This window comes from Quyinboa ferrireducens, assembly GCF_042436675.1.
In the GTDB taxonomy this organism is placed as follows: domain Bacteria; phylum Bacteroidota; class Bacteroidia; order Bacteroidales; family UBA5342; genus JBHJHP01.
In genome coordinates this window covers 1-57,671 of the sequence record NZ_JBHMVA010000007.1, presented here as the reverse complement: position 1 = coordinate 57,671, position 57,671 = coordinate 1, and the positions used below count along the sequence as shown (strand labels likewise).

At 38.3% G+C, this 57,671-nt stretch carries 31 protein-coding genes and 1 tRNA gene (1 of these 32 running past the window's edge); 12 read left to right on the top strand and 20 right to left on the bottom strand.

The genetic code is table 11. The features are described 5' to 3' along the window. The 9 genes from ACE01N_RS11560 to ACE01N_RS11520 form a co-directional block, all read right to left on the bottom strand. Nucleotides 1–4, bottom strand: partial view of a M61 family metallopeptidase gene (locus ACE01N_RS11560; protein ID WP_380588784.1) — the 5' end (the start) only. Its footprint begins 1,598 nt before the window's first position; 4 of the gene's 1,602 nt are visible here — the first part of the coding sequence; it begins with the start codon at nucleotides 2–4; its stop codon lies beyond the left edge, outside the window. Nucleotides 5–27: 23 nt separating this feature from the next. After that, nucleotides 28–1,344 (bottom strand): TlpA family protein disulfide reductase, encoded by a 1,317-nt coding sequence (locus ACE01N_RS11555; protein ID WP_380588782.1) that lies wholly within the window; start codon nucleotides 1,342–1,344, stop codon nucleotides 28–30. Between the two features lie 667 nt (nucleotides 1,345–2,011). After that, complete coding sequence (gene modC, locus ACE01N_RS11550; RefSeq protein ID WP_380588779.1) at nucleotides 2,012–3,094, bottom strand: molybdenum ABC transporter ATP-binding protein; 1,083 nt, start codon at nucleotides 3,092–3,094, stop codon at nucleotides 2,012–2,014. After that, on the bottom strand, nucleotides 3,091–3,783 hold the full coding sequence (modB, locus tag ACE01N_RS11545; protein WP_380588776.1) for a molybdate ABC transporter permease subunit: 693 nt from the start codon (nucleotides 3,781–3,783) through the stop codon (nucleotides 3,091–3,093). The genes modC and modB overlap by 4 nt, the downstream gene beginning before the upstream one ends. A 21-nt stretch (nucleotides 3,784–3,804) precedes the next feature. After that, nucleotides 3,805–4,587, bottom strand: a complete 783-nt coding sequence (gene modA, locus ACE01N_RS11540; RefSeq protein WP_380588773.1) for a molybdate ABC transporter substrate-binding protein — start codon at nucleotides 4,585–4,587, stop codon at nucleotides 3,805–3,807. 22 nt (nucleotides 4,588–4,609) lie between these two features. After that, nucleotides 4,610–5,677 (bottom strand): porin, encoded by a 1,068-nt coding sequence (locus tag ACE01N_RS11535; RefSeq protein ID WP_380588770.1) that lies wholly within the window; start codon nucleotides 5,675–5,677, stop codon nucleotides 4,610–4,612. Nucleotides 5,678–5,819: 142 nt separating this feature from the next. Next, nucleotides 5,820–6,305: a tRNA (N6-threonylcarbamoyladenosine(37)-N6)-methyltransferase TrmO gene (tsaA, locus tag ACE01N_RS11530; RefSeq protein ID WP_380588768.1), complete on the bottom strand. Its 486-nt coding sequence runs from the start codon at nucleotides 6,303–6,305 to the stop codon at nucleotides 5,820–5,822. Nucleotides 6,306–6,356: 51 nt separating this feature from the next. Beyond that, the gene (locus tag ACE01N_RS11525; protein WP_380588765.1) at nucleotides 6,357–6,689 is read right to left on the bottom strand and encodes a winged helix-turn-helix domain-containing protein; all 333 of its coding nucleotides are present in this window, start codon (nucleotides 6,687–6,689) and stop codon (nucleotides 6,357–6,359) included. Between the two features lie 38 nt (nucleotides 6,690–6,727). Then, nucleotides 6,728–6,940: a TOBE domain-containing protein gene (locus tag ACE01N_RS11520; protein ID WP_380588762.1), complete on the bottom strand. Its 213-nt coding sequence runs from the start codon at nucleotides 6,938–6,940 to the stop codon at nucleotides 6,728–6,730. 276 nt (nucleotides 6,941–7,216) lie between these two features. Between ACE01N_RS11520 and ACE01N_RS11515 the strand changes: the two genes are divergently transcribed. Both ACE01N_RS11515 and ACE01N_RS11510 read left to right on the top strand, forming a co-directional pair. Further along, a complete protein-coding gene (locus ACE01N_RS11515; protein WP_380588759.1) occupies nucleotides 7,217–8,758 on the top strand; it encodes a GNAT family N-acetyltransferase in 1,542 nt (513 codons plus the stop codon). Between the two features lie 137 nt (nucleotides 8,759–8,895). Next, entirely contained in the window at nucleotides 8,896–9,972 is a 1,077-nt protein-coding gene (locus ACE01N_RS11510; RefSeq protein WP_380588756.1) for a cellulase family glycosylhydrolase, read from the top strand. A 352-nt stretch (nucleotides 9,973–10,324) separates the two neighbouring features. Here the strand turns inward: ACE01N_RS11510 and ACE01N_RS11505 are convergent, their stop codons facing one another. The 3 genes from ACE01N_RS11505 to ACE01N_RS11495 are packed head-to-tail and all read right to left on the bottom strand — an operon-like array spanning nucleotide 10,325 to nucleotide 17,797. Further along, on the bottom strand, nucleotides 10,325–12,517 hold the full coding sequence (locus tag ACE01N_RS11505; RefSeq protein ID WP_380588753.1) for a hypothetical protein: 2,193 nt from the start codon (nucleotides 12,515–12,517) through the stop codon (nucleotides 10,325–10,327). 18 nt (nucleotides 12,518–12,535) lie between these two features. Beyond that, nucleotides 12,536–14,515 (bottom strand): RagB/SusD family nutrient uptake outer membrane protein, encoded by a 1,980-nt coding sequence (locus ACE01N_RS11500; RefSeq protein ID WP_380588750.1) that lies wholly within the window; start codon nucleotides 14,513–14,515, stop codon nucleotides 12,536–12,538. 18 nt (nucleotides 14,516–14,533) lie between these two features. After that, nucleotides 14,534–17,797, bottom strand: coding sequence for a SusC/RagA family TonB-linked outer membrane protein (locus ACE01N_RS11495; protein ID WP_380588747.1), 3,264 nt, complete (start codon nucleotides 17,795–17,797; stop codon nucleotides 14,534–14,536). A 1,027-nt stretch (nucleotides 17,798–18,824) separates the two neighbouring features. Here ACE01N_RS11495 and ACE01N_RS11490 point away from each other — a divergent pair. The 7 genes from ACE01N_RS11490 (at nucleotide 18,825) to ACE01N_RS11460 (ending at nucleotide 40,892) form a co-directional block, all read left to right on the top strand. Then, a complete protein-coding gene (locus ACE01N_RS11490) occupies nucleotides 18,825–22,979 on the top strand; it encodes a hybrid sensor histidine kinase/response regulator transcription factor (RefSeq protein ID WP_380588744.1) in 4,155 nt (1,384 codons plus the stop codon). 351 nt (nucleotides 22,980–23,330) lie between these two features. After that, a complete protein-coding gene (locus ACE01N_RS11485) occupies nucleotides 23,331–26,426 on the top strand; it encodes a T9SS type A sorting domain-containing protein (protein WP_380588741.1) in 3,096 nt (1,031 codons plus the stop codon). 199 nt (nucleotides 26,427–26,625) lie between these two features. Next, nucleotides 26,626–31,476, top strand: coding sequence for a hypothetical protein (locus tag ACE01N_RS11480; protein ID WP_380588738.1), 4,851 nt, complete (start codon nucleotides 26,626–26,628; stop codon nucleotides 31,474–31,476). A gap of 141 nt (nucleotides 31,477–31,617) precedes the next feature. Next, nucleotides 31,618–34,863 (top strand): T9SS type A sorting domain-containing protein, encoded by a 3,246-nt coding sequence (locus tag ACE01N_RS11475; RefSeq protein ID WP_380588735.1) that lies wholly within the window; start codon nucleotides 31,618–31,620, stop codon nucleotides 34,861–34,863. Between the two features lie 71 nt (nucleotides 34,864–34,934). Then, nucleotides 34,935–38,270 (top strand): hypothetical protein, encoded by a 3,336-nt coding sequence (locus tag ACE01N_RS11470; RefSeq protein ID WP_380588732.1) that lies wholly within the window; start codon nucleotides 34,935–34,937, stop codon nucleotides 38,268–38,270. Nucleotides 38,271–38,308: 38 nt separating this feature from the next. After that, nucleotides 38,309–39,247 carry a hypothetical protein gene (locus ACE01N_RS11465; protein WP_380588729.1) on the top strand — a complete coding sequence of 313 codons (939 nt, stop codon included), beginning with the start codon at nucleotides 38,309–38,311 and terminating at the stop codon, nucleotides 39,245–39,247. Between the two features lie 46 nt (nucleotides 39,248–39,293). Then, nucleotides 39,294–40,892, top strand: a complete 1,599-nt coding sequence (locus tag ACE01N_RS11460; RefSeq protein WP_380588727.1) for an OmpA family protein — start codon at nucleotides 39,294–39,296, stop codon at nucleotides 40,890–40,892. Nucleotides 40,893–41,161: 269 nt separating this feature from the next. Here the strand turns inward: ACE01N_RS11460 and ACE01N_RS11455 are convergent, their stop codons facing one another. The 8 genes from ACE01N_RS11455 to ACE01N_RS11420 form a co-directional block, all read right to left on the bottom strand. After that, entirely contained in the window at nucleotides 41,162–45,163 is a 4,002-nt protein-coding gene (locus ACE01N_RS11455) for a cadherin-like beta sandwich domain-containing protein (RefSeq protein WP_380588724.1), read from the bottom strand. Between the two features lie 1,140 nt (nucleotides 45,164–46,303). Next, nucleotides 46,304–46,387, bottom strand: a tRNA-Leu gene (locus ACE01N_RS11450). A 104-nt stretch (nucleotides 46,388–46,491) separates the two neighbouring features. Further along, a complete protein-coding gene (locus tag ACE01N_RS11445; RefSeq protein ID WP_380588721.1) occupies nucleotides 46,492–47,007 on the bottom strand; it encodes an OmpH/Skp family outer membrane protein in 516 nt (171 codons plus the stop codon). A 37-nt stretch (nucleotides 47,008–47,044) separates the two neighbouring features. Beyond that, the gene (locus ACE01N_RS11440; protein WP_380588718.1) at nucleotides 47,045–47,560 is read right to left on the bottom strand and encodes an OmpH/Skp family outer membrane protein; all 516 of its coding nucleotides are present in this window, start codon (nucleotides 47,558–47,560) and stop codon (nucleotides 47,045–47,047) included. Between the two features lie 43 nt (nucleotides 47,561–47,603). Further along, nucleotides 47,604–50,300 carry a BamA/OMP85 family outer membrane protein gene (locus tag ACE01N_RS11435; protein WP_380588715.1) on the bottom strand — a complete coding sequence of 899 codons (2,697 nt, stop codon included), beginning with the start codon at nucleotides 50,298–50,300 and terminating at the stop codon, nucleotides 47,604–47,606. A 3-nt stretch (nucleotides 50,301–50,303) separates the two neighbouring features. Next, nucleotides 50,304–51,071 (bottom strand): isoprenyl transferase, encoded by a 768-nt coding sequence (locus tag ACE01N_RS11430; protein ID WP_380588712.1) that lies wholly within the window; start codon nucleotides 51,069–51,071, stop codon nucleotides 50,304–50,306. A gap of 2 nt (nucleotides 51,072–51,073) precedes the next feature. Next, nucleotides 51,074–51,763, bottom strand: coding sequence for a type IX secretion system protein PorG (gene porG, locus ACE01N_RS11425; protein WP_375729837.1), 690 nt, complete (start codon nucleotides 51,761–51,763; stop codon nucleotides 51,074–51,076). Nucleotides 51,764–51,963: 200 nt separating this feature from the next. After that, the gene (locus tag ACE01N_RS11420) at nucleotides 51,964–54,120 is read right to left on the bottom strand and encodes an elongation factor G (protein WP_380588709.1); all 2,157 of its coding nucleotides are present in this window, start codon (nucleotides 54,118–54,120) and stop codon (nucleotides 51,964–51,966) included. 229 nt (nucleotides 54,121–54,349) lie between these two features. On the opposite strand from ACE01N_RS11420, the gene ACE01N_RS11415 reads away from it, so the two are divergent. The 3 genes from ACE01N_RS11415 to ACE01N_RS11405 all read left to right on the top strand — a co-directional run bounded on the left by ACE01N_RS11415 (nucleotide 54,350) and on the right by ACE01N_RS11405 (nucleotide 57,522). Further along, entirely contained in the window at nucleotides 54,350–54,733 is a 384-nt protein-coding gene (locus tag ACE01N_RS11415; RefSeq protein ID WP_380588706.1) for an START-like domain-containing protein, read from the top strand. A gap of 103 nt (nucleotides 54,734–54,836) precedes the next feature. Further along, nucleotides 54,837–56,294 (top strand): LptF/LptG family permease, encoded by a 1,458-nt coding sequence (locus tag ACE01N_RS11410; protein WP_380588703.1) that lies wholly within the window; start codon nucleotides 54,837–54,839, stop codon nucleotides 56,292–56,294. Next, on the top strand, nucleotides 56,281–57,522 hold the full coding sequence (locus ACE01N_RS11405; protein ID WP_380588700.1) for a bifunctional 3,4-dihydroxy-2-butanone-4-phosphate synthase/GTP cyclohydrolase II: 1,242 nt from the start codon (nucleotides 56,281–56,283) through the stop codon (nucleotides 57,520–57,522). Before ACE01N_RS11410 ends, ACE01N_RS11405 begins: the two co-directional genes overlap by 14 nt. The last annotated feature ends 149 nt before the right edge of the window (nucleotides 57,523–57,671 follow it).

The following is a 57,671-nucleotide window of genomic DNA, read 5'->3' as shown; positions in this document are numbered from 1 at the left end:
TCATGTTGCTTATTATTTGTAAGATGATTACAAGTGAAGAGAAAGCTGCTTAACTTTGTCTTTCAACTGCTGACTCCTTAAATCCCTGGCAATAATCTTTCCCTCCGGATCAATTAAAAAAGTACTGGGATAACCACTGATTCCGTAGAGCTTTTCAATGTTATTTTCAGGATGTGATATGATAAGAGGCCAGTTGATATGATATTTTTCGCGTACTTTCATAATATCATCTTCCGGACTGCTGCACACAATGCCAACATATTCAATTTTGTTTGTGTCGATGCTGTCATGCAGTGCTTTTAAATGTGGCAGATCACGGATGCATGGTCCACAGTATACCGACCAGAAATCGAGGTATACATATTTACCTTTCAGGCTTTCAAGCGATAATGAATCTTTGGACAAAAGATTTCTGCCACGAAATGGGAAGGCGTTAAAACCGATTTGTGTGGAATACAATTCATCAGGTGGAGTCGCAATCTTTTTCAGCTTTAAAACATTCCTGTTTCGGTCTATCCCATGAAACTCGTATATCTTATCGTTAATATTTACATATTCATTTTGGTAAACCAGTTTATCAAAGTCCGCTTTTTTGCCTGCTTTCAGGCTATCATCCAATAGAACCATTACAGATTCCTTAAAAGAAGGATCATTGAGATTCTCTGTGCTGACTGCAATTTCCTTGTCCTGAAACTGCGCTGTTGCATACAATGGAAAACAAGACATCAGCATATTCATATTCTGAAAATCGACGACAGAAAGCGGAGCTTTTGATGTGACGATTTTATTATTCTGCAGCTGCTCAAAACTGACCATTACCACTTGTTTCATAATTAGACTATCCTCAATAGTTCTGATTTGCGGGTCCAGCCTTGTTGGTCTGAACGCCATATCATCACTGAAGTCCAGGTTATTGTTGGCGTCAACGATAATCATGGTTTCACCTGTTGAATCTTTTCCGGTTGCAAAGGCTATCTGACATTTCAGTGGTGTTTTGGAAAGATTTAAAGTATCCGGATCCCAGTTCCATGAATCCTGAAGATGCTGGTAAAAATCCGGTGTAATATTACCGGCAATATAGTTTTGATAAACCATCTGGTAAATGTTGGTCTGGATAGAACCTTTACGTGCATCAGTCCAGGTCTCCGGTATTCCTTTAATCTGTAGCCGGCAGTTTTTCCAGTTTCCGTTGTCATTCACAGGATCGGGTGAAATACCGCCAAGACCTATATGGAATGGTCCGGTTCCGTTGTGCTCTGTAATAGGGAGCTCAATAATCTCTTTTGGCGCACAACTGAGTAAAAGCAATGATAATGTGATTAACAGGCTTAATTTTTGAAACATAGCAAATTTTTTGAATGAAAGCATAAAAATAACTAAAATGAAAACGTAATGAACCCGGAAATGGGAAAAATAATTCGATAAAAGGTTTCATATATCAGCGTACATTGATGAAATTATTTCAAGCAGTGACTGATTCGTTAGATAACGAATAATGTATAAGTGTATTGTGATAACTGTTTAATAGTTTCAGGTTTTAATTTTAAGGGATTTGGTGTAATTGTCAAATTATTATAATGAGCACAACTTATTATTGCTACAAACTTTTATTTATTAAGTCACTCTGAGACTGTTCCGGAAGGACCATATATTGGTAGCAGGTAGATTTACGTTTGATACCTTGTCCTGTAGGGACAAAATATTCTATTTAATGAATAAACATAATTCCGAATATTACATCAGGAAGTTAGACGTTAATTCGTAATTCCAAACTCGTAATTCGTAATTTTTGTTGTCCGGTTAACGCTTAAGAGATTCCTCACTTCGTTCGGAATGACAGGCATTTGATGACTGTTTGGCTTGAGGATGGGTTGGTTTGCGAATCTGTAGCAAACCAACCCATCCTTCAGTCCCATATGAACATAAAAGACTGTCATTCTGGGCGTAGTAAAATGAAGCGAAGAATCTTTAAATATTATTGATTTTTTAGCCGGATAACAATGATTCCTAATTAAATAGCTACATCTATCGCCACCGATTTAAACAAACACCACACCTGGCAGCCGACTTCAATTTTCATACGTTTTAAAGATTCTGCCGTTATTTCAACAACCAGTGGGAAAGCTGCATCAACTATGCAGAGTGTGGAGCTGTCTCTTTCGATGATGTTTGTAATGGTACCCCTGATCTGGTTCTGAATGGTCACATCCTTCAGAAAATGTTTCGATAGCGCAATGTCTTCGGAATTGATAAAGATCTTCAGTTCCTGCTTTGGTGCATAATGTCCGTTACTGCGTTCGCACAGGATCCGGATATTTGCTTTGCGGTTTGGCGAGGAAAGGATCGTAAGTCCCTCATCGCGTTTCACCTGATTTACATTCATGGTGATGGCATTCATCACCGAACCTGAACTAAAAATATGGTGTGTTTCCTTTTGTTCCAGTAGTTTATGGTAATCATCATGACCAATGCATCTGCCATCGCGGATCAGGCACAGATCGTTTGTCAGTTTCAGCAGGTCGGGCAGATCGTGGCTTACAATCAGAACCGGAATTCTGATCTTTTGGTGAATCCGCAACAGAAAGGGAAGGATCTGGTTACGCAGTCTGGTATCTACTGCTGAAAACGGTTCGTCAAGTAATAAGATGTCAGGTGAGGAGAGGAGTGATCGGCCAAGTGCGGTGCGCTGACGTTCTCCTCCGGATATGTCGGACGGTTTGCTTTTTAATAAATGTTTCAGATTCAGCATATCAACTACATCGTCAAATCCGGGTGATGTTTTGGTGTGGCGTTTCAATCCGTACAGAAGATTCCTTTCTACGGTCATGTGCGGGAAAAGGCGGCCTTCCTGAAACACATATCCGATGTTACGTTTTTCTACCGGAACATTAATTTTTTTCGAACTGTTGAACACCGTATTTCCCCGAATGGAGATTTCTCCTTCTTCAGGAACAGCAAGGCCGGAAATGCATTGCAGTAAAGAAGTCTTACCAGATCCACTTGGTCCGTAAATGCCCGAAATGCCTTCACCAAACTGCTCGTTGATGACCACATCGAATTTATTCCGTTTAAGTTTTATGTTGACGTCAATCATATCCGTTTCATGCGTTTTACGTACCATTCCGATAATCCCATGGCAATGAATGAGATGATTACACTTACCATAACCAGTCTTAACGTGGCGTTTTCCTGACCCGGAACCTGCATATAGGCATAAATGGCCAGTGGTAACGTTTGGGTTTCACCTGCAATATTTCCTGCGAAGGTGATGGTGGCACCGAATTCACCGAGTGAACGGGCAAAGGCCAGTATGGTTCCCGATACAATACCCGGCATAGCCAGAGGGACGGTTACCTTAAAAAATGTTTTCAGTTTTCCGGCTCCCAGAATTCTTGATGCGTCTTCCAGCCCCGGATCAACCATTTCAATGGCAGTCCTGACTGACCGAACGATGAGTGGAAACGATACAAAGACTGAGGCGATGACGGCTGCCATGAAAGTGAAGGATATCCTGATACCAAATGCAGTAAAAAGCCATTTTCCTAAAAATCCTTTTACACCAAACAGAAGTAGCAGAAGATATCCTGTGGTGACAGGCGGCATGACCAGCGGTAAATGAATCAGGCTTTCAATAGCCGATTTGCCGTAGAAGTTGCGCCTGGCCATCACATTGCCAATTGTCAGTGCCATTGGAACAGAGATAAGGGAGCAATATACAGCAACCTTTACCGACAGCCATATTGCCTGAACCTCTGTACCGTTAAATTGTAAAAAACCACTCATATAAAATAAGAATTGACATGATTATTTTTTAAATCCGTATTTTGCCCATATTGCAGCTGTTTTTTCTGATGTGAGATAGCTGTAAAAGGCTTTGGATGCATCACTTTCATTGCAGATTCCTGCCACATAAACAATGGGTTTGTGCGACTCTTCGGGAAATGACCCGATTATTTTCACCTTGTCAGATTTTAAGGCATCTGTTTTATACACAATGCCCAGCGGTGCTTCGCCAAGTTCAACTACCATCAGCGCAGAACGGACATCTTTTGCAGGCAACACTTTATCGTCGATTTGTGAATCCCAGCCGTAATATCCGAGGGCCTGCCTGCCGTATTTTCCGGCAGGTACGTGTCCCGGATCACCCATTGACAAACGGCCTGAACCAATTAATTTGTTCAGATTGAGTGATTTGTTAATAGTTAAGTCTGTTAGGCTACTTTCTTTGGGCGCGATAAGTACCAGCTCATTGAAGGCAATATTTATTTTATAGGGTGCAATAATAAAGCCAAGGCTATCAACGTAATCCGCCCAGCGTTTACTGGCCGAGATGTAGATATCCGGTGTGCCGCCTTGTTCAATCTGTCTGGCCAGTGTACCGCTGGAAGCCATGTTGGTTTGTACCTTATATGTTGTACTGACCCCGAACGAGTCGATAAGTTCCGACAGTACATCGGTGAGACTTGCTGCGGCAAACACCATTATACGTTTTTCCGTTTTTTCAGCACCTTTATTTGATTTGCAGGCTGTGATTCCTGTACCAAGAACCAGTAATGCAAACAAGATGATTTTTATGTGTGTTTTCATGATTTTTGAGTTTTGAAGGTTATTAAAGTTTTACCTGGAATGCGAATCCGAAATAATCGCCTGTGTTGGATGCCACTGATCCGCTCTGTATCAGGTAATGCAGCGCCAGTTTCAGTTTATCTCTGTTAAGGTACCAGTTAACACCAATATCAAGGGTTTCATCGTTCCCGATGTATTTGAACAGGCGTTTATTGCCTTCGCCCTCATATTTATCGTAGGTAACCGTAGGCTCAATAAATGTTTGTTTGTATTTAACGGTATAGCCTGCGCGGATGTGCCATTCTGTGCCGGAGTAATCATCAAGACCTTCAGATGTCCGCTTCAGTTTGAAATATTCACCGTCTATACGTAATCCGGCAAAATTGATAAGCAGGTCTGCACCATAAGCCATAGATTGATTAAAATAAGTGGTGTCGGTGAGGCGTCCGTTGGTTTGGTTCGAAACACCTAAACCCAGGCTGATACCTTTTCGTTTTTGCCAGTGGTTTCCGGGAAGCCTGTATTTATAAGATGTTTGTTCCGGCTCACCCAACGAAAATATTATGTGGGCAGTGTTTAAGCGACTGGCATATCTGCTGCTGGCGTAAGCCGCCGGTTCAAAACTTCCGATCCGGTAACTGATTCCGAACTTTTCAAAGTTTTTTAGTCCACCAAGCCCTATTCCACTCTCGACGCCGTTGCCTTTGCCGGTCATAAAATTGCGCATAAACCAGTTGGCACGGGTTCTGTCAAATGATCCCTGAGCCCAGGCTGCGGTGTTGTATTCGCGGCTAATGGCAGCCCAGTAATATCCGGCATGTATATAAATAAGGTCGGACGTTTGAAGCAATTTGGCGGAAATATAGGCATCCCAGATATCTACTCCGGCATAAGAACCTTTGGTGGATGCGTAGCTGTCTTCGCCAAGCCTGTCAAAGTGCAGTTGAAAATGGTAATTCAGCCATGGGTAAGGATCCCCTGTTGCACCAAATCTAAGCCTGCGTATCTGGTTGTCGAACCTGTCTGCATTCGAAGTCTCATTCATACTGTATGTCACCCAGTTTTCAAGGACAAGGATAGGTCTAAACAATTTTTCCTTACTGTTTAGCATAAATGGATTGTTTTTTTGGGATTCGTTATTCTGAGCTACAGTTCTGTAGTGGGATGTCATCAGAATAATCATAGTACAGGTTAAGCAAACTCGGATTTTTGTTGCTGTCATTATTATTTGGTTTTAAAATGATATAGATTCCTTATCTGAACCGTTCGTCAGCTCTTAGCTTTTCCAGCGGCATATCTTTGTTTTTCTCCAGCCATCCAATGGTTACGTTTTCACGGTTATCGTATCGTGGATAAAATGGTTTTATATCGATAAGAGGTGTTCCGTCCAGCATATCCACCTGTTCGATATAAATCAGATTACCTTGTATTCCTGTTAATTTTACGGTTGACATGCCGATGGCATTTGGCCGTTTGGGAGCCTTGGTAGAAAAAATTCCACGTTCCTGTGTATCCATAAAGGGGATCACTTTTAGCTGATGATCTTCAATCTTATGAAAATGATAGAGAAGTGTGATATGTGAAAATCCATCCAGATCACGCAGACCTTCTAAATATTCCGGTTCAAGTTCAATATAACCCGTAATTCCTTCCGCAGCGATTGGCTGAATCGGCATATCCGGAATGTCGGTATACGGTGTATGAATAATTCCGATGGGTTTGATAATAATTTGTTCCATATGTTTTGTTTTAACGTTATCCCAAAAAAGATAACGCTGGTTAAAAAATTTTTAAAGATTAATTTCTGTATTCAGCTTATTGACAAAAATCCGAACCTGGTTTTCTATCAGTTCGTATTCTTTCAAAATAAACTGTCCATAATCAGTAATGGTAGCACCACCACCGCCTTTGCCACCCCTGCTTTTACAAACCAGAGGTTTACTTAGACCTTTATTCAGTTCTTCAAGCATAAGCCATGTTTTGTTGTAGGATATGTTTAAAACCTTCGATGCCGTAAGCAAACTTCCTGTTTCTGATAAAATTTTCAGCAGTTGTGCCCGGTCAGATGTCAACAGCAGGTTGTCGTCTTTCTTAACATTTACCAATAATTCTATCTCGGTCATTTGCTATTGTATTGATCATAGATGCTAAATCGCTTTTATTAATCAGGCACACCAATAATTACTTCTGTTGATTTTACAATGGCAAATGCCGGCTCGCCAACTTTTAGCTGCAAATCATTAATGGCATCTTTCGAGATAATGGAGACAATCTCATTTCCATTCCCGAGATCTATTACCACCTTGGAAGTGATCAAACCCTCGTCGATGGATTTTATGGTGCCTGCCAGATTATTTCTTGCACTTAATTTCATATTTAAGTATTTTGTATCGTAATATCTGATCTGTGTTATTGTTTTGGCTTCAATAAAAAATATGCCATAAAGTATAATGTACTTATAGATAATTCATTATGAAAATGATAGCATCAACAAATCCTACAATTATGTAGGAAATAAAGACACGTCTACATAATTGTAAGTGAAATGGATCGGAAATCGACTTGGCGTTTATATAAATAATTGTAATTTCATCAAACCTCTTTATGTCCTTTATGTTAAAGAGAAAGCAGGTAATCTAAAATTCATTTTATGGATACTATTGAAAATATTGAAATCGTTTTTTTAACTATTGATGACTATGATGAGCTGAATACGGCGATGGAGGAGGCCTATTCCGGTTTGCCCGGTGCATACTGGGAAGAGGAACACATTAAAACACTTATAAAAAAATTCCCTGAAGGCCAGGTAGCTATAAAAGTTGATGATGAACTTGCAGGCTGTGCACTCTCAATAATAGTGGATTCCCAAAGACTTGAGAACAAACATACCTATAACCAGATTATTGGCAATTATTCGTTTAGTACGCACAGAAATAAGGGTGACGTATTGTATGGAATCGAGATTTTTATACGACCCAAATTCAGAGGATTACGCCTTGGAAGGCGTTTGTACGACTACCGTAAGGAGCTGTGTGAACGATTGAATCTGAAAAGTATCGTGTTTGGAGGAAGGATCCCTAATTATTATATATATGCCGAAGAGATTACACCTAAAGAGTACATAGAAAAGGTTCATAAAAAGGAAATTCATGATCCTGTACTCGATTTTCAGCTTTCAAACGATTTTCACCCAAAAAAAATATTAAAAGGATACCTGGAAGGTGACGATGAATCAAATGAATATGCGGTTCTGCTGGAATGGAACAACATATATTATGAGGAATCATCGGATAAAGCGGTTAACACCAAAACAGTTGTACGGCTGGGCTTGGTACAGTGGCAGATGCGTCTTTATAAAGATCTTGACGAAGTGATGCAACAGGCAGAATATTTTGTGGATGCTGTATCGGGCTACCGGTCTGATTTTGCCCTGTTTCCGGAGTTTTTTAATGCCCCGCTTATGTCTGCCTACAACCACCTTTCTGAACCGGAAGCCATACGAAAACTAGCCGAATATACCTCTGATGTGGTAAAACGGTTTTCGGATCTGGCCATTTCGTACAACATCAATATCATTACCGGGAGCATGCCGGAAGTGGTGAGTGGTGAACTGTACAACGTGGGTTACGTGTGTAAAAGGGACGGAGGCATTGAGCGTTTCGAAAAGCTGCATGTCACACCTGACGAAGCCAAAGTATGGGGGCTTCAGGGTGGACAGAAACTGAAAACATTTGATACGGATTGTGGTAAAATAGGTGTATTAATCTGCTATGACATAGAATTCCCTGAGTTGAGCAGACTTCTTGCTAATGAAGGGATGGATATTTTATTTGTGCCGTTTTTAACAGATACTCAAAACGGATATTCCAGGGTACGAAACTGTGCTCAGGCCAGGGCCATTGAGAATGAGTGCTATGTGGCAATTGCCGGTAGCGTTGGAAACCTGCCCAAGGTTCATAATATGGACATTCAATATGCACAGTCTATCGTTTTTACACCCTGCGATTTTGCATTTCCAACAAATGGAATAAAGGCAGAAGCAACACCTAATACAGAGATGATATTAATTGCCGATGTGGATCTTGATATGCTACGCGAACTGAATCAGTTTGGCAGCGTCCGTAACCTCAAAGACCGTAGATCAGATTTGTATTCCATCATTAACCACAAACGAACGGATACGGATTTGTAGAAAAGTATATTTAAGGCATTGAGTATGGATTTCCAGGCAAATAACGACAGCGGTAAAACAAGGTACATTTCTTATGTCCCTGTATCCTGGCGTAACAATAAACCATACATTAAATAACAGACCATAATAATAACTACATGAAGAATGTATTAATCGTTGCAGTATTGGGATTGTTTATGGCAAGCTGCGCAAATGATAAAACAGTTGCATCGAATGTAAAAGGTGAGCGATGGAGTAAACAAAAGGCAAAGGAATGGTATGTAGAACAGGGTTGGCTGAGGGGCTGTAACTTTCAACCCAGTACGGCGATTAACCAACTTGAGATGTTTCAGGCCGAAACATTTGATCCTGAAACCATAGATCGTGAATTAGGCTGGGCTGCTTCCATTGGGATGAACCTGATGCGTGTTTACCTTCACCATGCTGCATGGGGAGCCGATCAGGAGGGTTTTAAAAATCGTTTGAATGAATACCTCAGCATTGCCGATAAGCATGGCATAAAAACCCTGTTTGTAATCTTCGACGATGTATGGAACCCGGAGTATTCAGTAGGTAAACAACCTGTACCTGTAATTGGAACACATAACTCAGGTTGGGTACAGGACCCCGGTGCAATTATTCATCGTGATCCATCCATTTTAATTGCGATGGAAGCCTACGTAAAAGATATTCTTGGTACATATAGGGATGATAAAAGGGTACTGGCCTGGGACTTGTATAACGAACCGGGTAACAGTGGTTGGGGCAACCGATCTATGGATCTTCTGGAGAAAGTTTTTGAATGGGGACGTGAAGTAGATCCATCGCAGCCCTTAACAGCCGGCGTATGGCTCTATAGTTTAAAGGATCTGAATAAGTTTCAGGTTGAGCACAGTGATATTATAACCTATCATAATTACGAATCCATGGACAGGCATCAGGCCGCGATTGATACGCTTAAAACTTATGACAGGCCGCTGATATGTACAGAATATATGGCACGTACCAATGGAAGCAGTTTTATTGATGTGATGCCTGAATTAAAAGAGCAGAATATTGGTGCTATTAACTGGGGATTAGTATCCGGAAAAACAAATACAATATATGCGTGGAACACGCCGGTTCCCGATGGTAGTGAACCTGAGGTATGGTTTCATGATATATTCCGGAAGGACGGTTCAGCGTACAGTCAGGAGGAGATTGATTTAATAAAAAGTTTAACAGAGGTGAAGTAAGGATGAAGGGAGTTAATCGGACTGAAAGAAATTTTTACTACTGAATTTATCAGGGGGTTAATTTCAAATAACAACAAAGAGAGCTCATTTATGGTGGCTCTTTATTTATGCACTTTAATTTTTTGAGGTACGGTTTGTCCGGCATTTGCATTAAAGAGAATTACGCATTTAAAGGAGTATTCAATAAAGGAGGAGACTTAACAAATATTGCATTTCGAATGATCAATAAAACGAGAGTAAAACAATGCTCAAAGATTATTTATCTTCTTTATATAAAAGGTCTGTCTAAAATGCTAGACAGACCTTTTGTTCATTTTTTAGTAAAAAGTATTTTAATTTATCCAGAAATTAATTATCTCCATCTTGGATCACCAATTCCAAGCGTGTATATTTCATGGTTATGAACCGTTGCAGTATTATTGAAATACAAACCATCAAGATTGTCAATCTCATGCATATTCGGATCGTCTGCCACATTAGGTGGATTAGGACTCTTCATTAACTCAGTAGGAGAAATAGGTGTTGGAGCATCAGGTGTACCGCCCACTTTCACTACAAGTTGTTCCTCTCCCTGAATAATACCCGGAGAGTTAAGCGTATAAGCACCTGCACTGTTTTTATTGGCACTAAATGCTGCAGAAGTAAATATTCCGTCGAAAACCTGTTGCGTTTCGTCGCTACTTGAAGAGTAGTTGTCCGCAATATCGAAAGTAATTTCTTGTGCTGCGCCATTGATAAAGCGGATATCCATTCCTTCGAAATACATATTACGGGTATCTTCAGTTTTTTTGGTTTGAATAAACAGGTTTTTCTTTACAGTAATAGAACTTCCACTTGGCAGGTAGCGTAAATCGAAGAGTTTACGCCCACTTGAACGCGTACTGAAGTTTACAAGTGTGTTATTTTCAAATGTAATTTTGTATTGTATGCTACTGGACCAGTCTAAATTTTTTCCCCCATCAGTAAAGAAGCAGGTACGGGGCGAATCATAGAATGTATTGTTGCGGAACACCATATCCATGAATATGTTCGATTTTGCATTGCTACCATCACCTGCAACCCAGGCATAACCACGTCCGTTGTTGTCATAGAAACCGCAATTGTAGACCATACAGTCTTCTACAATAACGTGTTCAAATGTTTTACGGTTTACGCCCTGTACACGTATAAATCCGCGAACCATACGTTGGAATGTGCAATTACGAACTTCGAACGATTGCAACGTTACTGCCATACCATCTGAATACATGTTGATAAAGTAGTTACCATTTGACGATCCGTCACCATAGTTCTTAGCTAACGGGCAGTCGAAGTCAATTCCTTCAAATATGAGTGACTTGATGTTTATTCCGCCCAATTCGCCGGCTTGAGGTCGACGACCAAACATAAAGTTCATTTGATTAGCAATACCACTAGCTGCCAGAGACATACCACTAAGCAAGACTTTTGCACGTTTACCTGCGGCCAGATCTTCTGGTTTTGTGGCAAGTGTCATACCTTTACACAAGCTTGTATTGTTATATAAGTAGTAAGTTTTACCACCTTCCAGATAGAAAACAGTTCCTTCGGCCAGCGATGCATCAGCAGTGTAGTTATCAATAATTGTATCAATACGGCAGGCATTATATTCTACCGCTCCTTCAATAGTATCATTAGGATCAACATAGTGAGGAATAAGAATAGGTTCACCTGGTTCACCATCCATACGAATTACGCACGTATTGTAAATTGCATCCCAGTGCACAGGAATATTTATATTCTCAACATTTATTACATAAACGCTGTTTTCCTGCAATCCATCAATATCAATGTAACCTGTTTCAAAATCTTCAGAGGTTATTATATATCTTTTCCATTCATCTGGGACGGTTGCATCAGGATTGGTTGCTGAGGCCTCAACTGTAAGTATCTGCATTACAAAATTTCCGTTTTCATCTATTTCAAAATGCGTAGTAAAAGTACCATCATCGCCTGATGCTTCAAGTGAACGGTCGATGTTAACACGTAACGAGGTTTTTGTGATATTATCTACCACTATAACTTCTGGAATGCTGTAGCGCTCCTGAGTTGCCAATCCCTGATATTCAGCCCACTGCCGGCCACTTCCGTAGCCATACCATTTTGAGTGATAGCCCTCCCCTTTAGTTGAGAGTGTACGTATTGCAAAACGATAATCGGTGCTATACTGAAGATCCTTTATAATTATGTCCAAGACATCGGGACCAACGATTGTATCTAAAAGAATAAAAGCCGGATTCTCCCAATCAGAGGCCAATCCTGAACTAACATTTGGTTGCAGGGCCATTTTTATTTCGTATCCCGCAGATCCAATTACACCATACCAGTAAAGGTGTACATCGTTTACATCAACTACCTGACAACGATAAGGGTCAGAATCGCCCTTACCTGTATTATTGTCGTTGCGAAACATTGTCATGAACTCTCTTTCCGGAGAGTATTCTGCATCTTCAATCTGATCCTCTTTGCACGAATACATAAATGCAAACAAGAGGATTAACAGTCCGTATATTAATTTATTTTTCATCTAATAAAATTTAACAGATTACTTTAAATAACCATAATAATTTTGATAAGCGCCTGCACTGCGTTGTATAGCAGCATTAGGATAAGGCAGGATGTAACGTACAACCGGAAGGTTGCTTGCATTCGATGGCATTGCAGTGAGTGCTCCGTTGTCAACAACGTATAAATTGCCACGATCATCACCACGTATAAATCCAAAGAAGGAATAGAGACACTGATCTGTAGGACAACCGACAGATTCATTCCACCATCCATAGAAATCAGCTGTAGACCATGGGTTTGCAGCATCAGTAGGTCTTTGAGTAGCGATATATGGATTATAAATTTCAAGTATATCCAATTGTGTATTAGGATATATGTTTACATCGCCAGGATTACTTATAATCCTGTAATAGATATTATAGGGAAGCGTTAATTCCAAATAACCGGGCATCCCGTCGTATGTTTCAACTCTTTCTATATAGTCTGAAGATCCTGCTGAATTCTCAGCAACGGAATAATAGCGTAGAAAACTGTAGTATAGCACTTCAGCATACATATTATTACGTACAAGGTCTTTCCATCGCATATTTTCGCCGGCAAACTCCCATTTACGCTCATCAAGTAAAGCCTTCAGAAAAGCCTCTTTACTTGTGGATACGGATTCAATATATTCACCAACTTTCGATTGATCTTCAAATGCTCTGGCACGAACCTGCTGCAGTGCTTCTTTGGCTTCTGCACCCGGACCATTCAGTTCGTTTAATGCTTCGGCATACATCAGAAGCACATCGGCATAACGCATGTAAGGATAGTTTATACCAGTGTTGCTGTCACTATTGGTTCCCATTGATTTTGAAGACCATAATTTCGACCATTTATTGTTGTGTACAGTATAATCACGGCGAATGATTGGTGTGCCGTCATAATCGTAGTACCATAAGCCATTAAGGAATTCGCGGCGCAAATCAAGAGCGTCAAACTGGAAGCGATAGAATGCACTCAGGCGTGCACTTCCGCCACTTTTACCCCAGATATTCAATCCTGAAGTTTCGCCTTCGTAATTGTTCCCTGTTGGCCCCTGGATGTAACCAATACTTCCCGTTGAGTTCATTGCAAAAGGAATTTCAAAAATTGGATCATCGTTGTTTACTACAACATAATTACATTCGTTGATAAATACCGTGTTGTAAGGAAGGGCCAGCGAATGTGTTCCTGATGAAATTACAGAATCGCAGTATTGAGCTGTTATTTTATAATAATCTGTATAGTTTTCAGGACGTTGCATAGTTCCGTATTTGCTTGTATTAGCTGTGTCGGGATGAAGCGAATAACCTCCACAAGTTAAAGCCATACGTGCAATCATCGACCAGCAGAACTCTTTTGACACGCGTTCAACACCATAATCGAGGTCGCTTGCAAATGACATATAAGGAGCAATTGCTTCCAGGTCGGCAATCAATTGTTTGTGAATTTCTTCCCGATCCACAACCGGCATGACAAAGTTATCGTTTGCAGACGTTGGTGTTAAAGAGAACGGTATGTCACCAAACATGACAATTAGATCGTGATAAAACATTGCACGCATAACTTTAGCCTCGCCCATCTGCTGCATAATATCAGCATCAGTCTCATCATAAAGCGGACTGTTTTCAAGATAATAAACAAAGTTGTTGGCATACTCGATACCTCTGTAAGCTGCTATCCATGCTTTGTTAATTGCACTACCCTCACTTGTACAGTCGAAACGACGATATTGATCGTTGGTAGATACATTGTTGGAATTTACATACATATCCACGTCACTATTCAGACAAAATGTTTCCAGATAAGCCTTCCCATAAGTGTCGTTGTTCAGTAATTGGGCATATACACCATTCAAAGCACGCGAAATTTCATCTTTATTACTATACACATAGTCGCTATCGAAAGACGAAACGGCTTCTACATCAAGATAGTCTTCGCAAGAATAGAGACATGCAACAGTTAAAACGGTTAATAATATATTTTTTAGTTTCATATTTGATATCCTTGAAAATTAAAAAGTAATGTTTGTTCCTAATACAATACTACGGCTACGTGGGTAGCGGTTGTAGTCCATTCCAGGAGTTAAACCTGTCTGAATGTCAACTTCAGGGTCATAACCCGAGTAGTTTGTAATGATAAATGGATTCGTAACACTTGCATAGAAACGAACTTTTGATATTCCCCGTTTCTTCGTGGAGTTATTTGGTAGTGTGTAACCAATGGTGAAATCCTGGCAGCGAAGGAACGAACCATCTTCAATAAAGTATGAATTGGTTATTTTGGTTGTTACATCAGATGGATTCCATAATGTTTTGCCTTCATTGAGAGAAGCATAGGTTGCTACAGAATTGTCGATATAGTAATTTCTGTACATGCACTCACCATTTGTATAGTCTATGTATGTCCAACGATCGTTGAATTCTGACAATACATTGTAGAAATTATTTCGATTCCCTTCAGAAGAGGAAAGCTGATATGCTGTAGCATTGTTTACATCGAAATCATACATATAGTTAAAGTTAATAGCAAAGTCAAGACCTTTATATTGTCCGCTGAACCCAAAACCACCCTGAATTTTAGGATTTGTATTACCTATAACAGTACGGTCATATTCATCGATTTGGCCGTCAGGTGCGCCATCGGGACCACTGATATCCTTGAATTTGATTTTACCTGGAAGTGTTGGATCGCCAGAATTACTGGTTCCCGATACGGTATTAATAATTGTACCCTCGTTGGGTATAGCCGTGAAGTTCTGGTTAGGATCGAAAGTAAATTCGTCCATACCGTAAATTCCGTCGTAAATAAAACCATAAATCAAGCCAACCTGATCGCCAACCTTTAAGCAATAATCGTTATAAGCTGAAGACCAACGTCCGTTATTGTACCATAATACATCATCAGTATTGTTCAGTTTGTCAACAACCATTTTGTTAAGACCAAATGTTAAGTTCCCGCTCAACACATAATGGGTACCCCGAGCAATATCAGTATTCAATGTCAATTCAAAACCGCGGCTGGTTACCTGTCCAATATTTTGTACCTGCGTAGTATAACCCGTTGCAGAAGGGAGATCGGATATATAAAGCATATCGCGTGTTGTATTCCAGTAAACTTCAGGAGAGAGAGAAATACGATTATTGAACATGCCAATATCAAGAGCAAGGTTACGTTTTATGGTTGTTTCCCATTTGATATCCTCATTGAAAAATTCTGATCCGGTTGCATTACCATACCATTGTTCACCATTTTCGGTTAATTCGCTAAAACCGGGACCTCCGGTAGTATTAACTACATACAAAAAACGCCATCTGTCGTTGCCAATACCATTGTTACCTGTTAACCCGTAGGCAGCACGTAATTTCAGGTTGTTAATAAAGCTGATTCTGTTAAAGAAATCCTCCTCAGAGATAACCCAGCCAGCTGAAATGGCAGGGAAGGTACCCCACCGTTTGCCAGGGGCAAACTTACTGGATCCATCAGCACGCATGGTAAGCGATAACAAGTATTTGCGGGCATAATTGTAGTTTGCCTGACCAAAGTAGGATGACGTTCGGACAGAAGTCGCATAGGACGATGTTGTCAGATACGGAGTGCCTAAGCCCATGATGGCTAGTGCTTTATCGGTTGTGATGTCCTTTGGAAAATAACGATTCATTACAAAAATCGATTTATAATCGTATTGCTGAATTTCCTGGCCCAATAAGAACGAGAATTTATGAATACTGTTCATTTCCAGGTCATAAGCAGCTGTATTTGTCCATGTGTATGCAAGACTACGGCCTATACTTAATGAAGCAACAGGGAGTTTACTGTTACTCTCCCCAGTACCTGTCATTGCACCATAAAAACGATCTGTAAATTTGAAACTAAAAGAGCCAATAACTTCAGAACGCAGCGTTAAACCACTGAGAGGCTGCCACTCCAAACGAAACTGATTCGTACTTGTATAACTGTCTTTTTTCTGAGTGTTCTGGTCAATATCGCTTTTAGGATTTGTATATTCAAAAATAGCTTCATCGTCAGGATCGACAGTTGCGGGATCCCAAAAAGCGAATTCATGCAAACCATTGGTTGGACGATAACGAAGTACATCGATAACACCACCTGAACCAATATTATCACCTCCGGCACCTATATCATGGCGATAAGTTAATTTAGGGTTCATTGTAAATATAAGATTCTTGGCCAGGTTAATGTCAATCTTAAGATTCATATTAGTACGGCTAACACCCGATCCCAGAATAATACCTTTATCTTCAGACTGAGTTAATGACAGGTTTAGACGCATTTTTTCATTACCTCCACCTATAGTAAGATTAGTAGAGTAATTCATTGGCGTTTCCCCCATTACTTCATCTTGCCAATCGTGAGTTGTTGCCCGTTTATAAATATCCAGGTCTGCAGGGTTTCCAAAGTTAGCACGGAAGTATTTTGCGTTCGAACTGCGGGTACCGCCGGAAGCGGCCCAATCGTACTGATAACGAACAAAATCTTCAGTGTTCATCAGATCAAGTTTTTTTGAAAGCTTACTAACTGATGTATAAGCATTGAGATTAACTTTAATCTTACCTTGTTTTGCCGACTTGGTTGTTACAATAACAACACCATTACCACCCTTGGCTCCATAAATAGAAGTCAACGAGGCATCTTTCAGCACGTCGATTGAAGCAATGTCAGTTGGAGGGATATCGTTAATATTATCCGTTTGAAAACCGTCAACGATAAAAAGAGGGTCGTTACTTGATGTTACGGAAGAACCACCACGGATGCGGATATTAATATCAGCTCCAGGCGCACCATCAACAGTAGTTACCTGCACACCTGCAATTTTACCCTGCATTGCCACAGCAGCTGAGGTTACGGGTATTGACTCCAGTTTTTTACCGGAGATAGATCCAACAGATCCGGTTAAGTCTTTACGGGCCCTGCTAATGCCAAAACCAATCGCAACAACCTCATTCAAGATACTTTCTTTTGGTGTTAATGAAGCATCAATCAGTTTCTGATCACCAACCTTAATTTTTAGAACATCGTAGCCTATAAACGAGAATACTAAAACCGATTCCTTTGATGGAACTTCAATAGAGTATTTTCCATCTAAATCAGATGTAACACCTATCTGGGTTCCATCAATATAAATGTTTACACCCGGTATCGGTTCTTTTGTGTTACCGTCTGTTACGGTTCCTTTAATAATAATTCCCTGAGCTGAAAGAGCCAGGTTCACAGATGCGAGAAAAACTAAAAGAAGTATATTCTTCCAGTGTAACATCCTCCTCGCTTTAAACATGTCATTTCTTTTACACGTCATAACAATTAGAAATAAGGTTTAATTTTTGAATTTTTAAGAAAAAAATGAAAAGTATAAAAAAAATGTAAAATGCACACTCTTAAAACTAAAAATATGTTAACAAACATAAGGGTGAGATTTAGCGTATTATACTTTAAGCTACTCTATATAACTTATACGCATTACTTTGAATCTGAATCATCTCTATTTGTGGACTAACTGTTTGTCATGCCCATTTGGAGTTGAAGATTGTTGTAATATTTCAGGATAGTAAATTTTATAGGATTTTCTTTAGCAAGAAAGAACAATATCTATTGATAAAGTTCTGTTAGCCCATGTTCTGATCTTTTTATCATATAAAATCTAAGACTCGTACTAATACAGTTTTATTTGCAGGAAATCTTATTGTTCAATCGTAAGTACTGTAAGGTCCATGTCAGTTTGGATCATATGGTTTACATTCAAAATATATATCCAGTTTATGTTCACTGAATTTATTTAGATATAGTCTTTTCAAGTAGTTAAGTCAATGTATTATGGTTAGCTATGCCTTAATAAAAATAATATAAAATCCATAAGAGAAATTAAGAGGAAAAATTCAAGTGGACGTAAAAGTGTTTGTTTAAAGAAGTCGCTGTAATTAAATAATATACATTTAGTTATGTTTGTAGGTACCCGGAACAGGACTTCCCGGTATCACTCGATTCATTGGGATTACGCTCTGCTTAACTTCTCGTCCTGTTCAGTATCTACATATAAAAAACACCCATTATAAAATGGAAGCTTCTAAGTGTGCAGATTGGGAGTATGACTTAATTTATATTTGTTTTATTTGGAGTCTACGGTTAAATAGTCAAAATCAGAATTTGTATTATACAAGCTTAATTCTGTTACAGAAATTACCAAAATCCTACCCCGAATTCAATAAATTACAAAGTTCATACTAATTTATGCTATTCTTTATTTGCAAATACAAGTAATATTGTGAACTGAAGAGAATCTCATTTATATGTTAAAGCACTTTACATTATTATTTATTATCATTTCTTTAGGTTTAACTTTAAAAGCTCAAAAAATTCTTGAGTTTGATGCGCTCACGGTTGAGGATGGTTTTACAAGTAATCGTGCTAATGTTATAATTCAGGATAAAAAGGGATTTATATGGATTGGTACCTGGAACGGTTTGAATCGTTATGATGGTTATGGTTGCAAAGTTTATAAACCTCGTTTAGATGACAGTCTTTCATTAAGTGATCGCGAGATTACCGCACTTCTCGAGGATCATTCAGGAAATATATGGATCGGTACTTCATTTGGCCTCAATAAATTGAACCCGGTAGATGGTTACTTGAAGAAATTCCCCTTTAATCACAGGATTATATCATTATGTGAAGATGAAAACGGTTCCATATGGATAGGAACCTGGCAGGATGGTCTTTATGAATTGGATGTATTGAAAGGAATTATAAAACATCATTTTGGATCATCTACCATTAGCGATATGCTGATTGACGCTTCTGGTAATTTTTGGCTGGCTACATATGAAGGTCTTGTAAATTTCGACAGAACGACCCTGACCCATCAAAGGTTTAAACCGACAGGAACAAATAACCAGTTAACCTTAGGAAATTCTGTTGTAACTTCTTTAGCAATGTCTGAAAATGGAACTGTATGGGTTGGCACATGGGGTGGTGGTCTTTATAAAATTATTGAGGTTAAAGATAAAAACCCGTTCAGATTTATAAAATTCACAAAGGAATCCAATGGAGACAAATCTCTCAGTTCAGACAACATATATAAACTATATGCTGATCATTATGGGAACTTATGGATCGGAACCTGGGATAATGGTTTATGTTTGCTGGATAGTTCACAGGCTGATTTAAATCCGGAAAGCACAGAATTAATTTCATATAAATCTGATTTATTAAATCCATTTACCTTATCCGGTGACAACATAACCGCCTTATTTGTTGATGATTCAGGTGTGTTGTGGGTTGGAAGCACTAAGTTAAATAAGGCTAACATTATGGGAAATGGCTTTGTACGATATAACACTTCCTATTTTAAAGATAAGAAATACATTCAGAATAATGTAAGATCATTCGCATCAGACAAAGAAGATTTATGGATTGGTATGCTCGATAATTTGAGTCATTACAGAAAAGTTGATGATCAATACCAATATGTTTCAAGTAATTTTAATTTAAGATATAAGTTTAACGGTAGTGAAAGAAATGCACAATCTATATTGTCTTTGTTGCGAACCGAAGATGGACTATGGATTGGGACAGATGATGCGGGTCTGTTATATGTTAGAAATTCGGGTTTGGAAGATTTGACGAATGCAAATTTTGACTTTTATAACACCAACACCATTCCTGCACTTTCAGGCAATAAAATAACGGTGTTAGAAAAATCAGCAAAATATCCAAATACATTTTGGTTGGGAACAATGGAGAATGGTTTTTCTAAATGTGTTTATAAGAATAATTCCTTAACGGTAAAAAGTTATCGAGCAAATAGCAATATAAATTCAATATCTAATAATAACATAAGAGATATTAAAGAGGATCAGGATGGCATCATCTGGATTGCAACACAATTTGGATTAAACAGATTTAATCCGACAACAGAAGAATTTATGAGGTGCCTGAATTATCCGGCAAAAGATAATACAATCAATGATAACATTATTAATTCCCTTTATGCAGATCAGGAAGGCAATATATGGGTAGGAACAAACAAGGGATTAAATAAAATTGATAGTAGTCAAACATTAGGAGACAGCCAATTTGTATTTAAGCATTTTCATGGATTTGGCTGGATGGATTATGATTTAATTACAAGTATTCTTCCAGGAGATTCTAAAGATTTATGGATTTGTTCTAGTAATGGGATGATAAGTTTTGATCCTGTGAGTGAGGTCATTAAACAGGAACTATATCCTCAGATTTATCAGCAAATAACGGTTGAAAGAAATACTTCAATTCGTGATAAATTCGGGAATTTAATATTCGGTGGCATAAGTGGTTTTATGGTAATGAATCCGGAAAATTTAAGTAAGAAAAGTATCGCTCCCCATGTATGTTTTACAGATTTGTATATACACAATGAGAAGGTTGAGATAGGCTCTTCATTAGAAGATAGCAATATTTTGAATCGTGACGTTCCATATGCCAATAGTTTAAAACTATCATACAAGGATAACATGTTTACTGTTATGTTTTCTGCTATGGATTATAAAAATCCGAGGGAAAATAAATATATGTATATGCTTGAAAATTATGATGATAAATGGAATGATGTTGGCAATAGAAATTCCGCAATTTATACAGGTGTTCCTCCAGGTAAATATGTACTGAAAGTTAAGGCATCAAATAGTGAAGGCATATGGAGTAACGAAGCCACGCTGCTGGACATAAGAATCATTCCTCCATTTTGGCTATCTGTTTATGCATTTGTTTTATATGCAATACTGATTATTATTGTACTTTACTTTTTTCAGAAATATTCTGTTATAAAAGTAAAAGAAAAAAGCAAATTGGAACTGGAACATTTGCAATTTGAAAAGGAGCATGAAATAAACGAAATGAAATCGTTATTTTTTACAAACATAACACATGAATTTAGAACCCCGCTAACTCTAATACTTGGACCAATAGATGAAATACTGAAAGGGAAAAGCTTGAATCCCGATCTTAAAGGCAAGATAGAATTAATGCGACGCAACGCATCCAGGTTATTACGTCTGGTAAACCAGGTTATTGAATTCCGAAAAGTTGAGAAATCTAAAGTTTCCCTGGAACTTCAACTCACCAATGTTAATACACTCGCATCCAATATTTTTGAATCTTTTCAAAATATGGCTTCAATGAAAAGGATTAAATATGATTTAAGAATCATTGATGATGTTAGTTTGGCCTGGTTAGATGCGGATAAAGTTGAAAAAGTAATTTATAATCTAATATCAAATGCATTTAAATTTACTGAAAACGATGGAGAAATTGTGGTTCGTGTAGGTTCAACTTTGATTGATAATGAGGATTGTATTTTATTAGAGGTTGAGGATAGTGGAATAGGAATTCCGGAAGATAAATCACACAGAATATTTGAGCGTTTTTATCAGGTTAATCCTAAGAAGGGGCAAAGTACTGGTGGAATTGGCTTATTTATGGCAAAAGAATTTGTAGATCTGCATCGTGGTAAAATAACTTTTACAAGCAAAAAGGATGAGGGTACTTGTTTTAAGATTATTATACCTAAAGATATCCGCAAATACTTGCCTGATGATGTCGTTATCTATGACAATAAGGAAAATGAGTTTCTGGAAGGAGCAGTTGCTTCTATTAATCGGGCTGATAGAGCAACGACACAGTCCTGCAAAAGATCAGAAAAACCGGTAGTTTTATTGGTGGAAGATGATAACGATATGAATATGTTCATCAAAAACAGCTTGATTCATGAATTTAAAGTAGTGAATTGTTACAATGGATTGGAAGCATTGGAACTACTTGATAAATATGATGTGGACTTGATCATTTCAGATATAATGATGCCGCAAATGGATGGGTTTGAACTTTTAGAAAAACTAAATTCAAATATCAATACTTCGCATATTCCGATTGTATTTTTAACTGCTAAGACAAATCAGGAAGATGAGTTGTCTGGTCTTAAAATGGGAGCTGTTGACTATATACACAAGCCTTTCAATATGGAATCTTTAAGATTAAAGATGGTGAACTTAATAGAAAGCAGAATAAAGGTACAGAAAAGAATTAAAAAAGATCTGATACTTAAGCCTGAACAAATTGAGTTAACTTCACTCGATGAGATTTTTTTAAAGCAGGCCGTAGAAGTATTAAATAGAAACCTTGATAATGAAAACTTCGACATTGAAACTTTTGCCCGGGAATTAAAAATGGGGACTAACATGCTATATCGAAAAATAAAAGCACTAACCGGTGAAACAGCGAAAGAATTTATACGGAACTATCGGTTAAAAGCATCAGCTAATTTACTGATACAGCAAAAAAGATCCATTTCGGAGATTAATTATATGGTAGGTTTTACTAGTCCTTCATATTTCACAAAATGTTTTAAGGAGTACTTTGGTTATACACCTTCGGAGTATATGAAAAAATATGGCTCAGGAGAAGGATAAAATTTAAGTTTTACTACTTTCAAAAAATACCTGTAAACGCGTCAGGATGTATTTGTGCCGTTGAAATTTCAAAAAAGTAGGAGGTTTTATAAAATCTGTTATAGTCTAAAGACAGAATAATGGATTAATTTGAATGATCGGAAATCTGCATTGAATTAGTTTTGTAGACTTTGTTCTCTTCTTGTAATAGAGTTTGCTTAATTATCATACTATATTATGAAACGACTCCTACTCATATTTGTGTTGGCAAAGTTGACATTATGCTCTTTTTCACAAGTGGACAATGAATTTTGGTTTGCGTGTCCTGATTTAAGTAGTGAGCATAATGATAAGGACATTAAACTATGTTTTATGTCATTTGATAAGCCTGCTGAGATTACAGTATCACAACCAGCCAATCCTGATTTTTCTCCCGTTGTAAAAACCATCGGAGCAAATTCTACATGGGAAATGGATTTCTCGCCTAATAATTCATCTCAGAATTATAAGGCACTTTATAAGTTTATTGAAACAGTCACTGGCGATGGTAATACCATTAGTAAAACCGGATTGCTAATCCGATCAACAACTCCCATTAGTGCTTATTATTCCAGTTATACGAATAATAGTGAAATTTATGCGTTAAAAGGGAAAAATGCTCTTGGCACTGATTTTATAATTCCTTCACAGTATAACTTTGCTACTACCTGGGGAGGATGGCCCTCTGTTGAAATAGTTGCATCACAGGATGATACCGAAGTTACAATATTACCGTCTAACGATTGTGTAGGACACACTGCAAATGAACCATTTACAATAACATTAAACAGGGGAGAGACTTATGCGCTACGTGCTTCAAGTCAGGATGCAGATCGGCACCTTTTTAATACAGTAATAAAGGCAACAAAATCAATAGCGGTAAATTATACAGATGATTCGTTGGAGGACGGTGTCGATCTGATAGGTGATCAGTTGGTTCCGGTTCAGTTGGCCGGTAATAAATATATTGCAGCTAAGAATGAAGGTAATTTTGAACAGATATATTTTTTCCCCACAGAAGATAGTACATCAGTTTTTATCGATGGTGTTAAGTATGGAAATGTTCTTAACAGAGGAGATAAAAATATGTATGAGCTGGAAAACCCAGTTACTATGATCACTTCAGATAAGCCAATTATTCTTTTTCAATTAACCAGCAAGGGAAATGAAAAAGGAGGAGCCATATTACCATCACTAAAATGTACCGGATCAAGTGAGATTGCATATAAGCCTGGTGCAACTAATGCTTATGTGACGATAGTATGTAAAACACTAGATATTGAAAATTTTAGTGTAAACGGAAATAAGTTTTTATTACCGCCATCAGTTTTTAGAACGGTTCCTGCAGATACAGAGTGGTCCTATACAGTAAGAAATCTTTCAACAGACCAATTACATCCAGTTTTGAGAATAACAAACTTTTCCGGCTATTTTCACGTGGGAGTATTGGATAATCCGGATGTAACATGTTCGTACGGATATTTTTCCAATTTCAATACCATCCCGTTGAAGGCACAGACTGATATATCATATTATCAGTCGGGAGATGATATACGGTTATCATTAGAGAATACGTCAGAACTGACTGATATAAGCTGGAGTGGTCCTAACGGATTCACATCAATGGAAGAAAGTCCTGTTATTACAGATGTTGGTTCCGCAGATGCGGGACGATATATTGTAATTGCTAATCATGTGGAAGGATGTGATATAGATCCTGATACCATCAGTGTAAGTGTTTTAAGTCCGTCTGAGACAAAATCGTATACTATATGTATGGGCAACAGTATAAACCTTACCGCTGAAGGTTATAGTCCCTATATCTGGACCCCATCAGGTTTACCATCAGAGCAGAGTGTAACAGTAAGCCCTGCAGGTAGCACCACCTATAGGGTCAACAATCAAAAGCCAGGTTTTAATCTTGTACTAAACGGAGATTTCAGTGAAGGCAATACAGGTTTTAGCGGAAGTTACAGTTTCAATTCGACAGAATTAGCCACAGAAGGGACCTATACTGTAGGATCAACCCCCAGGAACTATAATTCTGCATATGCTGATATTAAGGATCACACCCGTGGTGACGCAACAGGATCACAACTAATAGCCAATAGCCAGGCAGGAGAACACACCATCTGGTCACAAACTATAACCGGCCTTATTCCTGGAAGTGCTTATGTTTTTTCTGCATGGACGGCCACAACCGGAGGAGGAAGTGTGGAACTTAGATTTGAGATAAACGGTGTAACATCAGGAGAAGTGATTACCCCATTATCAGATGGGAGCTGGATTAAATCGGATGAGGTTTGGACCAGTGAAGCAAACGAAGTTGTTGTAAAAATTATAAGTACACAAAATACTACATCAGGTAGTGGTATCTGCCTTGACGATATTGAGTTTTCTCCCATATTCGGGGTTGAAGATCAGTTTGATGTTGCTGTAATTGATTCCCTTCAGCCCCAGGTCAGCGGAGATGCCAGCATATGTTATGGTATTGCACAAATGAATGTGGTGTCAGAATATGAGACCTATTTGTGGAGTACCGGAGAGACCACGCAAGGCATAACGGTAAGCCAGTCGGGAGATTATTGGGTAAAAGTTACAGATGGAGACTGTAAAGGCACAGGATATTTCAGCGTCTTACCCAATACAATGGCAATAAAAATCAGTCTGAATGACAGCATGCCGGAAATCTGTGCGGGTGAAGCAACCTATGCACTGGATTATACGATAGAAGAAGGAGAGTTGGGGAGTTACGATATTTTGTATGGAGAGAAAGCCCGGACAGCAGGTTTTACTGATGTAAACGGTGCAGAATCTACAGAAGATGCCATAGAAATTACATTGCCGGAAGGTATACAGCCTGATATATACAGTGGAGTTGTTGAGGTATATGAGAAGAACTGTGGAAGGTCTGTGCTGGTACCGATGGAATTTATGGTAAAATATGGTTCAGAGGTATTAACCCAGCGTTGGAACGATGTTATAGGCGTAACCAACAGTGCTTACAACGGGGGATACAGGTTTGAGAAGTACCAGTGGTACAGGAATGGGGAGAGGCTTGAAGGAGAGACGAAGTCTTACATGTATGAGTCAGGAACCTTTACAGGTGAAGATGTATATAAGGCGGGACTGGTAAGAGAAGGAGATACAACGGAGGTTTACACCTGTGATTTTATTCCTGCACTACTGATCAGTGAAGATATCGTAGTACAGACATTGGCCAAAGCATCAGGAATGATACGTATAAGAAACATGGGCGAGGGAACTCATGGTTCAGTCTCATTCTGGACCACCACAGGCCATATGGTTTCGATAGGGAAGATAGAAGGAGATGATGAAGAAATACAGGTTCCGGATGAAAAAGGAGTTTATATCCTACACATTAGTACAGGAAAGCAAAACAGACAATTCAAAGTAATTGTCGGATAGAGTATTTCAAGATATAATCATATTTAGTATGATTTATTTGCAGTTTTGATTATGAGGCACGAAGCGTCGTGCCTCTTCCAAAACTTTAGCAAAGCATATCTCTTTTGAAAAAATGAGATTGATTTTAGAGTTTGTTACAATATAATTATTTACATGCGAATAAATTTGATAAACACATAATAATTAACGGAATATCATTATGAAAAAACTCAACATTCTCTTGTTAATCATACTTACATATTTTGTAAGTGTTCAGGTTTTTGGGCAGGCTCCTGAAATGGGAAAAGTATATAAAATTAAAAATGCTGTTGCGTCTCAAACAGAAGGATTAGATTTATTTATTGGAAAAGAATCTCCCGATAATGCAGGTATTATTTCAAACGGAGTAGGAGATGAATTTTTAATTACACAAATTAAAGCGGACACTTTTAATCTGTTGCAATTAAGTAGTGGTAAGTACCTGACCCGTTTAGGAGGATGGGATGGCGTATATGCTGATGATTTTATAACTACAGAAGCTCAGTTTACTTTAAATTTGATCAATACAGATACTTTTTCTATTGAATTAGTGGCTAACTCAGCTTTAATAGGTGTGGATAATACAAGTGATGGGTCAAGCATATATCTTAATAAGGGTATAAACAATAATGCTAAATGGATTTTCAATGAAGTCACACCATCTGCTGCGCAGCTTGATTTGGTTAAAGGTTATCTGCAATATGAAATAGATGTGACTCAGGCATTGGAAGGAGATTTTGGTTCAGAAGAAACAAGTACTCTTTCAAATGTTGAGAGCTCAATATCAGCAGTAACAGATTGGAGTGGTGTAAATGATCTTATTATTAATGTTCACCAGGCAATTATTGCATATAGAGAATCTGTGGTGAAGCCTTATGAAATAGGTAAAATATACAGAATTAAAAATGTTGTTGCTTCCCAGGCAGAAGGTATTGATCTGTATATTGGAAAAGAATCACCTAATAATGCAGGAATTGTCTCTAGTGGAGTTGGTGATGTATTCATGCTGGTTGGCGTAACGAATGAAATATTTAATTTAAAACAGATCAGTACCGGTCAGTATTTAAGCAAACAAGGAGGCTGGAGCAGTGTTTATGCGGATGATCCAACTATTGCAGATGCTCAGTTTTATGCTACTATATTAAATGGCGACATTTGTACAATTACTTGTGTAGCAAATTCCAGGCTGATAGGTACGGATGCTACATCGGATGGGACATCCATATACATGGATAAGGGCATTAACAATAATGCTCAATGGATATTTGAAGAACTATCGTTAGATGAGTTGAAAACTACTCTGTTGATTATTATAAACAATGCTAATACAATTTACAATACAACCGTTGCTGGAGATGGTCCGGGTGAATATACAGGCAAAGATGCATTTGCTGCTGCAATTTCACTTGCACAGTCGGTTTATGATAATGGAACATCTACAGAACAGGATGTACTTGATGCCGTTTCAGAGATTAATTCGGCCATAGAAGTTTATAAGTCAACAAGAAACCCTGTAATTTATGAGGGCGCTTATTTCGACTTTGGCATATCCGGGTCTCCGGTGATACCGAATGGTATTGAGGTATATACAACAACAACTTATGAAGAATCTATTGGTTATGGATGGATTTCTCCATCTGGATTAACAGGAAGGGATAGAGGAGCTCCGGATGATGAATTAAGGGACTTCATTTTTTCAAGTTCGGTTAATACTTTCAGGATTAACGTTTTCCCTGGTGAATACAAAATTACTATAAAGCAAGGCGATAACAATTATCCCAAGGCTAACATGAATATTTACGTTAATGATGTTCTTACAAGTCAGATAGAAACAACAACTAGCGGTACATTTAACAGCACTGAATTCAATGTATCCATTACTGAGAATTATATTGAGCTTAAATTCGAAACAAACGGAGGTAATGATCCAACCTATGCTGTAAACTCCATTCAATTATTAAAAGCAGGGAAAGAAGGTGAATTGGCAATAAAGGCCGCACTTGAAAGGGCAAATGTTGTTATCGCATCAGCTGTTGGAGGAACAGAGATTGGCCAGTACCCACAGGCAGAAATTGATAATTTGCAATCAGAAATTGATGCTGCTCAGACTCTTTTAGATGGAGGGACTGCCACAAATCAGGTATTATTAGATGCAGCAAATGACCTATCTGCAAAAGTGGATCATTTTATTAGCGCTGAGATTACTGAATTTACAGGCTTCTTGGATCGGCAACTTTATATAATTCACTCAGGTGGTAATTTGTTGAGCTATCCTGATGATGGAGCCACTACTTCAGGAATAATTAAGGTATTGGGAGCAGAGCGTTATCTCCAGGAATTTACACTTATTCAATACCCAGGTAAGGTAGGTGTATTCAGCATTCAATCTTCAAATGGCAAATATCTTGCCTATTCTGGCAGTTGGAGTACAGCCTGGGTCGATTTAACTGGTTCAGATACTCAAGTAGAATTAGGTGTTTCTTCTGATGGTTATTATACAATTAAATTTGTTAATAAGGGCCATTTAGGAACCAACAGTAACGATGATGGTGAATTGACATGGTCAGATAAAAGTGGTACAAATATTTTACATAAATGGTTCATCCAGGAGCCTGGTTTAGCTCTGAAGGTTAGGTTGTTTTCGGCAATAAATGCCAGTAAACTTCTACTTGATAATTCGGAAGCAGGAACCGATATGTTTCAGTTTCCTGCCGATTTAAGAACAGCTCTTGAAACAGAGTTGTCTGATGCTAATAATACTTATGCAGATAATAATGCCACACAGGAAACGGTAGATAATATGACAGGTTCATTAAATAAAGCTTTCAAAGATTACCTGGCCGGACAGATAATTCCGCACTTTAATCCTGTAAGTGGGGTAAAATATCTGATGACTAATAAATCATATACGGGTTATGTGACAAATAACGGAACCAAGGCAACGTTTGAACAGAATGTTCCTCTCGAAGGATGGGAGTTTGTAAAAGTTAATGACACAACCTATTTATTGAAATCCGGTGAGTCAGCTTTGGCTCAAAGTTTAAATATGGTTACTCCTGGTGCCGGTGCAGCAGATCAGCAATGGAGTGTTCACTATGATGGAGAACAGGATTTTGGTGGCATGTATCTCCCGGATACAGCATATTATTTCAGTTTCTCAAAAGATAATTCAAACAATGCACTGCAGGCTACAAGTACAGCAGTTCAGATTGCCCTGGAACATTCCCATTCCGATTGGTCACAATGGTTTGCAATTAAGGAGGTTGGTGCTCCTATTACAGATGCCCTGAAAGCTTTAATTGCAAATGTTCAGAGTGTTATTGCAAATACAACTGTTGGTGATGGTTTTGGGGAATTTCCACAGGTAGCCCGGGATTCACTTGAAAAAGTTTTAGCTGATGCACAGGCAGATGTGTTGGATACTAATTTGTCGCAAGCTGAGATTAATGCTTCGGCTCAGTCACTGGAAGATGCTTTGGCTTATTATAATAGGCAGAAGGTTGTATGGAAACCGGAAGAGGGTATGGGATACTTTATTGGCAATCTGGATAATGCATATTTTTTGAGTGTTGATACAACAGATGCAGAAGAAGTAGTTGGATACAAGCTCGATTCGGTTTCATTTGATAATCAGATATGGTTCTTTGAACCCGTAGAAGGAAAAGCAGGATTTTATCATGTTTTGAACCGAAATATGGTTGTCAGTACTTCAGGTATCAATGTCTATCTTGCTCAATATGATAAAGACAATGCCAAAGAATGGGAAGTAATTTATTCTAAGGATGTAAGTGGAACAGATTATTTCATTTTGAAGGCCTTGGGAAGTACTTATCCTAATCTTCATGGTGGAACAAACTGGGGCATTGACAGATTTACATACAATAATTACCAGATTAAGCTTGTGCCTGCGGGTGAATTCAGAACCCGGATTTATTTAGCACAGGAGTTAATTGCAGACGCAAATGTTGGTAATGGTTTAGGGCAATATCCACAGGACGCGTATGATGCGTTTAAAGCAGTGATAGATGAATCGTATGCATTAGCTGTCAATCCTGATGCGACTGAAAGTGAATGGCAAACAAAACTTGAAGAGTTAAAGGCCGCTGAAGACACTTTCAGAGGGAGTGTGACCGGAAGTAATTTTATTCTTACGGAATTAATGGCAGCTGTAGATGAAGCACAGCGATTGCTTGAAACAACAGAAGTAATTGGCGATGGTGCTGGTGAATGTCCACAGTCTGTTGTAGATGCATTGAATAATGCTATTGCAACAGCAATTACTGTTGAGGGGGATTTGGATCAGGCTGATGTTGATGCCCGCGCCATTACTTTAAATGAAGCCATTACATCTTTTGTGTCAGACCTTAAAGCAAGTTCCCGTTTACCTGTTTTAATTGAAGAAGCTACAACATTGCATGAAAATGCTGTTGAAGGAACATTACCAGGTCAATACGCAACAGGTTCAAAAATGGTGGTCCAGCAGGCAATAACAGATGCACAGGAGGCGCTTGATAAAGAGCCGGTACAACAGGAAAACCTTATCTTAGCTGCAAACGCTTTGCAATCAGCAATAGACAATTTTAACGCGGGACAGGTACCTTCTGTTGATATGCAGGATCTTCAGGATATGATTGATTTGATGGATGAATTTTTATCTGAGGCGCAACCAGGTGAACATGCTGATTTAAGGGCAAAGGTTCAGGATGCTAAAGCTATGGTTTCTGCCGGAACTGCAACGCAGGAGCAGGTGGATAATATGACAATTGAGTTGCTCCATTTTTATTGGATTGCAACTGATATTCATGAAAGCTCCAGTAACCGGTTAAATATATATGCATATGGGCAAGTCCTGCATGTTAAAGGCATTACAGAGAATTCTGAAATAAAAGTATATACGATTAATGGTATATTAGTCTCAGAATATAAAGGAGTGAGCGATGTATTTTCAGTACATCTTAATGTTGGCTACTATGTGGTTAATGTTTTTAGTGCAGGTCAAATGCAACGCAAAGTCGTTTCCATTATACATTAAACAATAAAATGAGCTACCCGGATATTTAAACTTCCGGGTAGCTTTTAAGTTTTTTTCATCTTATTGCCGGACTTTTTTAAACCCATCTGGTGTTATGGTTTGATCATTGGTAGTGTTTTAGTAGAAACTGCAAGTTTTTTTATGAGAAATATATTTTTAAAGTTTCTTATTGTCATTATTTACGTACCTGTGTTTTCACAGGTTGATAATGAATTCTGGTTTGCGGCACCTGAATTGGTTGCAAACAGTGCCGGAAGTAGAAATGATTCTATAAAATTATGTTTCGTTACTTATGATGAACCTGCAATAATTACAGTGTCACAACCAGCGAATCCTGATTTTACACCTATTGTATTAAATTTAGAAGCTAATAGTTTTGGAGAAAAGAATCTTTTTAAATGGAAATTTAATTATATTCAAACATCTCCTGCAAATACAGTTGTTAATAAAGGAATACATATTTATTCTACGCATCCAATAAGTGCCTATTATGCGATTAAACAGGCAGACAGTGAAATTTATACACTGAAAGGCAGGAATGCAATGGGAAAAAAGTTTATAGTTCCTATGCAGTACACTTTACCTTCGAAGGATTCCGAAAGTGCTTCATCAGTTGAAATAGTTGCAACTATAGATAATACAAACGTAACAATTACACCTTCTGAGGATTGTGTTGGCAGGCCTAAGGGAGTTCCTTTTACGGTTATTTTAAACAGGGGGCAATCGTATGCATTACGAACAACATCTAATTCTGCCGGATCTCAGTTGAGAAATACAATAGTTGTTTCTGACAAGCCCGTTGCAGTGAATTCCACAAACGATATGGTATTAAAAGGGACAGCTGCTGATTTGATTGGAGAACAGTTGGTGCCTGTATCTTTGCTTGGAAGTAAGTATATTGCAGTGCCGGGAAATTCAGGTGATCTACAAGAAGTTTACCTGTTTGCAACAGAAAACAATACAAATATTTTTGTCAATAATGGATCGTCGCCTGTTGTTACTTTAAATATTGGAGAAGAGTATAAATATGTAATTAGTTCTAATGAACCGGTACTATTTTCGTCAGAAGCTAATACCCCTTTTATAGCTTTTCAAATTTCAGGAACTGGCAGCAGCTCTACTGAATTAGGTGGCACGATATTACCTGGTATTATTTGTTCCGGCTCGCCTGAAGTTGCGTATAAGCCTGCAATGACCCAGACACCAATCGTAACTATACTAACCAAAACAGAGAATATTGGATTTTTTGAGGTGAACGGTAGTAATTTTTTGCTTCCTTCCTCAGTTTTTAAGACTGTTCCGGGAGACCCATCATGGTCCTACTGTATAAGAACACTTATCACATCCGATCTAACGCCGGTTTTAAGAGTTAAAAATACAAACGGCTATTTTCATATGGGTGTTTTAGATGGTGACGGTGAAACATGTTCGTACGGATATTTTTCCAATTTCAATACCATCCCGTTGAAGGCACAGACTGATATATCGTATTATCAGTCGGGAGATGATATACGGTTATCATTAGAGAATACGTCAGAACTGACTGATATAAGCTGGAGTGGTCCTAACGGATTCACATCAATGGAAGAAAGTCCTGTTATTACAGATGTTGGTTCCGCAGATGCGGGACGATATATTGTAATTGCTAATCATGTGGAAGGATGTGATATAGATCCTGATACCATCAGTGTAAGTGTTTTAAGTCCGTCTGAGACAAAATCGTATACTATATGTATGGGCAACAGTATAAACCTTACCGCTGAAGGTTATAGTCCCTATATCTGGACCCCATCAGGTTTACCATCAGAGCAGAGTGTAACAGTAAGCCCTGCAGGTAGCACCACCTATAGGGTCAACAATCAAAAGCCAGGTTTTAATCTTGTACTAAACGGAGATTTCAGTGAAGGCAATACAGGTTTTAGCGGAAGTTACAGTTTCAATTCGACAGAATTAGCCACAGAAGGGACCTATACTGTAGGATCAACCCCCAGGAACTATAATTCTGCATATGCTGATATTAAGGATCACACCCGTGGTGACGCAACAGGATCACAACTAATAGCCAATAGCCAGGCAGGAGAACACACCATCTGGTCACAAACTATAACCGGCCTTATTCCTGGAAGTGCTTATGTTTTTTCTGCATGGACGGCCACAACCGGAGGAGGAAGTGTGGAACTTAGATTTGAGATAAACGGTGTAACATCAGGAGAAGTGATTACCCCATTATCAGATGGGAGCTGGATTAAATCGGATGAGGTTTGGACCAGTGAAGCAAACGAAGTTGTTGTAAAAATTATAAGTACACAAAATACTACATCAGGTAGTGGTATCTGCCTTGACGATATTGAGTTTTCTCCCATATTCGGGGTTGAAGATCAGTTTGATGTTGCTGTAATTGATTCCCTTCAGCCCCAGGTCAGCGGAGATGCCAGCATATGTTATGGTATTGCACAAATGAATGTGGTGTCAGAATATGAGACCTATTTGTGGAGTACCGGAGAGACCACGCAAGGCATAACGGTAAGCCAGTCGGGAGATTATTGGGTAAAAGTTACAGATGGAGACTGTAAAGGCACAGGATATTTCAGCGTCTTACCCAATACAATGGCAATAAAAATCAGTCTGAATGACAGCATGCCGGAAATCTGTGCGGGTGAAGCAACCTATGCACTGGATTATACGATAGAAGAAGGAGAGTTGGGGAGTTACGATATTTTGTATGGAGAGAAAGCCCGGACAGCAGGTTTTACTGATGTAAACGGTGCAGAATCTACAGAAGATGCCATAGAAATTACATTGCCGGAAGGTATACAGCCTGATATATACAGTGGAGTTGTTGAGGTATATGAGAAGAACTGTGGAAGGTCTGTGCTGGTACCGATGGAATTTATGGTAAAATATGGTTCAGAGGTATTAACCCAGCGTTGGAACGATGTTATAGGCGTAACCAACAGTGCTTACAACGGGGGATACAGGTTTGAGAAGTACCAGTGGTACAGGAATGGGGAGAGGCTTGAAGGAGAGACGAAGTCTTACATGTATGAGTCAGGAACCTTTACAGGTGAAGATGTATATAAGGCGGGACTGGTAAGAGAAGGAGATACAACGGAGGTTTACACCTGTGATTTTATTCCTGCACTACTGATCAGTGAAGATATCGTAGTACAGACATTGGCCAAAGCATCAGGAATGATACGTATAAGAAACATGGGCGAGGGAACTCATGGTTCAGTCTCATTCTGGACCACCACAGGCCATATGGTTTCGATAGGGAAGATAGAAGGAGATGATGCAGAAATACAGGTTCCAGATGAAAAAGGAGTTTATATCCTACACATTAATACAGGAACTGGCAGTAAGCAATATAAGATTATTGTGGAATGATTAATTTGTCAGGAAAATTAAAGAATTGAATAATTATTTTTACGATTTAAACATACGGTAATCCGATTAAGATGAAAAAAACGCTACTTATAATATCACTCTTATTATTATCATTTGGAGGATTTGCGCAAATTGGTAAGGAGTTCTGGTTTGCATGTCCGAATACATGCCAGCGTTCCTGGGGCGGAGATGAAAATATACAATTGGTTATTGTGACATTTGATCAACCTGCAACAGTAAGAATAGATCAACCTGATGTAGAAGGCTTGGTCAATATTGATACAACTAAAACGATTGCTGCAAATTCTTCCTGGATTTTCGATCTTGCTGGTTATAAATCTTTAGTTGAGGTTATTGATGGACAGCCATTACCATACGGACTGAATATTACTTCTGATAATAATATCAGCGTTTATTATGCCAATACCAGCGATAATAGCGAAGTTTATACACTAAAAGGTAAAAATGCCAAGGGGAAATTCTTTATTGTTCCGATGCAAACTGAATTTGTAAATAGTACAAGTTATGGTGCAACAGAAGCACGTAGTTCAATAGAAATACTTGCAACCGAAGACAGTACAGAAATTGAAGTAGATTTAAAAGTTATGACGGGCGATCCTCAGCAGACCAGTCCGGTTCAAACAATGAAAATTAATTTAAACAGAGGTTGGGCCTATTCGTTTAAAGCAAAAGACAGAGAAGCATCTGCACATTTATACGGTACAACTATCAGGTCGGATAAACTTATTGTTGTAAATACAACGGACGATTATGTGGCTCCCGGAGACTTAATCGGAGACCAGTTGATTCCGGTTGACCTATTAGGTGTAAATTATATTGCAGTAAAAAATCAGGGTAATAATGAAAAAGTTTATGTATTTCCTACAGAGAATAAAACTGATGTTTTTGTTAATGGTGTCAAAGCAAATACAACCGGCTTTTTAAATATGGGCGATAATCTTGCTGTTACATTGGTAAATGATGCTACATCAATTACCTCTTCAAAACCTGTCGTATTATTTCAGATTACAAGTAAATCCGGGAGTTCTGAATTTGGAGGTGCAGTAATCCCGTCTTACACCTGTACTGGTTCAATGGAAACGGTTTACAGCCCAAGTTTCGATGAAATTACACTTGATATTATTACACAAACTGAATGTATTGGGAGTTTTACAATTAATGGCCGGTCTGATGTACTTTTTGCAAGTAATTTTGCTCCTGTTCCCGGAGTTGCCGGATGGTCATTTGCGAGATTACGATTAGATACCGGAGATGATATCATTAAGAATTACAATAATGTTCTACGAATAAAAAACAGTAAAGGGTATTTTCATGTAGGAGCATATGATAATCCAAATGGAAACTCCTGCTCCTATGGTTATTTTTCGGACTTCCATGAAGTTGAGTATCATGCTACCAGTAGCGAAGGGTTTTATGTGCTGGGAGATACGTTGCGTTTGTACATCCCAAATCCAGAGGCTTTCACTAATATTTTATGGACAATGCCTGATGGTAGTTCTTATACCGGTGAAGAACTGGTAATTCCTGATGCATCTGAGGATAATGCTGGTATGTATCGAATATCAGCGACGAATAACGATGGCTGTATTATCAGTGATCCGGGCGCTGTAGTGATAAATATATTTGATCCGGTTACCAGTAGTGAAACCATGTGTAGCGGCAGCCTGTTAACGCTCTCAACAGGAGGTGTAGGCCCTTATAACTGGTATCCTGAGCCTGGCGTAACAGATACTTCTATTGTCAGTGTTTCACCGGATACAACAACAAAATATTACGTAGAGAATCATAAGATTGGACAGAATATTTTGGTAAACGGTAATTTTCAGGAAGGTGCTGATGATTTCGTTTCGGATTATACTTATGGAGGAACTAATTCAGATGCACTTGTTGCTGCCGGAACATATACTGTTTGGCGAAGCGCACGCGAAATAAATGGAGATTATAATCGTGTGTATGATCATACGAGTGCTGATGCTGTAGAAGGAAGAGAACTGATCGCACATACAACGGCAGAACCAGGTAGGGCCATTTGGAGCAAAACACTTGAAATAAGTTCCAACACCCTGCATGAATTCAGTGGATATTTTATAACTGCAGACAGGGGCAGCACTCCGGCACAATTGCAGTTTATGATTAATGGAGAATTAGTAGGTGATGTAATAACCCCGCCAGATGCGGAGATCATTACTCAGCCAGTACACTGGAAATTGTTTAAAGCAGAATGGAACAGTGGTTATTATACCTTGGCCACATTAAGTATTGTAACGGCAGAGGGTAATCCTGAGGGAGCCAATGTATGTATTGATGATATAGAGTTCAAACCATATTTTGCAGTAGCAGATACCATAGATGTTGAAGTTATAAAGACACCTGATCCCTATATTACAGGAGATACAATAATTTGCCAGGGAACAGCAGTACTTGATGCAGGAACATTTGCAGACGGGACATTATATCCATCCTACAGCTGGTTTACAACAACCGATGACAACGGGATTGGGAGCGATCAGGTTTTGACCACGGCTCAACCAGGAAACTACATTGTAAAGGCATCAAACCAGATGTGTGAGGCGTATGATACAATGTATGTAGCTCCAGGTGAAGATATTCTGATCAGCCTTGACACAATTGCAGAGATATGTGCCGATGAAGAAGCCTTTACCATACAATATGAATTGGAAGAGGGTGAGTTGAAGAGTTACGGTCTGGTATTTGATGATAAGGCAAAGGCCGCAGGATTTTCGGATGTAGATAATTTGCCGGTGACAGGAAAAACAGTTATTGTTGCTCTGCCGGATGATGCGCCACCAGAGATGTATAACGCATGGCTAAAGGTGGTAAACAATTCAGTTTGTGCCGAAGAGAAACTTATCCCAATCGAATTCAGGGTAAAAATGCAAGCATCGGACCTGATGGCGCAGAAGTGGAATGATGTACTTGCATTGTATAACGAAGAATTTAATGGAGGCACATCCTATACCTCATTCCAATGGTTCAGAAATGGGGAACCGATAGTTGGTGCAACAGGTTCCTATTTATACCTTGGCGAGGGGAAAGAGTTTAGTGAGGAAGATAGTTACAGTGTTGTTGTAACTACATCAGATGGGACGACTTTTCAGACATGTGATTTCAACCCGGAACAAAAGTTGATAAACATAAGTTTACCGTCTCTGGTGAATCCCTCACAGACTATTTCACTTGGAGAATTGAATTTGACAGGAAACGGAATGGCGACATTTTGTGATATCAATGGAATAGTGTATTCACAAGAGCAGGTTAATGAGTATCAAAACACGATTCAGGCTCCGGCAAATAAAGGGGTTTATATATTACGAATAATAACTGGTGGAGATCCACCATTACAACACAAATTAATAGTTCAGTAAGAGTATGAATATTACTGGTATCAATTAAAACTTTGACTGTGGATATAAAGAAAATATTAATTGCATTAGCTATTGCACTTTCCTGTGCTATTCATTTAAACGGCCAGTCTCGTCATAGTTTACTCGTTTGGGGATCAGGAGGATATTCTTCATTGATGACATTGGCGCCGGATATAACTTCAATACCAGGTATTGGTGCAGGTGTAGGTGCCGGATATGAATTCCATTACAAAATGTTTCTGTTAAATGCCGGTGTTCAGTTTAACTATTTAATGCCAAATCTTGAGTTGAATCAGTTCACTAATGACATTGAACTGTATGATTCAGAAGGAGATTATTATGTTGGACACTACACGTTTTCACAAAACAGGGATCGGTATGGTTTAGGGAATGTTGATATCCCGCTTATGATAGGATTACAAATTAAAAATGTTTTCGTATTGGCAGGGGCACAATATAGTCTTAATGTGCTTGGTAGCACAAAGGTCAACACTGTAGTCACAACCACAGCATCATATCCTCAGTTTATTGACGAATTTGGAAATATGCCTAACCATTTTTTGTCAACCGTAAATGAAAACAATAGCTATGGTGTTTCTCTTTTGAACCATTATTCATTAAAGGCAGAAGTCGGTACTTATCTTGGAACACAACCACGGATGAAGAAAGATTTGAAAAAAACAAGATTCAGATTATCGATATTTTGTGATTATGGCTTGTCCGGTATTGTTGGCTCTAATTCTTCAGGCAATCTTATTGTAAATAAGCAAACCGATGGCACCTATGAACCTGTGCTTAACAGTTTTATTTTTTCTGATCCGGTAAATGGATACGAAGTGTTACCGTTATATGCAGGAATAAAACTAACAATTGTAATTGGACTGGAAGGTAGCGGAAAACATCCATGTTATTGCCGTGATCTTGATAGCGCAAAAGATCGTAAAAGGCGTACCCGAAAAATTACTAGACAATACTGATTTGACAATCATATTCAGTTATTATGTAATAACATGATATTATAAAATGATGACACAAAAAATAAGTAATAAATACGGTTTAAGGATAGTTCTGATTGCAGTGATTTCCGTGATAGTATTATTGCAGGTTGATGCTCAGAAAAAGCAATATATCGATGGTTGGATATTGGGCGGTTACGACCGTTTAACACATGGAATAGAAAATACTAAAGTTCCTGGAGGTCCCGGGTATGGCATTGGAGGTGGCTTTGAATATAATCTGGATGAATTTATTTTTCTGGGTGGAATTGAGTTTGTGCAACTTTATTCGAAAACTAAATTAATAAATTATTCTGAATCTCATGATTTTGTCTACCCTTATCTGGATAATTACTACATGACTTATAATTTCGAATTTGTTAATTTTAAGGAACGTCATAGTGTCGGTTTTTTGAATATTCCTTTGCAGGCAGGCCTTCATTTAGGGGAAAGATATTATGTATTAGGCGGTGTGAAAATTGGAATGAATTTATTCGGAAAATCAACCGTAAAATCAACTCTGCGGACAACAGCTACTGACCCTATGTTGATTGATGATCTTAGTGATATTCCATTACATAATCTGGGGGATGCAGAATACAATGAAAAGAATAATCTGGATCCAGGGATGAATATTGTTCCGGGGCTTGAATTTGGTGTTGTGTTGGATGACTGGCTAAGCAGAGATTTTACCCAAATGAATAACCGTAAAAAGACAAGGGTATCTTACAGGGCAGGGTTATTTATAGATTATGGTATAACTAATTTGAACAAGGCCGCAACAACCAGAGAAGTGCTAAGTGTTCCCAATGATTTAACATTATCCATTCCGGAGAATGGTATGCCTCAGTCTTTAGATGTTACTGTTAACAGCTTAATGTCTTCTACAATGGCTACAGATAAAAGATTTGGAAGCATGTTTGTAGGTGCAAAACTTACTGTGTCATTTGATATGACACCTAAACCTAAACGGAAACCGGTAGCAAAACCAAAACCTAAGCCGGTAGTGAAGCCGGAACCCAAACCTGTTCCTGTATTTTATGCACATGTGGTTGATGCCGATTCTGCATTCAATATTGAGGCAGAAGTTCTTGTTAGTTCGATGCAGGATAAAAAAGAGGTATTCAGAAGTAATACAGATTCGAATACCGGCCTGGCAAGTCATGAGTTGAAAACAGGTAAATATCTTGTTCATGTGGAAACAGAAGGTTACCTAAATTATCAGGAAGAATATATTCAGGGAGAGAAACCGGATACTCTTTTGGTTAAACTGCAGGCTATTAAGAAGGATGTTATCGTAGTACTGCGTAATGTATTCTTTGAACTTAACTCTGCTGCGATTAGACCAGAATCAGGGCCGGCATTAGAAGATCTTTACCAATTTTTAAATAAGAATCCTGATGTTAAGATTCAAATAGTTGGTCATACCGATAACACAGGATCGGCACAATATAATCAGAAGCTTTCGGAGGATAGAGCCAAGGCAATACATGACTTTTTGATTATCAGAGGTGTAAATGCAGATCGTTTAAGCTGGCTGGGTAAGGGTTCTACTAACCCGGTTGCTCCAAATGATACAGAAGAGGGCAGAGCACAAAACAGACGAGTGGAATTTGTGATCCGGTAAATAAATATAATTGACCAATGGAAAAGAGGCTGTCCTTTATTTTTGGAGCAGCCTCTTTTTACTTCATCATTTGAAGCACAAATTAAGATTATAAGACTACTGCTGGTAATTTTTTTGTACTCCTGTCAACTGTTATAAACTTATAGTGACGGTAATCACTTTTTGTAATTGTATTTTAGTTAGATCTTAGCACTATAGCGTTTAAATAACCGCATAAAAAAGAGGACTACATTCAAGTAGTCCTCATGAAAAACATAAGTGAATTATTATCAATTAGTCCTAACTATTTTAAACAGTTTTGAACCATTTTCAGATTCTATTTTAATCAGGAATATGCCGGTCTTAGAAAGTGTGACAATTTCTTTGTTTGATGTTGCTATCTGTTGTTTAAATAGTTTACCTGATAGATCATAAATTGTAATAATACCAGGATTACCACCAAAATCTACTGTAAAGTTTCTGGAAGTAATAGTTGGATAAACATGAATGGAATTTATGTTATTATTATCCAGTGCATCAGGTTTCACGGTTATGTTAACAGTATAGGTCATCAGTTCTCCGTTCTCTGCTGTAACAATTACAGTAGCGGTTCCTGTACCCGATGAAACATCAATTGTACCATCTCCTTCAACAGTTGCAGCATTATCATTTTGGGTTGCAGTTACAATAACTTCTAATGTGCCAGTTGGCACTTCAACAGCATATGTCGTAATTGAAGGATCAAATGACGGTTCAAGAGTTCCCGAATCAACGGTAAGACCAGATAACGTGGCATCTCCTGATAATGCGGCATCCATTAATATGAATTGGGCCTGGGTATTATCCGTGAGCGATTTATCTGCGTAATATCTGTTGCCAGCAGTTGTTCCGTCGGTCGCTACGTATTTATTATTCACTGTATTCATAAAGGAATATGTATTGCTCAACTCATCCAGAACAACTTTCCATTCCCCGCGTGCAAGATTTCCAAGTTCTGTATCCCAGTCATTTCCATAGCTCCAACTGAAATAACGATATTCAACATCCTGTACCAGGTAATACAAACTATCATCTATTTCGGGATTTACAGGTTTCAAAATGAAGAGAAGAGAATCATTATCGCTTTCTATTTCTGTAAGAACCGGGATTAATTCTCCTGTAGAGCTGCTGCTACCCATTACAAAACCACTAGCAACCTGTTTAATAAAGTATCTTGGGTATGTTTCAACAGCAACAACAGGAATAGAAGCAAGTGTTTTGTCTCCCATTACGATGTCCATAACACCTTGATCGCCAATAGTAGTATTCGAACCATCAATCATTAATTTCACAGAAGCACCATTTTCCAGTTCTGAAGCCAATATAGTATCCGGGTAACACGAGAAACCCGTAGGTAAAGCAATAAAGACTGTATCTGTAATATTAACTCCTGTAAGATAAACCGGGTATTGTTTTAGGTCTTTTTCTACATCAATTCTGATTTCTTCAGACAATGAAACAGTTGAAACAAAATTAACATCAGAAGGAGACTGAATGTACCAGGTCGTTTTATCATTTGCTGGTTTATCAGGGAATACACCGCTGTTAATAGTTGTGTTATCGCTTCCAACATACTGTCCCTCCGTTTTACTAACAGAATGCAAATAGAAACCATCACCTGTCGCTGCCTCAACTATGTTGAAACGGAATGCTTCCGTAGTTGCAGCAGTGTCAGCGATAAATCCCATTTTCCATCCTTCGAAATAGTAAAAATATCCTGATTGAGCATTTTTGATGAAATACTCACCCTCAACATTGCTTTCAATAAATTGAACCTGCTGATGTTGTGCACTGAAGTCAGGTTCCTGAAGTTTTGCACGGTTATCAGTGACATCTTCTCCTAAAGCAAGACCACTTGCTTTCTGTATAAGGTAATATGATTGTTCTGCCCCTGGTTTAAATTTTGCATCCACAAGAATCCATTCACCTTTGCCATCAACCTCATAAGACTTGTCATAATAAAGTCTGCTGTCTGTTGTTGTTCCGTCCGATGCAATTATCTTGTCAGATCTGTTAATATTAGAGAATGAAACCGTTCCGTTTCCATTGTCAGTAATTTTCCACAAGGCATCTTCAGCCGGAGCATTTAAGTCTGTATTCCATCCACTTGTACCTTCAACGCCAATTGTAAGATAAGTGCCATCCTGTACAATATTGAACGTATCTGTTTTCACTTCCCTGAAAAAGAATTTTTGTGAACTTAACCAGGCGCTGTCGGTCAGTGCCGGATAGGATCCATTACTATAATTCCCAATTACAAGATTAGAATTTTTTTGTTTTATATAATATCTGGGTTGTGCAGATACTGTTTTCATTTTTACAGAATCCAGCTTAGTTTCTCCTGCTGTAAAGTAAAGCCAACCGGTAGTTCCTGCTATATCATTTGATGATACATGTACCGTGTTAGTTTCTTCAGATTGTGCTGCAGAAATACTTGAAATATCAATATCGTAACCGGCTGTAACTTCTATTTGCAGATCAATATTCTGCGCGGTGAAAGGAATTGGATATCCATCACCATTATCTTCAATTTCAACTGAATCTAAATCAACTGCAAAGCTGACCTGTGACGCCAGATAAATTTGTATTGATTTGTACAAAGTATCAAGAGCGGCATTTTTGACTTCTTCAGTGGATACACCATCAGTAAAGATTGCTGCGATATTTGATATTGTGTCTGATAAAGCTGCCCTGGCGCTTGTAGGATATTGTCCATTTGCAGAACCTTCTTCTGTATTATCAAGTAACCCTTGTGCTTTTAATAACATTTGTGGGGAAGTTGTATTGGCTGGTTCAAATCCGATAAGTTCACAGTTTTCCCATCTTGGGTCATTTACATTTCTAATATAATTACCAAACCTGGATGTTTTTAGATCATTGGGATCTTTTGCCGAATTTGCTAACCAAAGATAATTTGAAGACGTGTTGTAACTTACCAGGTAATAATTAATACCATCAATAGTTGTTTCATACTTCCAGGTCCAGTCATCATCACCGTTTGTATCAGAAAGGTCTCGGGTTTTTACCATCATGGCATTGTCACCTCTTCCATACCAATACTTTGTCCCATATCCGTCAACCGGTCCTGTAATATTGTAATAACCCTCAAATCCTGTCTGGGTACTTGAGGCAAACCTGAATAGTTCATTATCATTAAGGGTATACAATTCATCGTCGTTGTTTATATTATCGTCACTATTAGGGACTGTTTTCATGAAAACAGAACTATTATCGACATGATTTACATACCGATAACTTGCTGCACAAAAAATTCGATATTCCTGATCAGGGAGTGGAATAAAAGTTGATCCTTGAGGAACAAATTTAATTGTGTAAGCCATTGTTGACCCGTTTTCGGCTGTAACTATAATATCTATAGATTGTCCCATTTCCACGGATACATTTCCATCACCTGAAGCTGAAGCATTTGCATCATTTTCAGTGGCTGTTAAAATTACCTGTGAGGTTCCGTTTGGTACCTCCAATAAGTATGATGTAATATCTGCACTGAAAGTTGGAATTAAGGCCCCTGCATTAGAACTTAAATCAGATAAAGTTGCATCATCGCTAAGTATGGCAGCTGTATAAAAAATTTGCAAATCATCAAAGAAAAAGCGTCCGTTAGAACTTGAACCTGAACCGGGTGATTGAATGCCAACCTGAATTTTACCAGTTGTTTCGGCATCGAGCGAAAATGCAATCTCATCTGATGTCCATGTGTCTTGACTTATATCAGATAAAGTCGATAAAGCAGATGTACCGTCATCAGGAACCCATCCAACCATACTTGAGCCTGCAACACTTGCCCCAGAATTATACACCTTGTATTTTATTAGATATGTACCTGCAGGCAGTTTTACATTCTGTGAATAAGATGTGTTACCACCCCAGGCGGCACATACTCCTAATACTCCATGCCCACTTCCTGTTGTGGTACCGTCAGAAGCAGTTGCCGGTATTGGTCCGGGACTATTTAATGTTCCGGTATATCCATATTCAAATGAAGCACCTGCTGAATAGCCACTATAATTCTGGACCCAGTCTGTAACTGTTAGAACAGTTGATCCATCATTATTTGACGTGGCCAGGTTTGAAGCCGCATCAGCTGTTAAGAAATTACAAGACTCATCAAATCCGGCATTGGATAAAAAAGTACTTGTAACATCTGTTTGGGCAGTTACCTTTATGATTCCAAGAAGAATCATAACAGAAATAATCCCCCACTTTTTAAAGCGTAAAAGATTTGTTTTCATAAATGAAATTTTAGTTATTACTCGTGGTAGTTCACATTATTGAATTTTCTACTAAGTAAAAATATCGTATGAAACAGGAATTCACTGTAATAAATTTTATATACCCTATGATATTTTCGTAATTGTTTGGATTATATTGCTTGGATATAGGTGTTTATAAAGAAAAGATGGATCAAGTAACAACCATTATTAGAATAGTTTCAACAAAACTATCTCAACAATTTTCTGCAACTTGTTGATTTTTGTTTTAACTGTTAATAGCTGTAATGCAACTATAGTTGAATGCGATAACAGTAGTGACGTTATCCATTTTCATAGTATAGGGCTTTTATATAAGTTTTTGTTATTCCAGACTGGTTTTGATGTTTGTAATCTAATTGTATTTAAAATTGTTGTCAGGGAATTAGTGTTCTTTTCTAAAATATGGAGGAGGGTATGATGATAATTCAAAGAAAAAGGATTGCATAAGTTGCAATCCTTTTGGCCATTAAGTGAATGATTATTAATTAATCCTAACTAAATTGATAAATTGGATTCATTTTTAAATGATTTGATTTTCTTTAATTTAAGTATTCTTTCGCCCAGTGAAACGTATGAAGAATACAGCTTTTTCTTGATGAGATTAATAGTCTTCATGATATTTAAATTTTTAATGTTGATTCGCTTTCTGATGGTTCAAAATTAGTGGTAATATTAAATGGGGGTTATGACAAATTTTGAAAAGGCTATAATGAAATTTAGTTAATGTATTGAAAATGAAAATGGGTTTAATTAATGATATTCCGCATATAGGAGATTTGTGAAATATACGTTGTATTAATTAGTAATACAAGTTCTATCCAGCCTTATCATATTAAAGAGCCATAGAGTAAAATGAATGTTAATGGTTCAGGAGATCATAATTCTTTTAGGCTGTTTTATTCTAAAAATAAATCCGGTTTGTTTTCAAAGTATGCCAGTTGGTTTAGGTGCCAGAGTATAATGATATTCTCTTTTGGACAGCCGATCTATTGTTTGCAGAGGGATTCGGAACAGGACTTCCCGATGTCACTCCGTTTAACGGGATTCCGTTTTGGTTCATTTCTCGTCCTGTTCAGTATCCGCATAAAAAAAGCCCCCACATTTGTGAGAGCTTCTTTGTGCCCAGAACAGGACTCGAACCTGCACGTCCTTGCGAACACTAGTCCCTGAAACTAGCGCGTCTACCGATTTCGCCATCTGGGCATTATAAATTTAAATCCGACGATTCAGATTTTCTTAAATGCGGATGCAAATGTAATAAAAAAGGTGCTTTAAAAAAGCACCTTCGCATATTTTTTCAGTAAATTTTACTGTTCTATTCCAAGTTTCTTTTTCACAAGCGGTGTGATGTCCACGCTTTGTGTTGAATGATAAAGAACGGTTCTGTTTGCCAAATCGAAAATAAAAGTGAATCCGTTTTCCTTTCCAACTTCATCAATCGCTTTTTGTACTTTATCAATAATTGGTTTAATCAAATCTGACTCTTTTTGCTGAAGATCCTGCATGGCCACCTGGTTAAATGTAGTGATCTGCTGTTGAATTTGCTGCAGCTCTTTTTCTTTGGTAGCTTTAATTAAATCGGTATAAGTATCTCTTTTTGCAAGATAATCTTCATACTTATTATTCAACTCATCTTCCATGGATTTCTGCTGCTCTTCCAGCTTTGATGCATAAGCTTCAATTTCCTGTTGGGCAGCGTTCCTGTCCGGCAATTGAGCCAAAAGATCCTGTGAATTTATATGTCCGAATTTATAATCCTGTGCAAATGCAGATGTGGATAATAATATGGTAAAAGCAAATAAGATTGAAGTCAATCGTTTCATATGATTCATTTTAATTAAACGTGGCAAAAGTAACAAATTATTTGGAATAACCTAGTTTATCCAGAACGATATCGCTAATGTCGTTTTTGGAGTTGGAATAGATCAGGTTATTGCTGCTTGATTTATCAAAAATAGCGTCATATCCGCGTTCATCAGCCACTTCTTTTACGGCATTGTAAAGCTCATCCTGAATTGGCTTAATAAGACTTTCACGCTTTTTGAAAAGTTCACCTTCCGGACCAAAATATTTACGTTTCAGCTCTTGTCCTTCTTTTTCCCGCTCGATGATTTCATTCTCACGTTTTACCTTCATTTCTTCAGACAGAAACACGAGTTCATTCTGATAATTCTGATACATGGTTTTAACTTCATTCATCATGGTCTCAACCTCCTGTTGCCATTTTGTTGAAGCCTGATCCAGCTGATCCTGTGCTGATTCATACGCCGGAATATTCTTAAGAATATATTCACTGTCTATGAACGCAAACTTTTGTGCAGAAGCTGTGGCTGCCATTAAAAGTATTGCAAAAATTGCTACTGTTATCTTTTTCATATTATCTGTTTTCTCAGGTTCAAAACAAAAACCCTGCCAAACTCTAAAATTGTTGTCCTATAACGAAATGGAACTGGCTTGCTCCTAATGCACCACTGGCATCTTTATCAAATCCATATCCCCAGTCAATGCCCATTAAACCAAACATGGGCAGGAATATACGCACACCCACACCAGCTGATCGTTTAACAGTAAACGGATTAAAGTTCTTCCATTCTCCCCAGGCATTACCTGCCTCTAAGAATGCCAGAGCAAAGATGGTGGAAGATGTTTCCAAAACCAAAGGATATCTGAGCTCAGCAGTATATTTTACATACATATTACCATTTTCCTTGGCACCTCCGGAAGCATAATACTCAATAGGCGTTAGAGAACCGTTTTCATATCCACGTAATGATATTGTTTCAGAACCATATAAGCTGTAGCCGGACATACCGTCACCTCCGAGTCTGAATTTTTCAAACGGTGAAGTTTTATATTTATTGTAATATCCCAGGTAACCAAATTCTGCTTTAGCCATCAGGATCAGTTTCATATCTTTTGTCAGTGGTGTAAATGTTGCCCCTTTAAACTTCCATTTATGGTATTCTACATATCTATTCAGAATCTGAGAATTTGCTTCTAAAACTGCTGCATCATCCGTTGTGATACCATTGGCCAGATCCGATACAGTTTTAAAGTCTGTTTTTGAAAACAGTGAATAGGGGGGTGTCAACTGAACCGAAAAGGAATACTGAGAACCACTTCTGGTGAAAATAGGATTGTCAATAGAGTTTCGTGATAATGTGGTTGTAAAACTTAGCACATTTGAGATCCCATTTCTGAATCCGAATGAACTGTAATACCAGTCTTTAATATCGTAACGTTGATAAGATAATTCATTGTACAACGTAAACCAGTCATCAGGCCAGTTTAATCTTCTGCCCAAACCAGCAGATGCACCGGTTACGTACATGTGTTTTGATGCCTCTGAGTTACGGAAATAGTCCTCAAGTGTACTGTATCCTCCATAATCCGTATTTCCGTAGCCATATCCGCCGTAGCCTCCTCCGTAATAAGAGGAACCATAACCTCCGTAACCACCATATCCTCCATAATATGGATTACTGTAAGCACTGTACGCTGCACTCAGGTCTGTCTGTACGGAATGATAGGCAGAAACAGACAATGAATTGGGTTTCTTTCCTCCCAGCCATGGCTCGTTAAAAGACAGGCTGTATGACTGATATATCCTTCCGTTTGTTTGAGCCCTTAAACTTAATGTCTGGCCATCTCCGGATGGTAAGGGATGATAAGTTTCTTTATTGAAAATATTACGTATTGAGAAGTTATTAAAAGACAGTCCCAAAGTACCTACAAACATACCGGCTCCCCAACCTCCACTTAACTCAACCTGGTCAGTTGCTTTTTCAGTCAGGTTAAATACAATATCAACGGTGCCATCTTCCGGATTCGGCTTTGGAATTGGTTCAATACGTTCCGGGTCAAATTGCCCAATCTGAGCAAGTTCTCTTACTGAACGGATTATGTTATCTTTAGAAAACAGCTGCCCAGGTTTTACGCGTAGTTCTCGTCTGGCAACCTGTTCGTGAGTTCTGTCATTACCATTAATAATAACTTTGTTCACCGTTGCCTGCGTACCTTCCGTCATCCTGAATTCCAGGTCGATGGAATCCTTGTCGACCATTACTTCAACTGGAGTAAGATTAAAGAACAAATAGCCATTGTCAAGGTATAAATTGCTGATTGCATCGTCATCTGAATTCAAACGTTCATTCAACAGTTTCTGATTATACACATCACCATCTTTAATCCGTAATTGTTGCGACAACTGATCGGATGTGTATTTGGTATTTCCAACCCACGAAAGATTTCTGAAATAATACTTATCTCCTTCATCTATCTTGAGGTAAACATTTACCGTATTTTCTTCGGTTCCGGGATAAATGCTGTCGACTTCAATAATGGCATCTCTGTAGCCAAGTTCATTGTATTTTTCAATCAGTTTTATCTTGTCTTCGTCATATTGTTCCGTAATGAATTTTTTGGACCTGAAAAAGTTGCGCAGTTTATTTTTTTCATTGGTCTTCTTCATTGTGCGGTTAATCTTATTGAAAGTTATTGCCTGATTACCTTCAACTATAAAATTTGCAATCTTCACTTTTTCTTTCTTATCCACAAAAATGTCAATAATCACCTGGTTTTCGGCATTAAGGTCGTCTTTTTGATGGATTGTGACCGTTGTATTATGAAATCCTTTTTCAATAAAATGATTCTTTATAACTTTTTGGGTATTATTAATAAGGTTTGGAGTCACCTGTGCCCCTTTTATCATACTGATTTTTTCTTCCAGATCAGTGATCTCACTCTTCTTCAAGCCATGATAATTGATAACTGATAACCGTGGTCGTTCCTGAAGTTGAATATTAAGATATATTTTGTCATTTACTATGCTGTCTGCGGTAATGGTAACATCCGAGAACAACCCCTGTTTCCAGAATTTTTTGATGGCTGCTGTTATATCATCCCCAGGAATCGAAACCTCACTTCCAACTGCAAGCCCGGAATAAGCAATAAGTAAGCTCTCCTCATAGTGTTTGATACCACTGACGGTAATTGCACCAATAGTATATTTACGGGGAGCTGAATAATAAATTTCAGGTTTTACATTTGTCTGCGCCAGTACACCTGATAATAAACATAAAAATGCGAGTGATAACAGTATAGTGCGTTTGATCATAATCTACTTTGTGTTTCCTTGAGCTATTTGTTCACTGGTTTTGCCAAATCGTCTTTCTCTTTTCTGATAGTCGTAGATAGCTTTGTATAATTCCTCTTTTTTAAAATCAGGCCAGTTGGTATCTGTGAAATAAAATTCGGAATAAGCAACCTGCCAGAGCAAAAAGTTACTTATCCTTAATTCCCCGCTGGTCCGGATTAATAATTCAGGATCCGGCATGTTGTTGGTTGTAAGATATGTTTCAAAAAGAGCATCATCTATCTCTTCTGCACTGAATTTTCCGTTCAATGCATCCTTAACCAGTTTTTGTGTGGCGTGTACAATTTCCCACCTTGAACTATAGCTCAGTGCTATGGTTAAAACCAATCCGGTATTTTTTGATGTTGCTTTCAAAGCATTTTCTACTTTCTGGTAAACGTGCTGAGGAAGCATTTCGTTACACCCGATAGTAGAAAGTTTTATGTTATTTTTTACTAAATTCTCAATTTCGGAATCAATACCGTTCACTAAAAGTTCCATTAAAGCATTGACTTCATCCGATGGTCTGCCCCAGTTTTCAGTTGAAAATGCATATAATGTAAGATATTCCAGATTGAGTTCTGCAGCAGCTTCTGTAATGGTCTTAACACTCTCCAATCCCTCCTTGTGTCCAAAAATCCTGTCAGTCCCGTTACTCTTTGCCCATCGGCCATTGCCATCCATTATTATGGCAATATGCTTTGGAAGCTTGTCCGGATTAATTTTGTTTTTGTATGATTCTTCCTTTTTCATGTTTAGTTATATGAGCCACTGCCACAACGCCATTTATGTTTAAAAATACTTATTGTGGCAAAAATGCCAAAACAGGTGTAGTAATCGTTATTTATAATTGAGGATCCGTTAAGATTATACGGATTGTTTAATACGTCACCAGTACTGTATGTATCTAATTCGTCTGTAAACATTTTTCTCATGCCTATTTCTGCACCTAAAGTAAGGTTTTCCAACACCTTCCATTTAACACCTCCCCCAAAGGGCAGGTTTGGCGCAGTTACCATTCCATTATTTCCACCCATCAACAGAGTCATTCCGAATCCCGTATAAATATATGGTGTGAATGTATAATTTGTTTCACCTTTGGCATTACTCAAAGGGAAAAAATTATATTCCAGATTTAATCCCATATCCCAGAATTTCTTTGAAAACTCATACTGGGCATTATGTGGTAAATAATTGGAGGTGTACTTTGTTGATCCGTTCAATGTCCCATAATACCCGTTAAATTTAATTTCGTAACGGGGTGTTATTAGAAAACGGACTATTCCTCCATACTGATCCTGGATCTGTAAAAAAGGATAGCTGGGATTACCGTCACCCAAATAAAAATTACCACCATAGGCACCACCAATAGCTACCCTGTATTGCCCGTAACCTATACCGCAAAAAGATATCCAAACAATTATTACAAAAATAAGCCTGTTCATTTGTCTGTTTTTACAATACTTTTTGCAGTTTTTTATGCTCCTGCAAAAGTAATATTTAATCTTAAAAAACAACTTTTATACATATATATTATTGTCTGTACTAAAGGTTTTTTGTAATAATTAACAAACAAATAATGATCTATTTACGACAAAGAGCTTCCCTTTTGAGGAAGCTCTTTGAAGCATAAAAATTAAGCAGATTAATCTTCGTCTTCTGATTCTTCATATTCTTTAAGCAGAATATCCTGAATTTCAGGCGGTACTTTTTCGTAGCTGGCAAATGCCATGGTATAACGTGCACGGCCACCTGAATTTGAGCTCAAAGATGTTGAATACGAGTTCATTTCTTTCAATGGAACTTTAGCGCTGAGTTTTTCAAAACCTTTTTCGCTTTCCATTCCCATTATCATACCACGACGTCCCTGAAGGTCACTCATTACATCGCCCATCCGGTCTGAAGGAACCCAGACAGTAACATCATAAACCGGTTCAAGAATTTTAGGTCCGGCATTTTTAAATGCCATGCTGAAAGCATTTCTTCCCGCCAGTTTAAATGATATTTCGTTGGAGTCTACAGGGTGCATTTTACCATCGTAGACACAAACGCGGATATCGCGGGCGTATGATCCGGTTAACGGTCCAGTTTCCATACGTTCCATAATGCCTTTAAGAATGGCGGGCAGGAAACGTGCATCAATGGCACCACCTACAATACAATTGTAAAATACCAGTTTTCCACCCCATGCCAGCGGAATTTCATTCTTATCCCTTACATTAAGTTTGAATTCCTGTCCATTAAATTTATACATGGATGGTTCCGGCATACCTTCTTCATAAGGTTCAATAATCAGGTGAACCTCTCCAAACTGACCTGCACCACCAGACTGTTTCTTATGACGGTAGTCAGCTCGTGCAGCCTTTGTGATTGTCTCGCGATAAGGAATTTTAGGATCAATGAATTTAATGATAAGTTTATCATTGTTTTCAATTCTCCATTTTACAGTTTTCAGATGAAACTCACCCTGACCGTGTACAATAACCTGTTTCAGTTCTTTTGAGTACTCTATTATAATTGTAGGATCTTCTTCGTGCATGCGTTGCAGGATTTCACCCAGTTTCTCATCATCCGATTCATTTTCGGCTTTAACTGCCACCCTGTATTTAGGATTCGGATAACGAATAGCTGCAAGTTTGAAATCTGTGCCTTTTGCATTAAGGGTATGATTTGTTCTGGTTTCTTTCAGTTTTACAGTTGCGCCGATATCACCGGCCTGCAACTCACTGACTTTATTTCTGGTCTGACCAGCCACACAATATAGTTGTGACAGACGTTCTTTCGATCCTCTGTTAACATTGATAAGGTCATCTCCTTCTGCTACCTTACCGGACAAAACTTTAAAGTAGGAAACTTCTCCCAGATGGGGTTCAATCGATGTTTTGAACACAAAGAGTGAAGTTGGTCCGTTAACATCACATTTAATATCATCACCTTTATCGGTTTTGGGCTTTGGCATTTCGGATACCAACGGAACCACATTTCTAAGGAATTCCATTAAACGGCGGGTTCCCATATCTTTAGCAGCGGACACACAAAATATAGGGAAAATATCGCGTAGAATCAATCCTTTGTGTATTCCTTCACGCATCTGGTCTTCATTCAACGAACCTTCTTCGAAATATTTTTCCATTAAAGCTTCATCATTTTCGGCAGCAGCTTCCACAAGAGTATTGTGCAGCTCTTCTGCTTTTTCTTTCTGGTCATCCGGAATATCAACAATTTCCGGAGTACCACCGTCGGGGCCCCATTTGTACATCTTCATCTTCAGCACGTCAACAAGTGCATTGAAACCAGTGCCAGTTGCAACAGGGTACTGAACAACAACCACTTTTGATCCGAACTGGGTTTTTAGGGATTCCAGTGTTTTGTCAAAATCAGCTTTTTCATGATCCAGCTGATTCACAACAAAAACGACAGGTTTTTTTTCGTCCTGGGTATATCTGAAGTGGTTTTCGGTACCTACTTCTACGCCATTTTGTGCATTAATAACCATTAATGCAGTATCAGTTACATTAAGAGACGTTACGACTCCACCAATAAAATCATCGGAGCCGGGACAGTCGATGAAATTTAATTTCATGTTTTGCCATTCTGTGTAAAGGACGGTCGAGAACACCGAATACTCATAATCGTGTTCTACAGGAAAATAGTCTGAAACTGTGTTTTTTCCTAATACTGTGCCTCTGCGCTTAATTACTCCACCCTCATACAGCATGGCTTCTGCAAGGGTGGTTTTCCCAGAGCCGGAATTGCCCAGCAAAGAGAAGTTTTTGATTTCATCTGATTTATAAACTTTCATGGAATAGTGAATTTATAGATTAGAAATTTTATAGTACTTTTTCAAGCAGCCGGCAAATTATTCAATATTTCATTCAAATCCAAGGATTTATATTTTGAGCCTGATGTATTTAAAAACATTGTTATAAAACATGTGGTGTATTTTGGTTTTTCATGTTTTGAACAACTTTATTGAGTTTTGTTTACTGAAAAAAAAGTTCTATATTCCGCCACTGAATAATTGATAATTAATGGAACAAAAAGTAAGATTTGAGCAGGAATACATAGTAAACGCGTCAATTAGCGTCATTTACCCCATGCTAAGTACTCCAAGCGGCTTGTCAGATTGGTTTGCTGACGACGTTAACATTAACGGAAAAACATATACCTTTTTCTGGGACGGAGCTGAGCAAATTGCTGAGCTTATTGCAAAACGAACCAATGTTTTTGCTCGTTTTAAGTGGATTGAAGATGAGGATCCTAAGGCTTATTTCGAGTTTAAACTGACAACCGATGAACTGACCAATGAAGTTGCCCTTGTAATTACCGATTTTGCAGAGAAGGAAGAAGTGGAAGATGCAAAAGAGCTCTGGGATACACAGGTAGACAAACTCAAACACAATTTAGGAATATAATACATTAATACACAATATTTAACTGGCAGGTTTATCTTTGGTAAGCCTGCTTGTTTTTTTACACCGCTTTAATTATTAATTTTGCGCTCTGAAATTTGGAATAATGAAAAGGCTTTACGTCTATATTCTTAAAAAATTCTTCGGACCACTTATTGCCACATTTTTTGTGTCCATTTTTGTATTGTTCATGCAATTTCTGTGGTTGTATGTTGATGACCTTGTAGGGAAAGGTCTTGATACTATGGTGGTGCTTGAATTTGTGTTTCAGGCTATTCTTACCCTGCTTCCGCGAAGCGTCCCACTTGCTGTTTTGCTGGCTTCTCTCATGACATTTGGTAATATGGGAGAGAAACTTGAATTGCTTTCTATCAAGGCAGCCGGAGTTTCGTTGTTCAGGGCAATGACCCCGGTAATTATTCTGGTAACATTTGTAAGTGTTGCGATGCTTTATTTTAATAATGATGTATATCCCGAAGCATTCAGGAAGATGCGGGTTTTAATATATGATATTAAACGTGCAAAGCCTGAATTGTCCTTTAAAAATGAAGTTTTCAATACTGATATTCCGGGGCTGACGGTTAGAATAGGAAAAAAGGATATTAAAACCGGAATGCTTCATAATGTGATGATTTATGATCAGCGGGATAATAATGAGCCTACAGTTACAAGAGCTGATTCAGGATTAATGAAGACAACAGACGATAAGCGCCATCTGATACTGACACTCTTTGACGGAAAAACATATGGCGAGGTTAGGCAGGAAAAGAACAAACGCTCTAAAAATGACGACTTTGCTCAACCATTCAGAAGGGATACATTCCAGAAGCAAACTGTATTGTTTGAGATCGATGAAAATTTCAAGAAAAGTAATGAGGATGCAGCAAAAAATCAATACTTCAGTAAAAATTATAAGCAGCTTGCCGAGTCCTACGATTCACTGGTAACACTAGAAAATAAGCGGGCAGAATTGTTTTATTTGTCTAAAATAAAATTCGCCTATCACAAAAAATTGCCCGAATCCAGAACGAAGAATGTGATCAATCCTGTTCAACGGAATACAAATTATGATCTTGATAGTCTGTTTGTAATGATGAATAAACGGGAACAGGAAAGTACGATTAATTTTGCATTGCAATCTGCCCGAAAGGTTAAGAATAATATAATGGAACGCGACAGGGAAGAAGAAAATATTATGTACAATACCCGCAGGCATCTGTTTGAATTGAACAACAGGATTGCATTAGCGTTGTTGAGTCTGATCATGTTCTTTATTGGTGCTCCCTTAGGAGCGATTGTAAGGAAAGGCGGGCTGGGATTACCGGTTGTTTTATCTGTATTTTTCTTTGTACTGTATTATATCATTGATAATTTTGGGCGTCATTTAACATATAATGCAGGACATTCAGCATATGTCGGTGCATGGTTGAGTACCATGGTATTATTGCCAATAGGAATTTTCCTGACCAGGCAGGCAACCAGCGACTCAGTGATAATGAATGTGGAGAACTACTATTTATTCTTTAAGAAGATATTTAAAAAAAATAAAAATGAGCGAGGATAATTTCAGGTTGGATCCTATCGAAGATGCTGTTGAGGCTATTCGTCAGGGGAAACTTGTGATCGTTGTTGATGATGAGGACAGGGAAAATGAAGGGGATTTTATTTGTGCGGCGGATAAAATAACCCCTGAAATTGTAAATTTCATGACTATTCACGGACGGGGTTTGATCTGTGTGTCTCTTCCCGAGGAAAGATGTAATGATTTGAACCTGGATATGATGGTGGGTAAAAGCAATGCGATACATGAAACGGCTTTTACTGTTTCTGTGGATAAAATCGGTGATGGATGTACTACCGGCATTTCGGCATCTGATCGTGCCAAAACAATTGCGGCTTTGGCTTCACCCGATACAAAACCTGAAGAACTGGCTCGTCCCGGACATATATTCCCGCTCAGGGCTAAAACCAAAGGAGTGCTTAGAAGAGCAGGGCATACAGAGGCAGCCGTTGATCTGACCAGAATGGCAGGATTGCAGCCGGCTGGTGTTCTTGTTGAGATAATGAACGATGATGGGACTATGGCCCGTTTACCCGATCTGGTTAAAGTAGCGGAGAAGTTTGATCTGAAGTTAGTTTCCATAAAGGATTTGATCGCATTTCGTCTTCAGAATGAATGTTTGATAGAGAGGGGTGAAGAGGTTCAGATGCCTACCAACTACGGAATATTTAAGTTGATCCCGTTTCTTCAAAAATCGAACGGACAGGAACATATTGCTCTTATAAAAGGAGAGTGGACCGAGGATGAACCTGTGTTGGTACGTGTGCATTCTTCATGTGTTACAGGTGATATTTTTGGTTCCCTGCGTTGCGAATGTGGGGAACAGTTGCATATCGCCATGCAGACCATCGAAAAAGCAGGGAAAGGTATCCTTGTTTATATGAATCAGGAAGGAAGAGGTATTGGGCTGATGAATAAAATTAAAGCGTACAAGCTTCAGGAGCAGGGACTGGATACAGTTGAAGCCAATGTCCATTTAGGTTTCGATCCTGATGAAAGAGATTATGGGGTAGGAGCACAAATTTTACGTGATCTGGGTGTAAGAAAAATGCAGCTGATGACTAATAATCCGGTGAAACGAATTGGTTTGCAGGCTTTTGGACTGGAAATTGTAGAAAACATTCCGCTGGAAGTAAAACCTAATAAATACAATGAGTTTTACATGAAAACCAAACGCGACCGAATGGGGCATATTCTTCATAAATACGACTACGATAAGGATAAGTTTTAATCATCAGACACAAGTATAGGAGTCAAGAATCAGGACTTAAAATGTTTTTACCGGAGTTCTGAGAAGGTAGGTCCTCCTTATTCTTATGATATGGACAAGGGATTAACATAGTTTTGTATAAAAAGTCTGTCATTTTTAATAACGGCAAA

Bases quoted from the DNA above. Each gene is read 5' to 3' on its own strand.
- ACE01N_RS11555 (WP_380588782.1), bottom strand. From the start codon at position 1,344: ATGTTTCAAAAATTAAGCCTGTTAATCACATTATCATTGCTTTTACTC.
- modC (WP_380588779.1), bottom strand. From the start codon at position 3,094: ATGATTGACGTCAACATAAAACTTAAACGGAATAAATTCGATGTGGTC.
- modB (WP_380588776.1), bottom strand. From the start codon at position 3,783: ATGAGTGGTTTTTTACAATTTAACGGTACAGAGGTTCAGGCAATATGG.
- modA (WP_380588773.1), bottom strand. From the start codon at position 4,587: ATGAAAACACACATAAAAATCATCTTGTTTGCATTACTGGTTCTTGGT.
- ACE01N_RS11535 (WP_380588770.1), bottom strand. From the start codon at position 5,677: ATGCTAAACAGTAAGGAAAAATTGTTTAGACCTATCCTTGTCCTTGAA.
- tsaA (WP_380588768.1), bottom strand. From the start codon at position 6,305: ATGGAACAAATTATTATCAAACCCATCGGAATTATTCATACACCGTAT.
- ACE01N_RS11525 (WP_380588765.1), bottom strand. From the start codon at position 6,689: ATGACCGAGATAGAATTATTGGTAAATGTTAAGAAAGACGACAACCTG.
- ACE01N_RS11520 (WP_380588762.1), bottom strand. From the start codon at position 6,940: ATGAAATTAAGTGCAAGAAATAATCTGGCAGGCACCATAAAATCCATC.
- ACE01N_RS11515 (WP_380588759.1), top strand. From the start codon at position 7,217: ATGGATACTATTGAAAATATTGAAATCGTTTTTTTAACTATTGATGAC.
- ACE01N_RS11510 (WP_380588756.1), top strand. From the start codon at position 8,896: ATGAAGAATGTATTAATCGTTGCAGTATTGGGATTGTTTATGGCAAGC.
- ACE01N_RS11505 (WP_380588753.1), bottom strand. From the start codon at position 12,517: ATGAAAAATAAATTAATATACGGACTGTTAATCCTCTTGTTTGCATTT.
- ACE01N_RS11500 (WP_380588750.1), bottom strand. From the start codon at position 14,515: ATGAAACTAAAAAATATATTATTAACCGTTTTAACTGTTGCATGTCTC.
- ACE01N_RS11495 (WP_380588747.1), bottom strand. From the start codon at position 17,797: ATGTTACACTGGAAGAATATACTTCTTTTAGTTTTTCTCGCATCTGTG.
- ACE01N_RS11490 (WP_380588744.1), top strand. From the start codon at position 18,825: ATGTTAAAGCACTTTACATTATTATTTATTATCATTTCTTTAGGTTTA.
- ACE01N_RS11485 (WP_380588741.1), top strand. From the start codon at position 23,331: ATGTCATTTGATAAGCCTGCTGAGATTACAGTATCACAACCAGCCAAT.
- ACE01N_RS11480 (WP_380588738.1), top strand. From the start codon at position 26,626: ATGAAAAAACTCAACATTCTCTTGTTAATCATACTTACATATTTTGTA.
- ACE01N_RS11475 (WP_380588735.1), top strand. From the start codon at position 31,618: ATGAGAAATATATTTTTAAAGTTTCTTATTGTCATTATTTACGTACCT.
- ACE01N_RS11470 (WP_380588732.1), top strand. From the start codon at position 34,935: ATGAAAAAAACGCTACTTATAATATCACTCTTATTATTATCATTTGGA.
- ACE01N_RS11460 (WP_380588727.1), top strand. From the start codon at position 39,294: ATGATGACACAAAAAATAAGTAATAAATACGGTTTAAGGATAGTTCTG.
- ACE01N_RS11455 (WP_380588724.1), bottom strand. From the start codon at position 45,163: ATGAAAACAAATCTTTTACGCTTTAAAAAGTGGGGGATTATTTCTGTT.
- ACE01N_RS11445 (WP_380588721.1), bottom strand. From the start codon at position 47,007: ATGAAACGATTGACTTCAATCTTATTTGCTTTTACCATATTATTATCC.
- ACE01N_RS11440 (WP_380588718.1), bottom strand. From the start codon at position 47,560: ATGAAAAAGATAACAGTAGCAATTTTTGCAATACTTTTAATGGCAGCC.
- ACE01N_RS11435 (WP_380588715.1), bottom strand. From the start codon at position 50,300: ATGATCAAACGCACTATACTGTTATCACTCGCATTTTTATGTTTATTA.
- ACE01N_RS11430 (WP_380588712.1), bottom strand. From the start codon at position 51,071: ATGAAAAAGGAAGAATCATACAAAAACAAAATTAATCCGGACAAGCTT.
- porG (WP_375729837.1), bottom strand. From the start codon at position 51,763: ATGAACAGGCTTATTTTTGTAATAATTGTTTGGATATCTTTTTGCGGT.
- ACE01N_RS11420 (WP_380588709.1), bottom strand. From the start codon at position 54,120: ATGAAAGTTTATAAATCAGATGAAATCAAAAACTTCTCTTTGCTGGGC.
- ACE01N_RS11415 (WP_380588706.1), top strand. From the start codon at position 54,350: ATGGAACAAAAAGTAAGATTTGAGCAGGAATACATAGTAAACGCGTCA.
- ACE01N_RS11410 (WP_380588703.1), top strand. From the start codon at position 54,837: ATGAAAAGGCTTTACGTCTATATTCTTAAAAAATTCTTCGGACCACTT.
- ACE01N_RS11405 (WP_380588700.1), top strand. From the start codon at position 56,281: ATGAGCGAGGATAATTTCAGGTTGGATCCTATCGAAGATGCTGTTGAG.